This is a genomic window from Streptomyces sp. NPDC029014, from assembly GCF_055564695.1.
This window is the reverse complement of sequence record NZ_JBVHVT010000028.1, coordinates 55,154-95,860: the sequence shown is the minus strand read 5'-3', so window position 1 is coordinate 95,860 and position 40,707 is coordinate 55,154. Positions and strand designations below refer to the sequence as shown.

At 73.4% G+C, this 40,707-nt stretch carries 38 protein-coding genes and 1 tRNA gene (1 of these 39 running past the window's edge); 17 read left to right on the top strand and 22 right to left on the bottom strand.

From position 1 onward, the window contains the following. Window positions 1-115: 115 nt before the first annotated feature. Entirely contained in the window at window positions 116-577 is a 462-nt protein-coding gene (locus ACZ4VL_RS17670) for a GatB/YqeY domain-containing protein (protein WP_468200498.1), read from the bottom strand. Window positions 578-645: 68 nt separating this feature from the next. On the opposite strand from ACZ4VL_RS17670, the gene ACZ4VL_RS17665 reads away from it, so the two are divergent. The 13 genes from ACZ4VL_RS17665 (at window position 646) to ACZ4VL_RS17605 (ending at window position 14,848) form a co-directional block, all read left to right on the top strand. Then, window positions 646-1,584, top strand: a complete 939-nt coding sequence (locus tag ACZ4VL_RS17665; RefSeq protein WP_468200496.1) for a metallophosphoesterase — start codon at window positions 646-648, stop codon at window positions 1,582-1,584. 102 nt (window positions 1,585-1,686) lie between these two features. Continuing rightward, window positions 1,687-1,760, top strand: a tRNA-Pro gene (locus ACZ4VL_RS17660). Window positions 1,761-2,260: 500 nt separating this feature from the next. Then, the gene (locus ACZ4VL_RS17655) at window positions 2,261-3,460 is read left to right on the top strand and encodes a hypothetical protein (protein ID WP_468200494.1); all 1,200 of its coding nucleotides are present in this window, start codon (window positions 2,261-2,263) and stop codon (window positions 3,458-3,460) included. 94 nt (window positions 3,461-3,554) lie between these two features. Further along, entirely contained in the window at window positions 3,555-4,340 is a 786-nt protein-coding gene (locus ACZ4VL_RS17650; RefSeq protein WP_468200492.1) for an aminotransferase class IV, read from the top strand. A gap of 253 nt (window positions 4,341-4,593) precedes the next feature. After that, the gene (gene asnB / locus ACZ4VL_RS17645; RefSeq protein ID WP_468200490.1) at window positions 4,594-6,810 is read left to right on the top strand and encodes an asparagine synthase (glutamine-hydrolyzing); all 2,217 of its coding nucleotides are present in this window, start codon (window positions 4,594-4,596) and stop codon (window positions 6,808-6,810) included. An 85-nt stretch (window positions 6,811-6,895) separates the two neighbouring features. Further along, window positions 6,896-7,594: a class I SAM-dependent methyltransferase gene (locus tag ACZ4VL_RS17640; RefSeq protein ID WP_468200488.1), complete on the top strand. Its 699-nt coding sequence runs from the start codon at window positions 6,896-6,898 to the stop codon at window positions 7,592-7,594. Further along, a complete protein-coding gene (locus tag ACZ4VL_RS17635) occupies window positions 7,594-8,448 on the top strand; it encodes an isocitrate lyase/phosphoenolpyruvate mutase family protein (RefSeq protein ID WP_468200486.1) in 855 nt (284 codons plus the stop codon). Before ACZ4VL_RS17640 ends, ACZ4VL_RS17635 begins: the two co-directional genes overlap by 1 nt. Next, window positions 8,445-9,557, top strand: a complete 1,113-nt coding sequence (aepY, locus tag ACZ4VL_RS17630) for a phosphonopyruvate decarboxylase (protein ID WP_468200485.1) — start codon at window positions 8,445-8,447, stop codon at window positions 9,555-9,557. The genes ACZ4VL_RS17635 and aepY overlap by 4 nt, the downstream gene beginning before the upstream one ends. After that, on the top strand, window positions 9,554-10,294 hold the full coding sequence (locus ACZ4VL_RS17625; RefSeq protein WP_385841377.1) for a metallophosphoesterase: 741 nt from the start codon (window positions 9,554-9,556) through the stop codon (window positions 10,292-10,294). The genes aepY and ACZ4VL_RS17625 overlap by 4 nt, the downstream gene beginning before the upstream one ends. A gap of 26 nt (window positions 10,295-10,320) precedes the next feature. Further along, window positions 10,321-11,616: a biotin carboxylase N-terminal domain-containing protein gene (locus ACZ4VL_RS17620; protein ID WP_468200483.1), complete on the top strand. Its 1,296-nt coding sequence runs from the start codon at window positions 10,321-10,323 to the stop codon at window positions 11,614-11,616. A 1-nt stretch (window position 11,617) separates the two neighbouring features. Beyond that, a complete protein-coding gene (locus ACZ4VL_RS17615) occupies window positions 11,618-12,529 on the top strand; it encodes a TauD/TfdA family dioxygenase (protein ID WP_468200481.1) in 912 nt (303 codons plus the stop codon). Next, a complete protein-coding gene (locus ACZ4VL_RS17610) occupies window positions 12,526-13,575 on the top strand; it encodes a methyltransferase (RefSeq protein WP_468200479.1) in 1,050 nt (349 codons plus the stop codon). The genes ACZ4VL_RS17615 and ACZ4VL_RS17610 overlap by 4 nt, the downstream gene beginning before the upstream one ends. A 52-nt stretch (window positions 13,576-13,627) precedes the next feature. Next, window positions 13,628-14,848 (top strand): hypothetical protein, encoded by a 1,221-nt coding sequence (locus ACZ4VL_RS17605; RefSeq protein WP_468200477.1) that lies wholly within the window; start codon window positions 13,628-13,630, stop codon window positions 14,846-14,848. 57 nt (window positions 14,849-14,905) lie between these two features. Here ACZ4VL_RS17605 and ACZ4VL_RS17600 read toward each other — a convergent pair whose 3' ends face one another. The 11 genes from ACZ4VL_RS17600 to ACZ4VL_RS17550 all read right to left on the bottom strand — a co-directional run bounded on the left by ACZ4VL_RS17600 (window position 14,906) and on the right by ACZ4VL_RS17550 (window position 27,851). Then, complete coding sequence (locus ACZ4VL_RS17600; RefSeq protein WP_468200475.1) at window positions 14,906-16,123, bottom strand: MFS transporter; 1,218 nt, start codon at window positions 16,121-16,123, stop codon at window positions 14,906-14,908. After that, the gene (locus ACZ4VL_RS17595) at window positions 16,123-16,782 is read right to left on the bottom strand and encodes a thymidylate kinase (RefSeq protein ID WP_404236722.1); all 660 of its coding nucleotides are present in this window, start codon (window positions 16,780-16,782) and stop codon (window positions 16,123-16,125) included. The genes ACZ4VL_RS17600 and ACZ4VL_RS17595 overlap by 1 nt, the downstream gene beginning before the upstream one ends. A 188-nt stretch (window positions 16,783-16,970) precedes the next feature. Next, window positions 16,971-18,521, bottom strand: coding sequence for a glutamine synthetase family protein (locus tag ACZ4VL_RS17590; protein WP_468200472.1), 1,551 nt, complete (start codon window positions 18,519-18,521; stop codon window positions 16,971-16,973). Further along, on the bottom strand, window positions 18,518-19,993 hold the full coding sequence (locus ACZ4VL_RS17585; protein ID WP_468200470.1) for an amidase: 1,476 nt from the start codon (window positions 19,991-19,993) through the stop codon (window positions 18,518-18,520). The genes ACZ4VL_RS17590 and ACZ4VL_RS17585 overlap by 4 nt, the downstream gene beginning before the upstream one ends. Next, the gene (locus ACZ4VL_RS17580) at window positions 19,983-21,770 is read right to left on the bottom strand and encodes a hypothetical protein (protein WP_468200468.1); all 1,788 of its coding nucleotides are present in this window, start codon (window positions 21,768-21,770) and stop codon (window positions 19,983-19,985) included. Before ACZ4VL_RS17580 ends, ACZ4VL_RS17585 begins: the two co-directional genes overlap by 11 nt. Before the next feature lie 66 nt (window positions 21,771-21,836). Beyond that, window positions 21,837-22,241, bottom strand: a complete 405-nt coding sequence (locus tag ACZ4VL_RS17575; RefSeq protein ID WP_468200467.1) for a GNAT family N-acetyltransferase — start codon at window positions 22,239-22,241, stop codon at window positions 21,837-21,839. Continuing rightward, window positions 22,228-23,535 carry an adenylosuccinate lyase gene (gene purB / locus ACZ4VL_RS17570; RefSeq protein WP_468200465.1) on the bottom strand — a complete coding sequence of 436 codons (1,308 nt, stop codon included), beginning with the start codon at window positions 23,533-23,535 and terminating at the stop codon, window positions 22,228-22,230. The genes ACZ4VL_RS17575 and purB overlap by 14 nt, the downstream gene beginning before the upstream one ends. A gap of 225 nt (window positions 23,536-23,760) precedes the next feature. Continuing rightward, window positions 23,761-25,764: an AfsR/SARP family transcriptional regulator gene (locus ACZ4VL_RS17565; RefSeq protein WP_468200464.1), complete on the bottom strand. Its 2,004-nt coding sequence runs from the start codon at window positions 25,762-25,764 to the stop codon at window positions 23,761-23,763. A gap of 83 nt (window positions 25,765-25,847) precedes the next feature. Next, on the bottom strand, window positions 25,848-26,138 hold the full coding sequence (locus tag ACZ4VL_RS17560) for a PqqD family protein (RefSeq protein ID WP_468200462.1): 291 nt from the start codon (window positions 26,136-26,138) through the stop codon (window positions 25,848-25,850). Beyond that, window positions 26,138-26,920 (bottom strand): hypothetical protein, encoded by a 783-nt coding sequence (locus ACZ4VL_RS17555; protein ID WP_468200460.1) that lies wholly within the window; start codon window positions 26,918-26,920, stop codon window positions 26,138-26,140. Before ACZ4VL_RS17555 ends, ACZ4VL_RS17560 begins: the two co-directional genes overlap by 1 nt. Before the next feature lie 586 nt (window positions 26,921-27,506). Beyond that, the gene (locus tag ACZ4VL_RS17550) at window positions 27,507-27,851 is read right to left on the bottom strand and encodes a VOC family protein (RefSeq protein WP_468200458.1); all 345 of its coding nucleotides are present in this window, start codon (window positions 27,849-27,851) and stop codon (window positions 27,507-27,509) included. 56 nt (window positions 27,852-27,907) lie between these two features. Here ACZ4VL_RS17550 and ACZ4VL_RS17545 point away from each other — a divergent pair, with 56 nt between their 5' ends. Beyond that, window positions 27,908-29,020: a sulfite oxidase gene (locus ACZ4VL_RS17545; protein ID WP_468200456.1), complete on the top strand. Its 1,113-nt coding sequence runs from the start codon at window positions 27,908-27,910 to the stop codon at window positions 29,018-29,020. A 51-nt stretch (window positions 29,021-29,071) separates the two neighbouring features. Here the strand turns inward: ACZ4VL_RS17545 and ACZ4VL_RS17540 are convergent, their stop codons facing one another. The 3 genes from ACZ4VL_RS17540 to ACZ4VL_RS17530 all read right to left on the bottom strand — a co-directional run bounded on the left by ACZ4VL_RS17540 (window position 29,072) and on the right by ACZ4VL_RS17530 (window position 31,201). Further along, the gene (locus ACZ4VL_RS17540) at window positions 29,072-29,581 is read right to left on the bottom strand and encodes a DUF5956 family protein (RefSeq protein ID WP_468200455.1); all 510 of its coding nucleotides are present in this window, start codon (window positions 29,579-29,581) and stop codon (window positions 29,072-29,074) included. Window positions 29,582-29,658: 77 nt separating this feature from the next. Then, window positions 29,659-31,008: a cytosine deaminase gene (gene codA / locus ACZ4VL_RS17535; RefSeq protein ID WP_468200454.1), complete on the bottom strand. Its 1,350-nt coding sequence runs from the start codon at window positions 31,006-31,008 to the stop codon at window positions 29,659-29,661. A gap of 25 nt (window positions 31,009-31,033) precedes the next feature. After that, a complete protein-coding gene (locus ACZ4VL_RS17530; RefSeq protein ID WP_361097226.1) occupies window positions 31,034-31,201 on the bottom strand; it encodes a hypothetical protein in 168 nt (55 codons plus the stop codon). A gap of 202 nt (window positions 31,202-31,403) precedes the next feature. On the opposite strand from ACZ4VL_RS17530, the gene ACZ4VL_RS17525 reads away from it, so the two are divergent. Further along, window positions 31,404-33,203, top strand: coding sequence for a S9 family peptidase (locus ACZ4VL_RS17525; protein WP_468200452.1), 1,800 nt, complete (start codon window positions 31,404-31,406; stop codon window positions 33,201-33,203). Between the two features lie 73 nt (window positions 33,204-33,276). Next, on the top strand, window positions 33,277-34,113 hold the full coding sequence (locus tag ACZ4VL_RS17520) for an SURF1 family protein (protein WP_468200450.1): 837 nt from the start codon (window positions 33,277-33,279) through the stop codon (window positions 34,111-34,113). On the opposite strand, the gene ACZ4VL_RS17515 is transcribed toward ACZ4VL_RS17520, so the two are convergent. From ACZ4VL_RS17515 to ACZ4VL_RS17485, 7 genes are all read right to left on the bottom strand, one after another. After that, a complete protein-coding gene (locus ACZ4VL_RS17515) occupies window positions 34,082-35,197 on the bottom strand; it encodes a hypothetical protein (RefSeq protein ID WP_468200448.1) in 1,116 nt (371 codons plus the stop codon). The two genes, ACZ4VL_RS17520 and ACZ4VL_RS17515, sit on opposite strands and share 32 nt — an antisense overlap. Then, window positions 35,194-35,952, bottom strand: a complete 759-nt coding sequence (locus ACZ4VL_RS17510; protein WP_468200504.1) for a SigE family RNA polymerase sigma factor — start codon at window positions 35,950-35,952, stop codon at window positions 35,194-35,196. Before ACZ4VL_RS17510 ends, ACZ4VL_RS17515 begins: the two co-directional genes overlap by 4 nt. 218 nt (window positions 35,953-36,170) lie before the next feature. Then, a complete protein-coding gene (locus ACZ4VL_RS17505; RefSeq protein ID WP_468200446.1) occupies window positions 36,171-37,244 on the bottom strand; it encodes an aspartate-semialdehyde dehydrogenase in 1,074 nt (357 codons plus the stop codon). Next, window positions 37,241-38,521, bottom strand: coding sequence for an aspartate kinase (locus ACZ4VL_RS17500; RefSeq protein ID WP_360632353.1), 1,281 nt, complete (start codon window positions 38,519-38,521; stop codon window positions 37,241-37,243). The genes ACZ4VL_RS17505 and ACZ4VL_RS17500 overlap by 4 nt, the downstream gene beginning before the upstream one ends. Before the next feature lie 134 nt (window positions 38,522-38,655). After that, window positions 38,656-39,330 carry a DUF5063 domain-containing protein gene (locus ACZ4VL_RS17495; protein ID WP_361097205.1) on the bottom strand — a complete coding sequence of 225 codons (675 nt, stop codon included), beginning with the start codon at window positions 39,328-39,330 and terminating at the stop codon, window positions 38,656-38,658. After that, window positions 39,323-39,922: a recombination mediator RecR gene (recR, locus tag ACZ4VL_RS17490; RefSeq protein ID WP_468200443.1), complete on the bottom strand. Its 600-nt coding sequence runs from the start codon at window positions 39,920-39,922 to the stop codon at window positions 39,323-39,325. Before recR ends, ACZ4VL_RS17495 begins: the two co-directional genes overlap by 8 nt. A gap of 90 nt (window positions 39,923-40,012) precedes the next feature. Further along, window positions 40,013-40,357 carry a YbaB/EbfC family nucleoid-associated protein gene (locus tag ACZ4VL_RS17485; RefSeq protein WP_360632362.1) on the bottom strand — a complete coding sequence of 115 codons (345 nt, stop codon included), beginning with the start codon at window positions 40,355-40,357 and terminating at the stop codon, window positions 40,013-40,015. Window positions 40,358-40,612: 255 nt separating this feature from the next. Between ACZ4VL_RS17485 and ACZ4VL_RS17480 the strand changes: the two genes are divergently transcribed. Next, window positions 40,613-40,707: the start of an SLATT domain-containing protein gene (locus ACZ4VL_RS17480; protein ID WP_468200440.1), read on the top strand. Its footprint extends 679 nt past the window's final position; 95 of the gene's 774 nt are visible here — the first part of the coding sequence; it begins with the start codon at window positions 40,613-40,615; its stop codon lies beyond the right edge, outside the window.

The following is a 40,707-nucleotide window of genomic DNA, read 5'->3' as shown; positions in this document are numbered from 1 at the left end:
CCCCCCCCCCCCCCCCCCCCCCCCCCCCCCCCCCCCCCCCCCCCCCCCCCCCCCCCCCCCCCCCCCCCCCCCCCCCCCCCCCCCCCCCCCCCCGTCGTTCCCTGCTGGTTCGCTGCTACTGGAGGTGCTTCTTGACGGCGGCGGCGACGCGCCCGCCCTCCGCCAGCCCGGCCACCTTCGGGGACACGAGCTTCATGACGGCGCCCATGGCCCGCGGCCCCTCGGCACCTGCGGCACGCGCCTCCTCGACGGCCTGCGCCACGATCGCGGCGAGCTCGTCGTCGCTCAGCTGCTTCGGCAGGTAGGTGTCGAGGAACTCGCCCTCCGCCGTCTCCCGCTCGGCCTGCTCCGCACGGCCGCCCTGGGCGAACGCCTCAGCGGCCTCGCGGCGCTTCTTCGCCTCCTTGGCGATCACCTTGAGGACCTCGTCATCGGAGAGGACGCGCGCCTCCTTGCCCGCCACCTCCTCCTTGGTGATCGCGGCGAGGGTCAGTCGCAGCGTGGAGGAGTGGAGCTCGTTGCGCTCCTTGATCGCGGTGGTGAGGTCGTCCTGCAGCTTGGCCTTGAGCGTGGTCATGCACATGAGTCTGCCAGGTGCGGGGGCGGTGGCGCCTTCCGGTTTTCCGGGTCTGAGACGATGGCCCCATGCGTGCGCGTTACGGAGTACCCCTGAAGGTCACCGCCGGAATCGCGGCGGTGGGGGCCGCCGGTGTGGCCTATGCCGCCGGCTTCGAGGCGCGGTCCTTCCGCCTGCGCCGGATCACGATTCCGGTTCTGCCCGCCGGAATGCGCCCCCTGCGCGTACTGCAGGTGTCGGACATCCACATGGTCAGCGGCCAGCGCAAGAAGCGCGCCTGGCTGCAGTCCCTGGCCGGGCTGCGTCCGGACTTCGTCGTGAACACCGGCGACAACCTCTCCGACACGGAGGGCGTGCCGGAGCTGCTCGACGCGCTCGGCCCGCTGATGTCGTTCCCGGGCGTGTACGTGTTCGGCTCGAACGACTACTACGGGCCGCGGCTGCGCAACCCCGGGCGGTACCTGATCGAGAAGCTCCAGGGCCGCCACGGGCTGAACGGCAACAAGCCGGTGGTCGGCGCCGTGCACAACCCGTGGGAGGGCATGCGGGACGCCTTCGACGCGGCAGGCTGGGTGAACCTCACCAACACGCGCGGCCGGCTGAAGCTGGACGGGCTGGAGCTGGCCTTCACCGGCCTCGACGACCCGCACATCAAGCGCGACCGCTACGAGCGGGTCGCCGGCGGTCCCGAGGCCGACGCCGACTTCTCGATGGCCGTGGTGCACGCCCCGTACCTGCGCAGCCTGGAAGCCTTCACCGCGGACGGCTACCCGCTGATCCTGGCGGGACACACGCACGGCGGGCAGCTGTGCGTCCCCTTCTACGGGGCCCTCGTCACCAACTGCGACCTGGACACCGACCGGGTCAAGGGGCTCTCCACCCACGAGACCGGCGGCCACCGCGCCTACCTGCACGTTTCCGCAGGCTGCGGCACCAACCGCTACACCCCGGTCCGGTTCGCCTGCCCCCCGGAGGCCACGCTGCTGACCCTCGCCCCGAAGGCCTAGCGGCCCCACGGGCCGCCCCGCGAAAACCGGATTTCGTCTCCGGGCCAGGGTCCGCTAAAGTAATCGATGTCGCCAGGGCGAAGGCCCGGAAACGGCGGCGATCGGGGTGTAGCGCAGCTTGGCAGCGCGCTTCGTTCGGGACGAAGAGGTCGTGGGTTCAAATCCCGCCACCCCGACAGAGTAAGACCAGGTGAGAGCCGGTGCAGAGCAATCTGCACCGGCTCTCTCTGCGTCTGGGTGACTAACTGAGTGACGCCCTGCCGGAAGGCGCGCCGGACGGCGGTGGAGCCAGCTCCGTCCACTGGTCACCTGCGGCGAGCCGGCCCCAGCCCTGGCTTCCGGCGCCGGGCGCGGGGGTGCCGTGGATCCGGCTGAGCGAGGCGCGCAGCACCTGCTTGAGCTTGTTCTTGGCCTCGGTCTTGGCCTTGCCCCTGCCCTTCTGCCACGACGCGCTTGCCTCTCGCGTCGAACCCCCGGCGTCACGGTGGCGATCGCACCGCTGCCGCGGCGCGTCCCAGGGGACACCGCCGTCTCCCCTTCAGGCGTCGTGAACTCAACCGGGACAACCACGTCGTCCTCCGTGGCCCGCTGCATGCACAGCCGAAGCGGCGGCCGCAGACGATGCCGCTGTCGCCTTCCGCCGGAAAAGCAACTTCCTCACCTCTATGGTGAAGACATGGCTCTGAACTCGCCCAAAGTTCTGGCAGGGCTTCGACTGCTCCTCCTGTGTGATTTTATCGCTTTCTCGGGGACCGCTTTAGTCGATGCCGTCAGATACTGGGATGCTCAAGCCGCCACTATCCTCCTACGATTCATTGTCGGGATTGTCAGCCTAATCGCCTGGCGTGACGTGGGCCGCCCTTGGCGCGGTCGGCCGAGGAAGCCATGGGAGTTCCCGAGTGTTGTCGCCAGCCAAGCATCTGCCCTTCCCTTGCTGTTCGTCCCGATCAGCATCGAGGTGAGCAGCCGCGTTCACGACCGCGTGGACATTGCGCTCTTCGGTATCACGTTGCTTCTGCTTGGCGGTGCGGTCGCGGTTCTCTTGGGTGCCGTCATGGAGCGTCCAGCCGGCACCATGAAGGGCGCATGGGTGGCAATCATCGCGCTCCTTCCGCTGGCTGGTGTGGTCCAGTTCTGGTACCTGACTTTTTACAAGCCGGTCCACGAGCTCCCGCAGGTGAACGTGGTCGCCAACCTCGACGAGGTGAGGCGATACGGGGGAGTCACCCACATGCGCGGAAGCGTCGACCTGGAAAATGCGGGCGAAGGTGAGCTGAACGTTCTCGGGGCCCTGTACACGGTCACAGGGCACGCGGTGGCGTCGCCGGATCACATGATGACGAATGGAGAGGTGACTTCCAGTCTCGGTATGCCCTGGCGCGTGACATCCGGGGATCTGAGTCCCTACAAGGGGTTGATCAAAATCGGCCGCCTGGTGAGGCCTGGCGGTCACCTGACTCCGGGGCAGAAGTTTTCGACATCGTTCGTTTTCGATGTGAAGAATGACGCCCAGGAGAAACTTCGACTGACCGTCCACCTTTCCGTTATCACTCGCATCGGCGGCGACCTGGGGCACTTCGAGCCCTGCGAATCGGATGTGACGGTCCCGAAAGCGTGCTTTCAAACCCGACTGCCTGCGCAGAGCTGGCTCCGTTCGGTGCTCGGTGACCGACCGATTGCGCGCACAGGAGTGTTCTTTCCCGTGAAGCCTCCTCTCGACCAGCCGTACCTGCAAACGAAATTCCAATACGCCGATCGCGAGGTAGCTGACGAGAAGGGGCTGCTCGGGGTCACGCAGCTGGGAAACATCGACCCTTTCATCGTGAGCCGGGGGGTGACGAGCAGTGTCGAATACAGGCTGGATCCACGACCGTGAGTGGTGCACACCCGTCTACGCCCCTGAGCGGCGTTCGCCCCCCTGTCGCGCCCCGACGCCCTCCCGATCCGCGGGGGGCTGGCATCTTGGGGGGATGGGTGAGCTGAACGGGGTGGCGGTCGGGGTTCGGGAGTTGCAGGCGTTGGCGCTGGTCAACTACGGGCACTTCACGACCATGCGGGTCGAGGACGGGCGGGTGAAGGGGCTCGCGCTGCATCTGGAGCGGCTGCGGCGGGACTGCCGGACGCTGTTCGGGGCCGAGCTCGACGGGGAGCGGGTGCGGGCACTGGCGCGGCGGATGGCGCCGGGGCGGGGGGCCGCCACGGTCCGGGTGACGGTCTTCGATCCGGGGCTCGACCTCGGGCGTCCCGTCGCCGCCGGTGATCCGCAGGTGCTGGTCACGGTCCGGGCGGCGGACGGGGCGCAGCCGCCTCCGCTGCGCGTGCGGTCGACGCGGTACGTGCGCGACGTCCCCGAGGTCAAGAGCGTCGGGCTCTTCGCCGGGCTGCACCACCGGCGGCAGGCGCAGCTGCACGGCTTCGACGACGCGCTGTTCGTCGACGCCGGGGAGGCCGTCTCCGAGGGGGCCACCTGGAACGTCGGCTTCGTCGCCGGCGGGCGGGTGGTCTGGCCGGACGCCGAGTGCCTCGACGGGGTGACCATGCAGCTGCTCAAGCAACTCCACCCGTACGGGAGCCGCAGGGTGCGGCCGGCGGACGTCGCGGGGTTCGAGGCCGCCTTCGCCACCAACGCGGCGATGGGGGTGCGGGCCGTCCGGGCCGTGGACGCGGTCGAGCTGCCCGGGTCCGGGGGCGGGGCTGCTTCCGTGGTCGGGGTGTTGCGGGACGCGTACGCCGCTCTGCCCGGCGATCCGCTCTAGGGCCCGGCCGTCCGAAACACCTGCGCGCCACCCGCGCGCCACCGTCACAACACCGCCTCCTCGGATGCTCTTCCACAGCAAATGACCACGAGCAATCCGACGGGAGGTGACAACGATGAAGGTTTACATCAAGCCGGAGGCCAAGAAGGTCGACCAGGGCACCATCGTCGCCGCTGTCCGCTAGTAGCGACCCGCATGCCACGCCTCCCGCTCCGGGGGGCGTGGCATGTCCGCTCCCACCTCAGGAAGCCACATGTGCGGTATTGCAGGATTCGCCCACACGGACGGAAGCGCCCTCGCCGGGTCCGCCGACGCGGTCCTCCGGGACATGGCCCACGCGCTGCGCCCCCGCGGCCCGGACGACATGCAGTTCCACCACACGGAGCAGGCGTGCATGTCCTTCACCCGGCTCGCGCTGATCGACCCCGAGGGCGGCCGCCAGCCGTTCATCAGCGAGGACGGCATGGTCATCCTCGCCGCGAACGGCGAGGTCTACAACTACCGCGAGCTCCGCAAGGGCTTCGAGGGGCGGGTGAAGTTCCGCAGCGACTCCGACTGCGAGGTGCTGCTGCACCTCTACCTGGAGAAGGGCCTCGACTTCCTCGACGACGTGCGCGGCATGTTCGGCATCGCCGTCATCGACCTGCGCGAGCAGCGGCTGCTGCTCGCCCGCGACCGGCTCGGCATCAAGCCGCTGTTCCTGCACCGCAGCGGCCCGACGGTCCTGTTCGGGTCCGAGATCAAGGCGCTCTTCGCGCACCCCGCCTGCCCGCGCGAGCTCGACTGGTCGCGGGCCCTCGCCGACCAGGGGCTCAGCTCCGCCCCGGTGATGACCGACGCGGAGCCGGTGACCTGGTTCAAGGACGTCGACCACGTCCCCTCGGGCGCGATCGTCACCATCGGCCTGCGCGACGGTGCGACCCGGGTGCACCGGTACTGGGAGCTGCCCGCCCCGGCCGAGGCCGGGAGCCTGCCCGAGAGCTTCTTCGTGCGGAGCATGGGCGACCTGCTCGCCTCCTCGGTGCGGGAGTGCCTGATCGCCGACGCCGAGATCGGCGTCTTCCTCAGCGGCGGCCTGGACTCCGCGGCCGTGACCGCGCTGGCGGCGCACACCGGGCTGCACACGTTCTCCGCGCTGACCGGCAGCACCGTCGTCAACCGGGACGCGCAGTACGCCCGGCAGACCGCGGACCTGCTCGGCCTGCCCAACCACCAGGTGGCGTTCGGCGCGGACCGCATCCCCTCGCCCGACGAGTGGCGGCTGCTGCTGTGGCTGATGGAGACGCCGCAGTGCGGACCGGAGCAGTTCTACAAGAGCGAGATGTACCGTTTCGCCCGCACCGAGCGGCCCGAGCTCAAGGCGGTCCTGCTGGGTTCCGGCGCGGACGAGTTCAGCGGCGGCTACAGCGTGGCGCTGTCCGGCGGCGGCGACTGGGAGGACTTCGAGGGCAACCTGCGGACCATGGCCCGCCGCAAGGCGCTGGGCTCGCAGTCCGCCGTGTCCGTGTGGTGGGAGGGCACCGACCTGCCGCTGCTCAGCGACGACGCGGTGGCGGCGTACGCGCCCGGGGCGGTGGACGACCCGTACGGCTCGTACCTGGCCTGGAAGTTCCGGGACATGCAGCAGTACAACTTCTGGGTCGAGGACCGCACGGCCTCCGGCAACGGCGTCGAGGCCCGCGTCCCCTTCCTGGACCACCGCATCATCGAACTGCTGGCGACGGTGCCCCGCGCGTACCGCAAGCGGCTGTTCTGGGACAAGCAGGTCATCCGCGAGGCGGTACGGGACATCCTGCCGGCCGAGGTGATCAGCCGGCCGAAGCTCGCCTTCTACGAGGGCGAGGGCGTCCGCCACACCCACCGCACCTTCACCCGGATGCTCGCGCAGAACGGGGACGAGCTCGTCGAGCAGGCCCTGTCCTCGCCGCGCGCCGCCCAGTACCTCGACCGCGGCAACGTCCACCGCGCCCTGCGCCGGCTGGAGCGCGACCAGAGCTCGGGGCACGTGGAGCTGCTGATGCGCGTGGTCAACCTGGGTCTGCTCGACCTGATGGCCCTGGACGTCCCGAAGAGCCGGACCCCGAACGGCCCGGCCCCGTACGAACTGCGGGTCACCGACTTCGAGGGCCCCGAGGTGCAGGAGCTGTTCCCGCAGGCCCGGATCGAGGAGACCTCGGTCTTCCGGCTGGCCGAGGGGGTGCTCGTCCTCGACGACGTGCAGGAGGCGAACGCCTCGTACGTCGTGGTCGACGGCAGCATCCGCTTCGTCATCGACCACCTGACGCACGCGGACTGGCTGCGGCTCCTGCGCGGGTTCGACGGCCGCCGGCCGCTGGCGCAGGCCCTCGCCGACGCGGGCTGCGAGCTGGACGCGATGCGCCCGCTCCTCGACGGCTCGCTGGAGGCGGGCCTGTTGGAGGCCGTCCCCGAGGCCGTCCCCGCCCCCGAACCCGCAGTGCACGCGCTCTGACCGCCCCGGAGCCGTGGTTCGCCCCCCATTGGAATCGGCATCCGGACGTGGATGTACGGAAGTGAACACGAGTGAGGTCAACCCGATGACAGCCCATCTCTACTGGGACGAGGTCTGGCGCACCGACAGCGGGCGCGCGGACTGGTCGCGGCCGCACCCGTGGGTCGTGGACGAGGCCGCCCGGCTGCAGGAGCTCGGTGCCAAGGACGTACTGGACCTCGGCTGCGGCGTCGGCCGGCACGCCCTGTACTTCGCGGAGGCGGGGTTCGCCACCTCCGGCACGGACGCCAGCGAGGCGGCCGTGCGGGCGGCCCGGGAGGAGGGCGACCGGCGCGGGGCCGAGCTCGCCCTCGACGTCGGCGACTTCACCGAACTCCCCTACGCGGACGACAGCTTCGACTACGTCCTCGCCTTCAACGTGGTCTACCACAACGACGAGGCCGGCCTGGCGAAGGTGCTCGACGAGGTCCGGCGCGTGCTGCGCCCGGGCGGCATCTACCAGTCCACGATGCTCTCCAAGCGCAACGGCGAGTACGGGCGCGGCGACGAGGTCAGCCCCAACACCTTCTGCCAGCCGGAGGCCACCGACGACAAGGTGCACCCGCACATGTACGTCGACGCGGCCGACCTGCTGCGGCTGCACGAGGGGTTCCGGCTGCTCAGCGCGACCGATGCGGAGCACGCCAGGCCCGGCTCGTTCCACTGGCACTGCGTCTTCGAGCTGCCCGGGCAGGACGTGGCCGGCACCCGCCACGGCCACTACGCGCAGAGGGCTGGTGCGTAGTGTCGAAAGCGGCGCGGCTGCGCGAGTTGCTGGAACGCAAGGAGATAGCGCGGATCGTCGGGTCGAGGGACGCGCTGACGGCCCTGCTCGTGGAGGAGGCCGGCTTCGACGGCCTGTGGGCGTCGAGCTTCGAGATCTCGGCGTCCCGGGCCCTGCCCGACCTCGGCCTGCTGACCATGTCGGAGCTGCTCGAAGCGTCCTCCCACGTGAACGCGGCGACCTCGCTGCCGCTGCTGGCCGACTGCGACACCGGCTTCGGCGGCAACATCAACGTCGTCCGCACGGTCGACATGTTCGAGGCCGCCGGCATCGCGGGGATCTGCCTCGAGGACAAGGTGTTCCCGAAGCGGAACAGCTTCCTCGGCGGCGGCCAGAACCTGGAGGACCCGGCCGAGTTCGCGGGCCGCATCGAGGCCGCCGTACGGGCGAGGTCCGGCAGCGACTTCACGGTCGTCGCCCGGGTCGAGGCGCTCATCGCCGGAGCCGGGCTCGACGAGGCCCTGCGGCGCGCCCACCTGTACGCGGACGCCGGCGCCGACGCGGTGCTGATCCACTCCAAGAAGGACGAGCCCGGCGAGATCCTGGACTTCCTGCGGGCCTGGCAGGGCCGCAGGCCCGTCGTCGTCGTGCCGACCACCTACCCGCACTGGGACCTCGCCGAGGCGGAGGAAGCCGGCGTGTCGATGGTCATCTACGCCAACCACGCGCTGCGCGCCTCGGTCTCCGCGATGCGCGGCGTGCTCAGCGAGATCCGGGTGGCGGGCGGCACCGGCGGCGTCGAGGACACGATCGCCCCGATGAAGGAACTCTTCGGCCTGACCCAGGTCAGCCGGTGGGAGGAGCGGAGCGCGTGATCAGCGCCGAATTCTTCTGCGCGGAACTCGACCGGCGCGGCTTCGGGTTCTTCAGCGGGGTGCCCTGCTCGTACCTGAAGGGCCCCTTCGCGCTGCTCGAACAGCGCGGCAGCTACGTGCCCGCACCCAATGAGGGCATCGCGCTGTCGATGGCCGCCGGCGCCGAGCTGGGCGGCACCAAGGCGGTCGTCCTGGCCCAGAACTCGGGCCTGGGCAACCTCCTCGACCCGCTGACCTCGCTCACCATGGCGTACGAGATCCCGCTGCTGCTCTTCGTGAGCCTGCGCGGCTGGCCGACCGCCGAGGACGACGAGCCGCACCACGCGGCCATGGGCGCCGGGACCATCGGCGTCCTGGAGGCGGTCGGGGTGGAGCACGGCATCCTCGACCCCACCGAGGAGAGCCTGGCCGGGCTCCTCGACCGGGCCGAGGCGGCCCGCCGCGACCGGCGGTCGTTCGTCGTCCTCGTCCCCGCGAAGACCGTCGGCACCTGCCAGGTGCCGGCCGGCGAGTCCGCGGCGCGGATGGACCGGCAGGAGGCGGTGGCCGCGATCGCCGCGCACCTGGACGGCGCGCTGGTCTACAGCACGACCGGCATGATCAGCCGCGAGCTGTTCGGCGTCCGCGACAGCGCCCGCCACTTCTACATGCAGGGCTCCATGGGCCACGCCATCGGCCTCGGCCTGGGCACCGCGCTCAACCGGCCCGACGAACGGGTCGTCGTCGTCGACGGCGACGGCGCCGTCGTGATGCACCTCGGCGGCCTCGCCCTCGTCGGCGAACGGCGCCCGGCGAACCTGACCCACTTCGTCCTCGACAACGGCTCGTACGACTCCACCGGCGGCCAGCGCACCCGGGACACGGCCCTGCGCTGGGACGAGCTGGCGCTCGCCGCCGGATACCGCACCGCGCACATCTGCCGCACCGCCAAGGAGGTCGACGCCCACCTGGCGGAGATCGCCGGGCGGCCCGGCCCGCACCTGGTGGCCCTGGAGATCGGCCGGGGCGGGGCCACCCCGCCGCGGGTAACGTCGGCGCACACCAACGCCGAGGTCCGGGCACGCTTCCAGGCCGCGGCGGCGAACGACGCGCGGAAGGAAGAGTCTTGACCGTCATCGCCCACGTCAGCGACCTGCACCTGGACCTCGGGGAGCGCGCCACCGAACGCGCCCGGAAGGTGCTCGGCTACCTGCGGGAGATCCCCGGCCCGGTGGACGCCGTGCTGGTCTCCGGCGACATCGCCGACCACGGCACGGACGAGGAGTACGCGCAGGCGCGCGAGCTCCTCGACCTGCCCTGGCCGGTCCTCGTCCTGCCCGGCAACCACGACCGGCGCGGGCCGTTCCGGGCCGGGCTGCTCGACGGCGAACCGGAGGACGACGAGCTGAACCAGGTCGTCCGCACGCCCGGGGCCGTGTTCGTGCTGTGCGACTCGACGATCCCCGGCAAGGACGAGGGCGTGCTCGCCGAGACCACCCTGGACTGGCTCGACCGGGCGCTGGCCGCCGAGGACGGCACCCTGCCGGTCCTCGTCTGCTTCCACCACCCGCCGGTCGACCTGCACACCCCGCACGTGGACCGGGTCCGGCAGTTCGGCGAGGACCGCCTCGCCGAGGTGCTGGGCCGCCACCCGCACGTCGTCGCCCTGCTCTGCGGGCACGCCCACGTCGCCGCGGCCACCACCTTCGCGGGGCTGCCGCTGCTCGTGGCGCCCGGGGTGGCCTCCACCGTTCCGCTGCCCCTGGAGGGCCGCCCCGTCGTGGACTTCGAGCTGGCGCCGGCGCTGGCGTTCCACGTACTCGACGGCGACCGGCGGCTCGTCACGCACTACCGGGCGCTGGGCTAGCCGTCCCCGGAGACTGAGAGAAGGCCATGAGAAGAGTCCTGATCGCCAACCGCGGTGCGATCGCGGCCCGGGCCGTCGACACCTTCCGCACGCTGGAATGGTCGCCGATCGCCGTCGCCGCCGTCTCGGACCCTCAGCGGCTCCACACCCTCGCCGCCGACGGTCACGAATGGCTCGACGGCACCGGGCTCGACGGGACGTACGACCACGTCGGCCGGATCGTCGCGGCGGCCCGGCGCTGCGGCGCCGACGCGGTGTACCCGGGCTACGGGGCGCTCGCGGAGGACCCCGCCCTGCCCGAGCGGCTGGCCGAGGCCGGCATCGCGTTCATCGGGCCGACGGCCGGGGTGCTGGCGGCGGCGCAGGACAAGGACCACGCCGTGGCCACGGCCGGCCGGCTGGGCCTGCCCGTGCTCCCGCACGCCACGGGACGCGAGGCGATCACCGGGCTGGTCGAGGAGATCGGGCTGCCCGTCATCCTCAAGCCGGTCACCGGCTGCGGGGGGCTCGGCGTGCGCATCGTGCACACCGAGGCCGACGCGGCCCGGGCCCTGGCCCTCATGGACGCCGACGACGGCGACGACGACGGCGACGACTGGTACGCCGAACGGTACGTGGACCGCGGCCACGTCGTCGGCGTCACCGTTGCCGTCGACGCCGCCGGCACCGTGCATCCGCTCGGTGAGCGCGAGAGCCTGCTGGTGGACGGCAGCATGAAGCTGCTGGAGGCCTCGCCCGTGCAGGGCGTGGCCCCCGGGCTGCTGGAGCGGATGCGCGCGGACGCGGCGAAGCTGGTCAGCGGGATGGGCCTGCGGGGCGTGGCCACCGTCGAGTTCATCGTCGGCGCCGGCAGCCACTGGTTCCTGGAGGTCAACGGCCGGCTGCCGCTGGCGTACCGGATGTGCGAGGCGCAGACCGGCCGGGACGTGATCGCGCTCCAGACGGAGCTGGCGCAGGGCGCCGTGCTCGCCCCGGGGGCCTTACGCGTCGACCGGGAGGTGCACTGCCTGGAGGCCCGGCTGTTCATCGAGCCGGGCCCGGACGGGCGGGGCGGCCTGATCACTTCGCTGACGCTGCCGCCCGAGCCGGGGGTGACGTACAACTGTGCCCTCGACACGGGCAGGCCGGTCGTGCTCGACAACATCGTCACGCAGGTCCTGGCCTGCGCGGACAGCAGGGAGGCGGCGGCCGGAGCGGTGCTCCGGGCCGTCGAGGGCAGTGGGATATCGGGGGTCGCGCACTGCGCGGAAGAGATAGCCGTGTGGCTGCGCGGCTCCGGGATCGTCCCGGAGCGTGCCGGCAGCCAGGCCTTGGGAGTCTGACATGAACAGCAACGACCCGTTCGCACCCGTCCGGCACGCCGTCGACCGCGACCTGGCCACCGCCGTCGCCGGGAGCACCGGCAACCCGGCCGCACAGCCGTGGTCCGGGGAGTTCGGCGACACCGTACGGGACCTGGTGCGGCGTCATCTGGACGCCCGACCCGGATACTTCGTCCTCGGCGGACTCGACCACCTGGACGAGGAGCAGGCCCGCCGGTTCACGGTCGCCGTGTCACGGCTGGCCGGCGAACTCCTGCCGCAGGACGGTGCGGGAGCGCTGCTGCGGGACGTACGCGACCGCGGGGTCAGGCTCGGCGAGGGCGCGACCGGCCGCTACTCGGACAGCCGGCAGGGCGGCAGCCTGCACACCGACGCCGCGCACCGCCCGGGGCGGCTTCCGGACATTTTCACGCTGTTCTGCTACCGGCAGGCCGTCAGTGGCGGGTCCCTGGTCCTGGTGCACGTCGCCGACCTGTTGGACATCCTCCGGGACCACCCGCAGGAGCTCGCCACGCTGCGGCTGCCGGTCCACTTCGACACCCGCGACGACACCCCGGGCGTGCCGCTGACCACCGAGCGGCCGGTGTTCGTGCACCGGGGCGGCCGCGAGCGGATGTACTACCTGCGCGACTACATCGAGATCGGTCACCGCCACCCGCACGTCCCGCCGCTGACCCCCGAGCAGGTCAAGGCGCTGGACCTGCTCGACTCGCTGCTCGACCGGCGCGACCTGCAGACGCACGGGCGCCTCCGGCGCGGCGAGATGATCTTCATCGACAACCGGTCGATCGTCCACGGTCGGACCGCCTTCCAGGACGACGCCCCGGCCGACGGCAGCGGCGGCCGGCTGATGCTCCGCACCTGGATCGGGCTGCCAGGACAGGAGGACGAAGAGGCGGGAGCCGGCCGGTGACACCGGTCGTCGCCGAGCTGGAGCGGCTGGGTCTGGCCGAGTTCCTGGCCGACGTCCCCGGGGACGGGGTCGACCGCCACCAGTGGGCCGCGGGCCTGCGCGGCCTCGACGGCGGGCTGCGCACCGTCGCCGGGTTCCTCCTGCTGGGGGAGCCCGCCCGGGCCGAGCTGCTGCCCCCGGCGCTGCGCGGTGCCCTCCCGGCCATGGTCGAGGGCGGGGTCGCCGTGTACAGCGGGGACGAGGTGCAGCTGGTCGACGTCAGCCTGTTCCGCGCCGGCGGGGTCTGGCTGTTCGCGGAGCCGCCGAGCCCCTTCCCGGTGCGGCACTACTTCGGCCGGGACTCGGTCGCCCTGTCCCGCCGGACCGGCTACCCGCCCGGCGCGCGGGTCCTGGACCTGTGCTCCGGGCCGGGATTCCAGGGGCTGGTGGCCGCCCGGCAGGGCGCCCCCGCGACCCTGGTGGAGCTGCTGCCCGGGACGGCCGCGGTCGCCCGCCTCAACGCGGAGCTCAACGGTGTGGCCGACCGGGTGGAGGTCCTGGTGGGGGACCTGTACGCGCCGCTGCCCGCGCACGCGGAACCGTACGACCGGGTCATCGCGAACATCCCCTTCCTGCCGACCCTGTCCCCCCGCGGCGAGGAGGCCGCCCACGAGGGCGGCGCGGACGGCTTCAGCGTCGGCCGCCGCGTCCTGGCCGGACTCCCCCGGCACCTGGCCCCCGGTGGCACGGCCCACCTCACCGCACTGCTGCTCCAGAACGACCGGGGCCTGGTCGCCGAGGAGGAGCTGCGCGCCTGGGCCGCGGAGCACGGCTGCGGCCTCACCGTCGCGCTGACCGACCGGATGGCGGTGGACGCCGACTCCGACCTCGTGCAGACCACCGTCTCGGACCACCTGGAGTCCGATCCGCTGGCCGGCCCGGAGGAGCTCACCGCGGCCGCCGCCGCCATGTACGCCCGGCATGGGGCGACGGCCGCCCGGCTGGCCTACCTGCGCATCGACCACGGGATGGCCGACTTTCGCGTGTACGACCGTGCGCACGCCTGAAGCTGGCTAGCGTGACCTGCAACTTCGACCACGAACCGGAAGGACGTGCGCGGTGACGGCTGGAACGGCGGGGACGGCAGGGGCGGCGGGGACCGCGGGGACGGCAGAGGGGGCGGGCGGGTCGCGGCCGGAGGTGCTGGAGCTCGGCTCGATCCGCGAGGCGCAGCCCGCCGAGTGGGACGCCCTCGCCGGGGACGCCGCGCTCTACTCCAGCCACCGCTGGCTGCTGTACGGCGAGGAACTCGCCGACTCCGCCTCCCGGCACCTGGTCGCCACCGCCGGCGGCGCGTACGTCGCGGCCCTGCCCACCCACCGCTTCACCGAGAAGGTCCCGCACTTCTACGACCCGGCCGTGCTCTTCCCGGGCGCCGCCGAGCCCGCCACGCCCGAGCGGCCCCTGCTGCTGGGCGGCACCCGCCTCGGCTACACCAGCGAGGTCGTCGTCGCCCCCGGCACGCAGGGCCCGCTGGCCGGGGCGGGCACGGCCGCCCTGCTCGACCGGTTCCGGGAGCTCGGCGCGGCCGACGGCGCGCTGACGGCCCTGCTCTACCTGACGGACGGGTCCGTGGAGCGGCTGCTGCCGCTGCTGGGCCCCCGCGACCGGGTGGTGATGATGGACGCCACCGCCGTGCTGCCGGTCCCCGAGGACGGGATGGACGGCTACCGCACCCTGTTCACCGCACGGCAGTTCAAGTCCCGGCGCCTGGAGATGCGGCGGTACGCGGAGGCCGGCTGCCGGACCGAGGTGCAGCGGCTGTCCGAGTGCCACCACCTGCTCGGCCCGCTGTCCGCGCAGGTGCTGCGCCGGTACGGGCACCCGGTCACCGACGAGAGCGAGTCCGAGCGGTTCGCCCAACAGGCCCCCCTGTTCGACGACAACTGCCGGGTGCTGACCGCCTGGCAGGGCGACCGGATGGTGGGCTTCACCCAGTTCTTCTTCTGGGGCCGGACCATGTACGCACGCTCGCACGGGCTGGACGACTCGATCGGCCGCGAGGCCAAGCTCTACTTCAACCTCACCTACTACGAGGCGGTGAAGTACGCGGCCGCGCACGGGTACCGGCTGCTGGACCTGAGCTGCGACGCCTTCGAGGCCAAGGTGACGCGCGGCGCCCGGCTGCAGCCGCTGTGGGGCGTCGTCCTCGACGCCCCCTGGTCCGGGCCGGTCCTGGACCGCGTACGCGCCGAGGAGAAGGCCCGGCGCGAGGAGTACGCCTCCCACGACGCGGGGATCGAGTCCGAGGTGGCCCGCCTGGTGGCCGCCCGGGGCTAGGACCCGCCCGCAGCCGCGTACCGGGCCCCCGCCCCACCTGACCGCCCGGCCGGCCGGTCAGCCGGTCGGGCGGGGCTCCGCCTCCCGCAGCTCACGGCCGCGTTCGGCGATGGCCGCCACCGGCGGCACCGCCGCACCCGCCGCCACCATGATCGTGACGAGGGCGATCCAGCCGACCGGTCCCGCGCTCAGGCACAGGGCGTTCAGGACCGTCGGCGCCACCGCCCCGCCGATACCCACCCCGACGGAGAACACGCCCTGGTACTCGCCCTGGGCGTGTTCCGGGGCCAGGCCGAAGGACAGCGCGTACTCCCCCGCCGTGAACAGCATCTCGCCGAACGTGAGCGCCGCGGTGCCGACCAGGATCAGCCCCATCGCCGTGTACGCGCTCACGTGCGCGGCGGCGAAGACCAGCCCCATGGCCGCCGCGATCACCGGCCCGCTGCGCCGCATCGCCAGCGCCCCGTCACGCGGGGTCTCCACCCCCTTGGCCACCCTGGTCTGCAGGAGCACCACCAGGCCGCAGCTGAGGGCGAACACCAGCGACACGGTCCAGCGCGGCGCGTCGGTGTACTCGGCGATCCACACCGGCATCAGCACGGTCATGAAGACGTCGAACATCACCAGGGTGCCCGCGAGCATGCTGACGGCGAGGAACGGCTTGTCCGCGAGCGCGTAGTGCTGCCGGCCGCCGGACTCCCGGGGCACGGGCGGCAGGTGCGGGAGCCGTGCCACCAGCAGCGCCGCCACCAGGTACGACACCACGTCCGCGCAGATCGCGATGGTGTACGCCGTCCGGGTGTCGGCCTGGAGTGCGAGGCCGCCGAGCAGCGAGCCGGAGACCATGGCCAGGTTCTGCAGGGAGTAGATCCGCGCCCGGTAGGCGACCTTGTCCGGGCCGCCGACGTACGCGATGAGGGCGCCGCTGATCGCGGGGAAGGCGCCGCGCCCGAGGGCGATCAGGGTGATCACCACGAGGAAGCCGCCCATGCCGTCCACGGTCAGCAGCGCGGCAGCGGCGCCCGCCTGCGCGACCAACCCGGCGATGCCCACCTCGCGCGGCCCGAACCGGTCGGCGAGCCGGCCGACGATCGGGCCGGCGGCCAGGCCGGCCAGGCCGGCGGCGGTCAGCCCGAGGACGACGTTGCCCGTGGACAGGCCCACGGAGCGGACGAAGAACAGCACCTGCAGGGGTGCCCAGCTGCCCGCTCCGAGGTAGCGCACGAACAGCGCGGCCGCGAGGCCGCGCCGCAGGCTCCGCCCGTCGCGTGCCATCAGTGTCCGACCGGGGCGTCGGCCGCCGGGCGGGGGTTGACCAGCACGCCCAGCTTCGGCGCGAGCAGCTTGCGCAGCTGCTGGGCCGCCGCCTCGGCCGTGTTCGCCCGGATGACGTCCCAGCCGTGCTGTCCGGCCCACTCCAGCATGACCTCCCGTACGGCCGCCTGGTGGGTCAGGAAGCTCTCCGGCCGGCATTCGGGGTCGCGGCCGCACTCGTACGGGGTGATGTCGCCCTTCTTGCGGCGCAGCGCCTCCTCGGGGGTCACGTCGAAGAAGACGACGGTGTCCACGGGCGCCATCGCACCCACGATGCCGTCCACGAGCTCCTTCGGGCAGCCGGCGAGCAGTTCGGTGGCCGCGTGCTTGATCCAGTAGCCGTCGAGGACGACGAGGTCCGCCTCGGCGGCCCGGGCGCGCTCGGCGGCGAAGGAGTTGAGCCAGGCGAGGAAGAGCATGCGGGCCGGGTTCGGCATCTCGGCGATGCAGACGCGCAGTTCGTCCAGGGTGGTGCCGCGCAGGAAGCGGGCCTGCGGGACCTCCGCCTCCTCGAAGACCTGCCACTTGCCGGCCAGGGCGAACGACAGGCCCTGGCTCTCGGCCCACGAGCGCAGGCGCTTGACCTGCGTGCTCTTGCCGGCGCCGTCGGGTCCGTCCATCGCAACGATCACTGTTCATATCCCTTCGGAAGATCCGCCACGGGCGTCGCCGTACGGAAGTCATGCGCTGCCGCGGTGGTTGCGGTGCTTCGGGTGGGTTCGGGCGGGCTCGGGTGGGTTCAGTCTGGCGCGGTGGCCGGGCCCGGCGCGGAGACGGGGCCGGGGAGGGCCCGCTTCCGCCCGGCCGGTCAGTACGCGGCGAAGTACTCACGGTGCTCCCACGCCGTGACCTCCCCGGGCCCGGTCGGCCCGGCGGCGGCCGACCACTCCTCGAACCGCGCCACCTCGCTGCGCTTGAGCTGCACCAGGCAGTCGTGGAGCTGCTTGCCGAGCAGGTCGCGGGCCAGCGCGCTGTCCTGCATCGCGGTGACCGCCTCGGCCAGGTCGCGGGGCAGGGGCGCGGCCGAGGGGGCGTGCGGGTCCTCGGCGGGCGCGCCGGGGCGCAGCCCGCGCTCGATGCCGTCCAGGCCGGCGGCGAGCTGGGCGCCGAGGTAGAGGTACGGGTTGGCGCAGGGCTCGCCGAGGCGGTTCTCGACGTGGGTGGACTCCTCGCCGGGGCCGCCGAGGACGCGGACGAGGGCGCCGCGGTTCTCGGCGCTCCACACCACGCGGTCCGGGGACAGCGAGAACTGCTCGGCGAGGCGGCGGTAGCCGTTGACGGTCGGTACGCAGAACAGCGCGGTCCCGGCGGTGTGTTCGAGGAGCCCGGCGAGGTATCCGAGGCCCTCGTCGGAGAGCGGGCCACCGCCCCCGTCGGGCACGAACGCGTTGCGGTCGGCCGCGGTGTCGAACAGCGACTGGTGCAGGTGCCAGCCGCTGGCGTCGAAGCGGTCGAGCCGGGGCAGGGCCATGAACGAGGCGTGGTGGCCGAGTCGGGCGCAGACCTGTTTGGCGACGGTGCGGAAGAGCAGCATGGCGTCGGCGGCGTCCAGGGCGTTCATCGGGCTGAAGGTGAACTCCAGCTGGCCGGGACCCGATTCGTGCTCGACGGTGCGCAGCGGCAGCCCCAGCTCGCGGACGGCGCGGGCGAGCGGGGCGACGACGTGCATCAGCCCGTCGGTGAAGCTGTCGAGGTTGAACTGGTAGCCGCCGTTGACGGGTTCGACGGCGGGCGGCTCGCCCTGGACGCCGAAGCCGCCGACGGCCGCGGCGGCCGCGCCGGGCGCCGGTGCGGCCAGCCGGGTCAGGTACCACTCCACCTCCAGGCCGACGACGGACTGCAGGCCCCGGGCGGCGGCGCGCTCGCACTGGCGGCGCAGGACGGCGCGGCTGGACAGCGGGTGGGGGCTGCCGTCGCGCAGGTACTCGTCGGCGATGACCCAGCCGGTGGCCGCCTCGGTGTACGGCAGCACCTTGAAGGTGAGCGGGTCGGGGACGATCAGGAAGTCGCCGCCGCCGGTCAGTTCGGGGATGCCGATGCCGCCGCCCGGCGCGAAGAGGTCCACGCCGAGGGCGTGCCCGGTGTCGAAGAGGAACGGGCCCGGGCTCATGTCGATGCCGTTGCGCAGGGCGGTGCGGAAGGCGTCGACGGTCAGGGTCTTGGAGCGGACCAGCCCGTGCGGGTCGCCGAAGCCGACCCGGACGAAGTCGAGGGAGGCCAGGGTGCCCTCGACCGCGTCCGCGGCCGCCCGCTGGGCCTCGCTCCACAGCCCGTGCCGGGCGACGAAGCCGACGCTGCCGGTGGCGAAGCGGGCGTAGCGGGCCGTGCCGGGGCCTTGGGGGGATCCGGTCTGCGTCATCGTGTTTCCTCTTCCGGACGGTGCTGCGTGAGCGCCGGGTACCAGTGGTGCCAGGGGCGGTCCTGCTCCAGCTGGCGGGCGGCGGCGAGGACGGTGCGGTCGGCGTGGCGGGCGCCGACGAGCTGCAGGCCGACGGGCAGCCCGTCGGGGGACAGGCCTGCGGGGACGGACACGGCCGGCTGGCCGGTCAGGTTGAAGGTGTAGGCCTCGGGGGCCCAGGCCAGCCAGGACAGGGCGCCCTTGTGGATCCGGTCGGCCGGCTCGTGCCGTTCCGCGGCGAACGGGGCGACGCCCACGGTCGGCATGGCGAGCAGGTCGTACCGCTCCATCAGGGCCTGGGCGTCGGCCCTCAGCCGGCTGCGGGTCTCGTACGCCTGGGCGAGGCGTACGGCGCTGAGGCCGCGCCCGTGCCGGATGACCTCCAGCCGGCCGGGGTCGAGCCGGTCCGCGACCTCGTCGAGGTCCGCGGCGTGGGCGGCCGCCTCCCAGCCGGCGAGGATCGTCTCCAGCGCCGGGTACGGGTCCTCGAACGGGGGCGGGATCTCCTCGACGGTGTGGCCCCGGCCGGCGAGGACCTCCACGGCCCGGCGGGCGACGGCGGCGGTGCCGGGCTGCGGGGCGGGCTCGCCGAGCGAGGGGATCCAGCCGATCCGCAGCCCGCGGAGCCGCCCGGCCGCGGCGTCCAGGTCGGCGGCCGGGTCGCCGCCGGGGCCTGCGGCGAGGCCGGCGGGCAGCCCGCAGGACAGCGGGTCGCGTACGTCGGGGCCGGACATCACCTGGGTGAGGAGGGCGGCGTCCGCGACCGTCCGGGTGAGCGGGCCCAGGTGGGACAGCTCCTCGGGGCTCTGCGGCACGTACGGGATCCGGCCCAGCGAGGGCTTGAAGCCGACGACCCCGCAGAACGCGGCGGGGATGCGGATCGACCCCGCGCCGTCGGTGCCGGTGGCGCCGACGCCGACCCCTACCGCCACCGAGGCGGCCGCGCCGGCGCTGGAGCCGCCGGGGGTGCGGGAGAGGTCCCACGGGTTGCGGGTGGGGCCCTGGAGCCGGTTGGCGGAGGCCGCGCTCCAGCCGCCCTCGCTGGTGTTGGTCTTGCCGATGACCACGGCCCCGGCGGCCCGCAGCCGGGCCACCGCCGGGGCGTCCCGGTCGGGGACGGTGTCCGTGTGCAGCAGCGAGCCGCGGGTGGTGCGCAGGCCCGCCGTCGGCGTGAGGTCCTTGACCGAGACCGGCATGCCGAGCAGCGGCCGGTCCCGCCAGGCGGCCGCCCCGTGCCGGTGCAGGAGCCGGTCGGCGCCGGCGGCCTCGGCCGTCGCCCGCTCCCGGGCGACGGTGAGGAACGCCCCGAGGTGCGGCTCCCACTGCTCCAGCAGCGCGAAGGTGGCCGCCAGGTGCTCCGAGGGGAGCAGGCTGCCGTCCGCGTACCGGGCGCGGAGGGTGCGGGCGTCGGCGAACCGCGGGTCAGGCGCCATGGAAGTCCCGGTACCAGCCGTTGTCGAAGTCGCCGACCTCCAGGCCGCGGTCGGCGGCCGCCTGGTGCAGCAGGGCCTGCATGCGACCCGTGACCATGGCGGCCCGCAGCTCCGGCAGCTCGAACTCGTCGCCGGAGGTGCGCAGCAGCCGCAGGTCGTACAGGCCGGGCCGGTACGCCCCTTCCAGCACGATGCCGAGCGGTACGCGCAGGGCGTGCCGGACGCCGAAGGTGACGTGCCCGGTGTGGTGCTGGTCGGACCAGTTGGTGATGTCGGCCGTCATCGGCGCGAAGAACCAGTCGTCGCGCCGCGGGGTCTGCTCGGTCCAGGACATGGTGTGCGGCAGGTAGTGCCAGGTGTTGTAGCGCATCCGCGCGCTGTACGCGGACAGGGTCCTGGCGAGGGCGGCCCGGTCCTGCACGAACCGGTCGGCGAAGTCCCGGCCGGGCGCCACGCAGCAGTAGAAGTCGCGGGTGGCCAGGGCGACCCGCGCCTCGGCGGGAACGGTGCTGTGCAGCGCGGCCACGCTCCTGGGCCCGCGGCCCATGGCGACGTCGCAGTGCAGGGCGTCGGCCGCGGTCGCGAAGAAGCGGTGCAGGAACTCCTCGTACGGGGTCGTGAACCCGGCCGGCGCGGCCTGCCGCACCACCTGTCCGACGACCTCCGCCGCGTAGGCCGCGGCGGCCGCGGGCGGGGCGCCGGCGGGCAGCGGCCGGCCGGCGGTCTGCGCGAGCAGATCGGCCACCGGGCCGGGGAGCTCGTCCCAGGACGGGGCCTCGGGCATGATCCGCTCCCGCTTGTGCAGGGAGGCCCCGTTGATCTCCCGGTATAAGACGGCCCCCCGGTCGAGCAGCCGGGCCCGCCCGGCGGCGCAGGCCGCGGCGAGCCGGTCGAGCGCGGCTCCGGTCGGCTCGCCGGCCACCTCGGGGACCTCGGCGCCGTACGCCCCGATGCGCTCGCGCAGGAAGCCGGCGAGCAGGTCGGGGGCGAGCTGCACGCCGTTGAACTCCTCGGCCCGGACCGGGGATCCGGAGCTGATGAGGGCGTGCAGGCACACGACGAACACGGCGTCCTCGGGGGACCACTGTGCGGCGGGCGTCCGCCGCAGCGCGGTCAGCACGGAGCCCTCGGCGTCGGGTGCCATGGACCGGCCGGGCAGGTTGCTGAACCGGCCGAGGTTGCTGTAGCAGCGGTCGCCGACGTACAGCAGTACGGGCGCCATGTGGACGAGGGCGTGACGGGTGGCGTCGATGCGCCGACGGACCGCCTCGGGGCTCTGCTGGGCGAGCCAGCGGTGGACCTCCTCGAACTGGAGCCGCTCGACGTCCCGGGCGAGGGCGAAGAGCCGGCCCAGGGACTGGGGGCGGGACTGCCACTTGAGGGTGCCGAGGGCCTCGGCGCCCTCGCCGCCGGACGCCGGCCGGGTGCCGGCCGGGACGACGCGCAGCCGGCCGGTCTCGGTCAGCATCAGCAGGTCCCCGGCCCCGTCCGCGGCCGCGTCGTCCGCGCCGGGCGCTCCGGCGTCGGCGGTGTCGGCGGACGGTCCGGCGGTCGGGTCGGCGGAGGGGACGAAGCCGGCGGCCTGCGACTCGGCGAGCTCGGTGTACACGCGTTCGCCGAGCCCCATGGCCGCTCGGCCGACCTGCTCGGGGACCATCCCGTCCAGCGTGGCCGCTATGCGGATGGCGTCGGCGGCCAGCGAGCAGCCTCGGGCCCGCGCGGCGGCCGCCGTGACCTGGGCATCGAATCCGGGCGTCTTCAGAAGCATGGTCGTCACCTACGGAACGTGATTCGACGGCGGTTCGGGACCGGGAAGGGGCCTCCGGTCCCGCGGCGCCCGGCGTCAGCCGAGCGCATCGAGGGTCCAGGCGGACTCGTGCCGGGTGAACCCGACGTGCGGGTAGTAGTCGACGGCTGCGGGCGCCGACAGCAGCACGAGCTTGGCCTGCGGTGCGGCCTCGCGGGTGGCCCGGATCAGGTCCCGGCCCACGCCCTGCCGCTGGAACTCGGCGTCCACGGCGATGTCGCTCAGGTACGTGACGTACGAGCCGTCGGTGACCGAGCGGGCGATGCCGATGAGGCGGCCGTCGAGGCGGGCGGTGATCACGAGGTTGGCACCCGCGAGCATGCGGGTGAAGCGCTCGACGTCCTCGATGGGGCGGCGCTCGCCGAGGGTCGACGCGCGGTAGAGGGCGATCACCTCGGTGACGTCGAGGCTGGCACCGACGACGGGCTCACACTTCCACATGGCTCTGCAGCTCCTTGCTCAGGTCGTTCAGTCGGGACTTCAGGTGGTCGCGGTTTCCGAGGAAGCGCCGCGGGTCGAACTGCTCTGCGGTGACCACGACCCCGCGCGCGGCGAGCCGGTCGGCCAGGGCCGACTCCTGCTCCCACGCCTCGGTGGCGGCGGCCTGGACGAGCCGGTAGGCCTCCTCGCGGTCCCGGCCCCGGGCGACCAGGTCCAGGAACACCTCGGAGCTGTAGACCAGACCGCGGGTGGCGTCGATGTTGCGGGCCATCCGCTCCGGGAACACCCGCAGTCCCCGCAGCAGTTCGGCCGCCGACACCAGCTGGTAGTGGGCCGCGGTCAGGCTGTCGGGGAGGATGACCCGCTCCACGGAGGAGTGGGCGAGGTCCCGCTCGTGCCACAGGGCGACGTTCTCGTACGCCGCCCCGGCGTTGGCCCGCAGGATCCGGGCGAGGCCGCACAGCCGTTCGCTCGTGGTCGGGTTGCGCTTGTGCGGCATCGCGCTAGACCCCTGGTAGGCGCTGGTCCGCGGCTCGTCGACCTCGCCGACCTCGGTGCGCTGGAGCATCCGCATCTCCAGGGCGAACTGCTCGACGACGGCCCCGGTCACGGCGAGCGCGGACAGCAGCTCGGCGTGCCGGTCGCGGGCCACGACCTGGGTGGGCACCGGCTCGACACCGAGGCCGAGCTGCGCGCAGACCCACTCCTCGACGTACGGGGAGATGTGCGCGTACGTGCCGACGGGGCCGGAGAGGGTGCCCACGGCGACGGCGGCCCGGGCGGCGGTCAGCCGCCTGATGCTGCGGTCGACGGCGAAGGCGTGCACGGCGAGCTTCTGGCCGAAGGTGGTGGGCTCGGCGTGGATGCCGTGGGTGCGGGCGATGCAGACGGTGTCCCAGTGTTCGAGGGCGCGCTCCACGAGCAGCTGCGCGAAGCCGCGGGCTGCGTCCAGCACGAGGTCGCAGGAGCGGGCGAGGAGGTGGCCGAGGGAGGTGTCGACGAGGTCGTAGCTCGTCATGCCGTGGTGCACCCAGCGGGCGGACTCCGGCGGCATCGTCTCGGTGTACGCGGCGAGGAACGCGAGGATCTCGTGGTCGCGGGTGCGCTCCAGCTCCCTGATCCGCTCGACCGCGGGGACGGGGGCGCGGCGGATGTCATCGAGGCTGGCCCGGTCCACGACGCCCAGCTCCACCTGGGCGGTCGTCGCCAGCACCTCGACCCGGGCCCAGGTGGCGTACTTGTTCTCCTCGGTCCACAACGCGGCCATCTCGGGCCGGGAATAGCGTTCGATCACGGTCGTTCTCCTCGGTTCTCCCCGTCGCCGCGGGACCGCGGGCGTGACGTCTCGGGCGGTGCGGCGGGGGCGGGCGTGGGGGGAAAGAGCTGGGTGAGGCGGGTGAGGTGCGTACGGGCGGAGGGGGATGTGCGGGTCGTACGGGGCGGGCGGACGTGCGGGCGGGCGGGTCTCGCGGGCGGGCGGGTCTCGCGGGCGGGCGTGGGCGTACGGGGCGGGGGCTGCTCAGGCCGTGAAGCCGAGCTCCGGTGGCAGTGCGGCGGCGGCCCGGACGGCCGGGCCCGGAACGGGTGGGATCGGGGTGGCGCGCAGGGGGACGAGCGCCCCCGCGGGGCGCGCGTACCAGGCGGCCAGCGCGTCCTGCACGGCGCCGTGCCGGCTGTGCACGGAGTCCGCGTCGAAGGTGAGTTCCCGCGCGTAGAGCCGGACCAGCCCGTGGTACGAGAAGTGCACCCCGCTGCCCTTGACGAAGTCGGCGTCCAGCAGGTGCTGGGCGGCCAGCCGTTCGAGGATCTCCTCGGTGCGGTCGTCGGGCAGTCCGAGCGCGGCCGCCGCCACCCGCACCGACACCGAGGCCATCTCCAGCAGGCTGAGCAGGCGGAAGGCCCGCTGCTCAGGGGCGGCCAGGGCGGCGTAGCCGACGGCCAGGCTGTCGCGGACGCTGAGGTCCCCGACCGCCAGCTCGTCGAGCCTGCGCCGCTCGGACTCCATGCGGTGGGCGAGCTGTTCCAGGCTCCAGTGCGGGCGCTCCAGCAGCCGCGCGCCGACGATCCGGACGGCCAGCGGCAGCCGGCCGCAGTACCGCACCAGGTCCCGGGCCGCCCGCTCCTCGGTGGCCAGCCGCTCCCGGCCGATCATCCGGCCCAGGATGTCGAGGGACTCCCCCTCCGAGAGCAGGCCGAGCCGGACGTGCCGGGTGCCGCCGAGGGTCGACAGCATCTCCAGGCTGGTCACCACGGCCGCGCAGGTCGGCGAGGCCGGCAGCAGGGGCCGCACCTGGGCCTCGTCGCGGGCGCCGTCCAGGACGACCAGCACCCGCCGGTGGGAGAGCAGCCCCCGGTACAGGGCCACGCGTTCGGCGAGTCCTCCGGGCAGGGCCGCGGGGGCGACGCCGAGGGCGCGCAGCAGCTCGCCGAGCACGTCGGCCGGCTCCCGGAAGCCGTGCCCGTCCTGGAGCTCCGCGTACAGCTGCCCGTCGGGGAAGACGGGGCTCACGGCGTGGGCGAGGCGGACCGCCATGGTGGTCTTGCCGACCCCGGCCGCCCCGTACAGGTCGAGGGTCTGCGGCCCGGTGCGCTCGCCGCCGTCCCGGGAGACCTCCCGCAGCCACCGGCCCAGTTCCGCCTCGACGGCGGGCCGGGCGAACTCCGCGAGGCGCGGCGGCAGGGTGTACGGGGAGGCCGGGCCCGGGGAGCCGATGCCGGCGGCCGCGCCGGAGCCTGCGCCGAAGGCCGGTGCGGCGGGCTCCGGCCGGTCCGGCGCGGACTCCGGCCGGGCGGCGGGTCCGGCGAGGATCTGCCGGTGCGCCGCGCGGAGCTCTGCGCCCGGTTCGACGCCGAGTTCCTGCGACAGCAGCCGGCGGGCCTCCTGATAGGTGCTGAGGGCTTCGCCCTGGCGGCCCGCCTTGAACAGGGCCGTCATGAGCCGGCCCCATGCGCTTTCCCGGAAAGGGTGCTCGGATACCAGGGCCCGGAGCCGGGGCAGCACTTCCGCATACCGGCCCACTGCCATTTCCGCGTCGGCCCAGTTTTCCGTCGCGTTCAACCAGCGTTCAAGCAGGGCTGCCCCGTCCCCCTGTTGGAGGTATTCCGAGGGGATGTCGACGAGCGGGGTGCCCTTGGTCTGTTCCATCGCCTCGCGGAACAGCCGGGCCCGCTCGGCGGGTTCGGTGCACTCCTCGGCCTTCTTCAGCAGGGCGTTGAACCGGTCGAGGTCGAGCCGCCCGCCCCCGGCCTCGACGGCGTAGCCGGAGGCCCGGCTGACGACCGCGTCCGCGCCCAGGACCTTGCGCAGGCGGGCGATGTAGCCCTGGAGCGTCTTGCGCGCGGTCAGCGGGGGCTCGCCGCCCCAGAGCTGTTGGATCAGCTCCTCCGCCGTGAGCGTGCGGCCCGCGCGCAGCAGCAGGGACGCCAGGACGACCCGGTGTTTCGCCTGCGGAATCTCAATTAACTCTCCGGCCCGCCGTACGGTCAGCGGACCGAATACATCGAACTGGAGATCGTCCAGCATGTGATGCCCCCGATATTTCAAATCCACGGGCCGCGAACAAGGGGATTCCTCCCCCCGTTCGGCCCGGCGCCGGGAATACCGCCTCAGGCGATTTTCACGACATCGTGTCGCGCGAGTTCCGTGAAAAGCTCCACGATGTCCGGGACGACGGACTCCTGATCGATGTCGTATTCCTCGGCGATCAGTGCGGCGATGTCGCGTACCGTCCGCTTCCCGTCGATCCCCCGCCAGATCGAGACGGCGGGGCCGGTCAGCTCGAAGAAGTGCTCGTACCCTCCGACGACCATGACGCCGCGGTGGTTGCGCATCTTCACGTTGAGCGGGAGGGAGGCCACCGAGTCGGGGCCCACCGCGGTGCTGTCGTCGAGCGGCATCAGACCGACACCTCCATGGAGATCCGCTGGCAGACGGCGATGGTCTCCTCGATCCACTTCTGCGGGTCGTCCGGGTCGAAGGAGCGCATGGTCTCGATGGCCCAGTACGCGTCGAACGGCAGCAGCTCCGGGTCGAGGATCTCCATCCGCCGGGCCCGCCACTTGGGCCACAGGCTGCCGAACTGGCCCTGGCTCGCGGCGAGCGCGTCGACCGCGTGGTTGAAGGCGTTGCGGCTGGCGATGACGGCGCTGTGCAGGTCGCCGCGGGCGATCTGGCCGGCCGTGTCCTCGGTGTAGCTGTCCGCCTGCTTCAGCGAGTTGACGATCAGTACGGACCGGTGGGCCGACGCGGCGAGCCGCTCGCGGGTGCGCTCCAGCCACGCGCCGTCGTCGGCGGCGGCCGCGTAGGGCAGCCGCTCCAGCATGGCGATCTCGTGGTAGCTGAGGGTGCGCCAGCTGCCCTGATCGTCGGCGAACTGCTCGCGGGAGACCTTCGCGAGGACCTGTTCGAGCTGGGAGGAGGTCCAGTACTCGACGTCCCAGCGGCGGCCGTCGACGAAGGTGCCCTCGTACTGGAGCGTGTTGGGCTCCAGGGCCACGTGGTTGGTCTCGTCGATCGTGCTGGTCCAGACGTCCTTGGTGACCACGTGGACGTCGAGGTCGCTGGTCGGGTTGCCCCAGCCTCTGATCAGGGAGCCGCTGGCGAACACGGTCTCGTACTCGGCCGGGAGCAGGTTGCGGCTCTCCAGCTCGGCGATTACCCCGGAGGTGTCATACGTCATGAGGCACGGCCCTTCCCCGTATCGGCCCGCCCTGTCCGAGGTCGTCGGAGGCGACGGGCATGGTTGCGCATCGGGCGCCGCGACGGCGTCCGAGCGGCCGGCAGGCCCCGGAATGGTGATCACCGATTCCGCGGCCCAATTCCGGCACACCGAAAATATCGGCTGTCCGGTTTCGGACTCTAGCAATGATCGTTAACGCCGCGGCAGTCCGATTGATGCGACGTCAGTCACAGTACATGACCCTTGAACTTTCTTGCAGGCCAGCAGTATTGACGACTCCTCAGCTGTTTCTCAAGACGGCCCTTGGCGGAAATTGGACTTTACAGACTGAGGGATTTGGTGCCGGTCTGGAAAAAATAAGGGAATCCGACACATCCCACGGCGAACACCGCGGCGGGGCCTAACCGGCCGGGAATGCCGTGCCACAGGACGAGTCCCACCACCGGCACGGGCCGCGGGGCACGCCGCGGCCGGCCCCCGGACGGGGCCCGTGGGGGACCGGCCGGCCCGCGAACGCGTACCGGTTCTCGCCAGCGATCAGCGGTCGGCCGTCAGGCGTCAGGCGTCAGGCGTCAGGCGTCAGGCGTCAGGCGGAGACGAAGCAGAACTCGTTGCCCTCCGGGTCGCGCATCGCCTGGAACGAGCCCTGGTCGTCGGTGACCGGGCCGCCGACCGCGGTGGCGCCCAGCTCCACGGCCCGCGCCGCGGCGGCGGCCACGTCGTCGGCCGCGAGGTCGAGGTGGAGCCGGTTCTTCCCGGCCCTGCCCTCGGGCACCGGCTGGAACGCCAGCCGCGCCACTCCGGGCAGTTCCACGTGCGACCAGCCGCGGGCCCGGTCGACCGGCTCGGCCTGCAGCAGCCGCGCCCAGAACCGGACCAGCTGCGCCGGCTCCCGGCAGTCCACGACGATCTGGTGCAGGCGGATACGCATGGCCGCGAGCCTACGCCCCGCAGGCGGCACGGCTCGGCCGGGGCGACGATGGGGGCATGGAGCAGCCGCCGCTGGGCGAGGTCAGCGCCCCCGGCCGCCTCGCCGCGCCCGGCGAGGGCATCGGCGCGGACGAGCTGGCGCTCGCCACCCGCAACCACGGGCTGCCGCTGGAGGCCCTGCGCTACGAGGTCACCCCGCCCGGGCTGCACTACGTGCTGGTCCACTACGACATCCCCGCCGCGGACGCCGCCGCCTGGCGCCTCGCCGTCGACGGCCTGGTCGGCACCCCGCTGGACCTGGGCCTGGCCGACCTGCGCGCCCTGCCCTCGGTCACCCGCCGGGTCACCATGGAGTGCGCGGGCAACGGCCGGGCCCGGCTCACCCCGCGGCCCGTCAGCCAGCCCTGGCTGGTCGAGGCGGTGGGCACCGCCGACTGGACGGGCGTCCCGCTGCGCACCGTGCTCGCGGAGGCGGGCGTACGGGCGGAGGCGGTCGAGGCCGTGTTCACCGGCGCCGACCACGGCGTCGAGCGGGGCACGGAGCAGGACTACCGGCGGAGCCTGCCGCTGGACCTGGCCACCGGGGAGGATCCGGGCGTGCTGCTCGCCCACACCATGAACGGCCGGCCGCTGCCGCCGCAGCACGGGTACCCGCTGAGGCTGGTGGTCCCCGGCTGGTACGGCATGGCGCACGTGAAGTGGCTGCGGGCCGTCACGCTGGTCGGCACCCCCTTCACCGGCTTCCAGCAGGCCGTCGCCTACCGCTTCCGGCAGGAACCCGGAGAGCCGGGCGAGCCGGTCACCCGGATCGCGCCGCGCGCCCTGCTCGTCCCGCCGGGCTTCCCCGACTTCATGTCCCGCACCCGCGTCGTCCGCCCCGGGCCCGTACCCCTCGAAGGGCGCGCCTGGTCCGGATTCGGGCCGGTCACACGGGTGGAGTGGAGCGCCGACGGCGGGCGGAGCTGGGCCGACGCGGCCCTCGAACCGCCCGGCCCGCACCCGTACGCCTGGCAGCACTGGCATGCCGTGTGGCGGGCGGCGCCGGGCCGGTACGGGCTCAGCGCCCGGGCCCGGGACGCCACCGGCCGCGTCCAGCCGCTGGAGCAGCCCTGGAACCGGGGCGGCTTCGGCAACAACCTGGTCCAGCAGGTCCCCGTGCTGTGCTGCTGAAGCCCCCTGCACGCCGGCTCCCTGACCCCTGACGCCCTGTCGGCCGCCGGGCTACTCCCGGGCGGCCAGGGCCGCCAGTTCCTCCCGGACCAGCTCCATGAAGACCGCCGAGGCGGCGACCTCCACCCCGCGCCCGGCGGCCACCGCCCGGAGGTGCTCCAGGACCGCGCCGACGGTGGTGTGGGGGCCGACCGGGCGCAGCAGCCACAACCGGCCGGGCGGCCGGGGCGGCAGGCCGAGGGCGGCGACGGCCTCGTCGGTCTCGCGGTCGAGGTCGTGCAGGTCCGGGTCGGGCAGCGGGACGGCGTGCACCCCGGTGATGTGCCCGTGCCCGTCGAGGAGGGTGTCCACCGCCCAGTGCGTGGACCGGTCGGGGACCCAGGTGCGGGCCTGCGGAGGCCAGACGTACGGCAGGAACACCCAGGCCGCTTCCTCGGGAGCGGGCTCCCAGCCGAGCACCTCCAGCTCGCGGACCTCGGGCAGCCGGTCCGGTTCCTGTTCGCTGCGGCCGCTGCGGCGCCGCGCGAGGGGGTGCGGTGTTCCGTCCTCGTCCCACGACATGGCCGAGAGGCTACCGGCGGCCCCGACCCGCCCGCGGCCGCGCCGCGCGTCCGACGCGGTGTCACGGATACCGGCCCTCAGGGGAGCTCGTCCCGTGCGCCGCGGGGACGGCCGAAGTCCACCTCCGCCGGCTCCTCCCCCGGCCAGGACAGCAGGGTCGGCGCCGGCGGCGTCTGCGCGACCACCTTCCCGTGCGCCACGACGTACCGGGGCCGGACCTGGCGGCGGATCGCCTCCGTCGGGGTGGGTGCGGGCAGCACGACGAAGGAACCGGCCCCGCCCTCGGCGATCCCGTACTCGGCGGAGGTCAGCCCCAGGATGCGCGCGGCGCGGTCCGTCACCATCGCGTACGCCTCCGGGATCTCGTCGGCGCCGGTCAGCTGGGCGGCGTACAGGCCGACGAGGGCGGTCTGGAGCGGGTTGCCGGTGCCCAGCGCGTTCCACGGGTCCATCACGTCGTCGTGCCCGAAGGCGACGTTGACGCCGGCGGCCAGCATCTCCTTGACCTGGGTGAGGCCGCGCCGCTTGGGGTAGGCGTCGAAGCGGCCCTGGAGGTTGAGGTTGGCGAACGGGTTGGCGACCAGCCCGATCCCGGAACGGGCCAGCAGCCGCTGGAGTTTGAGGCTGTACGCGCCGCCGTAGGAGCCCATCGCCGTCGTGTGCGAGGCGGTCGCGCGCTCCCGCAGCCCGGAGCGCAGGGCGAGCGCGGCCAGCACCTCCACGAACCGGGAGTGCTCGTCGTCGATCTCGTCGCAGTGGGCGTCGACGCGCAGGCCGTGCTCCTCGGCGACGGCGAAGGCGATGCCCAGGGACGCGACCCCGTCCTCGCGGGTGTCCTCGAAGTGCGGGATCGCCCCGACGACGTCGGCGCCGCGGGCCACGGCCGCGCGCAGCAGCGCCTCGCCGTCGGGGAAGGAGAGGATGCCCTCCTGGGGGAAGGCGGTGATCTGGAGGGTCATGAACTCCCGGACCCGGTCGCGGACCTCCAGCAGCGCGTCCAGCGCGGTGAGCTGCGGGTCGGTGACGTCGCAGTGGGTCCGCACGTGCAGGACGCCCTGGGCGGCCTGCCAACGCAGCACCTCGGTGGCCCGGGCGACGACGTCCTCGCGGGTCAGGGTGCGTTTGCGGGCGCTCCAGCAGGCGATGCCCTCCCAGAGGGTGCCGGAGGCGTTGGGGCGGGGGTCCCCCGCGGTCAGGGCCGTGTCCAGGTGGATGTGCGGTTCGACGAAGGGGGCGGTGAGGAGCCCGCCGTCCGCCTCGACGAGCACGTCGGCGGCCGGCGGCGGCGAAGGATCGGCGGCGCCGTCGTCCGGGGAGATCCGGGCGATCCTGCCGTCCGGGCCGACCTGGACCTCGTACAGGCCGGGGCGCAGCACACCGGGGCGGTCGGCGTGCAGCAGCCGGGCGCCCCGTACGGTCATCCGCATGGGGCCAGCGTAGGACCCGGCGGGGTCAGCCGCGCTTGGCCTGGGACTTCTGCTGCATGCCTCTCGTCTTCGCCGACAGGGACTGCGCCTCGCGGGCCGCGGACTTGGCGCGGGCCTCGGCGGCCGTGTTCTTCGCCCGCTCGTGCTCGCGCTCCGCGGCCTGTGCCGTACCGGCACGCGCCTTCTTGGCCATGACCTGATCCTCCTCCGGCATCACACGGCGTACGTCCCTCCACTGTCCTCCCGTTCGGGGCGGGCGGCATCCGCAGCGGTGCGGCGGTCCGGCGGTGTGCCGGTGTGCCGGTGTGCCGGTGTGCCGGTGTGCCGGTGTGCCGGTGTGCCGGTGGAAGCGGTGTCCGGCCGGCGGACGCACCCGATCGGGTTACATAGGGGGTATGACTGACAACACGGCCACGGGCATGCCCGACTGGGAGAAGCGCTTCCGGGCGCCGCGCGTCGCACTGCCCGACTGGGCCGAGGACGCCCCGCACCGCTCGCTGTTCGTCTCCAACGCGACCGGGACCTACGAGTTGTACGCCTGGGACCGCACCACCGGCACCCAGCGGCAGGCCACGGACCGGCCGAACGGCACCACCGACGGCACCCTTTCCCCCGACGGGGAGTGGATCTGGTGGTTCTCCGACACCGACGGCGACGAGTTCGGGACGTGGGTGCGCCAGCCCTTCGCGGGCGGCCCCGACGAGCCGGCCGCTCCCGGCCTGAAGCCCTCGTACCCGGCCGGGCTCGCCATCGGCCGGGACGGGACCGCGGTCGTGGGCCGGTCCACCGACGAGGAGGGCTCGACCGTCCACGTGGTGCGCCCGGGCGGCGCGGAGCCGGTGGAGATCTACCGGCACCGCGAGTCGGCGGGCGTCGGCGACCTGTCCCGGGACGGCACGCTGATCGCGATCGAGCACACCGAGCACGGCGACGCCATGCACGCGTCCCTGCGCGTGGTCACCCTGGACGGCACCACGGTCGCGGAGCTGGACGACTCCCTGGGCGGCACCGTCGAGCTGGGCCTGGAGGTCCTCGGCTTCGCCCCGGTCGCCGGCGACACCCGGCTGCTCGTCGGCCACCAGCGGCGCGGCCGCTGGGAGCCGATGGTGTGGGACGTGGCCGCCGGCACCGAGCAGGACCTGGCGCTGGACCTGCCGGGCGACGTGAGCGCCGAGTGGTACCCGGACGGCTCGGCCCTGCTGGTCGAGCACGGCTTCGAGGCGCGCAGCGAGCTGTGGCGCTACGACCTGGCCGCGCGGGAGCTGACCCGGGTGGAGACCCCGCCCGGCACGGTCTCGGGTGCGACGGCGCGGCCCGACGGAACGGTCGAGTACCAGTGGTCCTCGGCAGCCGAGCCCGCGGCGATCCGGTCGACGGCGGGCGGGGTGGTGCTGGAGCCGCCGGGCTTCCGGGCGCCCGGCTCGGTGCCGGTGGAGGACGTGTGGGTGGAGGGCCCGGGCGGGCGGATCCACGCGCTCGCGCAGCGGCCGGTCGGCCACGGCGAGGGGCCGTTCCCCACCGTGTTCGAGGTGCACGGCGGTCCGTCCTGGCACGACTGCGACGCCTTCGCGGCCGGCCCGGCGGCCTGGCTGGACCACGGCTTCGCGGTGGTCCGCGTCAACTACCGGGGCTCGACGGGGTACGGCCGGGAGTGGACCGACGCCCTGAAGCACCGGGTCGGGCTGATCGAGCTGGAGGACATCACCGCGGTCCGCGAGTGGGCGGTGGCCTCGGGCCTGGCCGACCCGGCCCGGCTGGTGCTCTCGGGCGGCTCGTGGGGCGGGTACCTGACGCTGCTGGGCCTCGGCATGCAGCCGGAGGCGTGGGCGGTGGGGCTGGCCGCCGTACCGGTGGCCGACTACGTGACGGCGTACCACGACGAGATGGAGGCGCTGAAGTCCCTGGACCGCACCCTGTTCGGCGGTACGCCGGAGGAGGTCCCGGAGCGCTTCGCGGCGTCCTCCCCGCTCACGTACGTGGAGGCGGTACGGGCCCCGGTGCACATCGCGGCGGGCGTCAACGACCCGCGCTGCCCGATCCGGCAGATCGACAACTACGTCGACCGGCTGGCGGCGCGCGGCGCGGTGCACGAGGTGTACCGGTACGACGCGGGGCACGGCTCGCTGGTGGTGGAGGAGCGGATCAAGCAGGTCAGGATGGAGATCGACTTCGCCCTGAAGCACCTGCCCCGCTGAACCGGGTCGCGGGCGGCGGGGGCGGCGAACCCCCGCCACCGTGATCGCGGTGCACCCCCCGTACGGTGGTGGGGTGCACCGGTTTCTCCTGACCCCGCGCTGGTGGGGGATCAACGTCTTCGTGGCGCTCGCCGTTCCCGTCTGCCTGTTCATGGGGACCTGGCAGCTCGGCCGGTTCGAGGACCGCGTCGAAACCCACCGGCAGGCGAACGAGGCGCGCCCCGCCGATGAGGCGGCCGCGCCGCTGGACTCACTGCTGCCGGTGGACAAGGAGACCTCCGGCCGGCTCGCCTCCGTCTCCGGGCAGTACGCCGAGCAGCTGCTGGTCCCGGAGCGGCGGCTCGACGGGAAGGCCGGCTTCTACGTCCTGACCCTGCTGAAGACCGACTCCGGCAGGGCCGTCCCCGTGGTGCGGGGCTGGCTGCCGGGCGCGGCCGACCCCGGCCGGGCACCGGCCGCACCGACCGGGCGGGTCGAGGTGACGGGGGCCCTGCAGGCCTCGGAGACCTCCGGCAGCAAGGGCGTGCACTCCCGGGGCGGGCTGCCGGCCGGGCAGCTCGGCGTGATCGGGGCGGCCTCGCTGGTCAACCTGGTGCCGTACGAGCTGTACGACGCCTGGCTGACGGTACAGGCCCCGGCGGACGGGCTGACGCCGGTGCCCGCGCAGGCGCCGAGCAACACCGGGCTGGACCTGAAGGCCTTCCAGAACCTGGGCTACACCGGCGAGTGGTTCGTCTTCGCCGCGTTCGTGCTGTTCATGTGGTTCCGGCTGTACCGCCGCGAGGTGGAGACCCTGCGCGACGCCGAGGCCGGCCTGCTGCCCGCCGACGGCGCGGCGGCCGGCTCCGGCGCGGCGGCCGGGCCGGAGCAGCAGCAGGTCAGGGCTTCTGCGTCGGGTCCAGCGGAATGACGCCGGTCCGGTAGACCGTGCCCCCGCAGGCCGCCGGGATCGTCGTCCGGGTGGTCGGCGCGGGCGCGCCCGGCACCGCCGTGGCCGGGGTGTGGGACACCGCCACGCCGGCGCCGTCCGCGGCCGGGCCGGCGGACTGGCCCCCCGGTTCCGCCGCGGCCGTGCCGTCCGCGGAGCGCTGCTCCTGCGGCGCGCCGCCCGCCGGGGGCTTGGACGCCGCGTCGGGGGAGGCGGCCGGGCAGGACATGCCCGAGGGCACCCAGGCGAAGCGGACCTCGTACGCCGCGTACGGCTGGAGCACCAGCGACGGCGCCTCCACCGCCGGGTCGGGCAGCCCCGGGGCCGCGTCGCCCGCGGTGTGGCCCACCACGGTGACCTCCGAGGCCCCGCCGGGGGCGGACGGGCCCAGGGAGGCGGCGGTCACGGCGTCCGGGCCGGCGACGCTGCAGCCGCGGGCCGAGACGTTGGTGACCTTGAAGCTGCCGTAGACCTTCCCGTCGGCCTCCGGGGCGCGGGCGCTGGCCTGCACCCCGAGCTGGTCCGCTCCGCACCCGGGCACGGCCGGGGAGGCCACGGGGGGCATCGGGCCGTTGGAGGCCCCGGCCGCACCGCCCGGGACGCCGCTCCCGGACGGGTCGGCGCTGCCGCTGCCCGACGGGGACCCGGCGGTCGTGGGGTCGGCGCCGGCGACGGCGCCGCCGGGGGCGCCGGGGCCCGCGTCGGCGTCCTTGGACTGCTTGGGCGGGTGGCCCGTCCCGGAATGGTCGTGGCCCTGGCCGTCCGCGCCGTCCGTGCCGGCCGCCTCGCCGTGTCCGGCCATCGCGGAGTGGTCGCTGACGCTGCCGCCGCCGCCCGCGATGCCCAGGTGCAGGGCGGTGGGCAGGGCGGTGCCGGCCAGCAGCGCGGCCGCGGCGGCGCCGACGAGGGCGCGCCGCTTGCGGGCCCGGCGGGCGGGGACGGCGGACCGCAGCCGGTCCAGGGCGCCCGTGGAGGGCTCCAGGCCCGAGACGGCGGCCTGCAGCAGGCTCCGCAGCTCCTGCTCCTCGCCGGCCCCGCCGTCCGGTCGCGTGTGGTCGTCCATCATGACTGCTGAGCCTCCATCGCCACCCGCAGCGCGGCAATGCCCCGCGATCCGTACGCCTTCACCGAGCCGAGGGAGACGCCGAGGGTCTCGGCGACCTGGGCCTCGGTCATGTCCGCGAAGTACCGCAGCACCAGCACCTCGCGCTGGCGCCGCTGCAGTCCGCGCATCGCCTTGATGAGGTCGTCCCGTTCCAGCTGGTCGTACGCGCCCTCTTCCGCGCTGGCCATGTCCGGCATCGGCTTCGACAGCAGCTTCAGGCCGAGGATGCGGCGGCGCAGCGCGGAACGGGAGAGATTGACGACGGTCTGCCGCAGGTACGCCAGCGTCTTGTCGCGGTCCCGGACCCGGCTCCGGGCCGAGTGGACGCGGATGAACGCCTCCTGGACGACGTCCTCGCAGGAGGCGGTGTCGTCGAGGAGCAGCGCGGCCAGGCCCAGCAGGGAGCGGTAGTGGGCCCGGTAGGTCTCGGTGAGGTGGTCGACCGTGGTGCCGGCCACGACCTCGGGCGGTGCGGCGGCAGCGGCCTCCACGCCGGTCCCGCCGTCCGCGTCGTTCGATTCGTGCGAGTCGTTCGAGTCGTTCGAGTCGTGCGCGTCGGGGTCGGCGGGTCCGGCGCTACCGCGCGGCGTGGGCACGCGGCCACCCGGGGTCGGCAGGGCGGGCAGGCCCGACGCCGACGGCACGGTCGGCGGGACCGGGACGATCACCGGGAGTCCGCCGGTCGTCCGGGAGCTCCTGCCGGGCGGCGCAGCGATCGTGCTGCGCGCCGGTACGCCGTCGCGTACGAGTAGTGCCTCTGCCACGCCAGTTGGACACGCGTCCCCCCACCAGGGTTGTACGCGCGGGGCGGACCGGCCAGCACCATCCTCATTGCCCTCATGCGTACTCGTTCTTCCCGATTGCCCCCGTCCGTCCAGCGGCAGTCAGGCCATCACCTTGATCAAGGGATCAGCACCTGATCCTACAAAGTGCATTACGCGAATTCATCAGCGATCAGTTCCGCGATCCGCGCGGCGTTCAGGGCGGCGCCGCCCTGGAGGTTGTCGGCGCACACGAAGAACTCCAGCGAGCAGGGGTCGTCGAGGGAGGCCCGCAGCCGTCCCACCCACGCCGGGTCCGTTCCCGCCGCGTCCACGGGGGTCGGGAACTCCCCCGCCGCCGGTTCGTCCACGACGACCACGCCCGGGGCGGCCTGGAGGACCTCACGGGCCCGCCCGGCGTCCACGGGGGCGGCGAACCGGGCCCGAACGCTCAGCGAGTGCCCGGTCAGCACGGGCACCTGGACGCAGGTCACCGCCACCGGGAGGGAGTCGAGCCCGAGGACCCGGCGGGTCTGGGCGCGGACGGCCAGCTCGTGGGTGGACCAGCCGCCGGCGCCGAGCTGCCCGGACCACGGGACGACGTTCAGGGCGAGCGGGGCCGCGAAGGGGCCGGTGTCCTCGCCGACCGCGCGCCGCACGTCCCCGGTCATCTCACCCAGCGGGGTCCCGGCGACCAGTGACAGCTGGCGGCGCAGCGCCTCGGAGCCGGACCGTCCGGCGGCGCTCGCGGCCTGGTACGAGGACACGGTCAGGTCGGCGAGCCCGTACTCGGCGTGCAGGGCGCCCAGGGCCGCGGTCAGCGCGGCGGTGACGCAGTCCGGCCCGGCCACGATCCCGCGCGGCCGGTGCCGTACGGCGGCGGCGTTGACCTCGGGCACCACGAGCGGCACCTCGGGGTCCTCACGGAAGGCGGCGGACCGGTCGACGACGGCGGCGCCGCGCGCGGTGGCGACGGGCGCCCAGCGGGCCGAGACCTCGGCCGGGGTCAGGAAGATGACGACGTCGCCGTGGCCGAGGCCCTCGAAGGCGTCCTCGGTGAGGGCGATCACCTCGCTCTCCTCCGCGCGGACGGTCAGCATGCGGCCGGCCGAGCGCGTGGAGGCGATCAGGCGTATGTCGCCCCAGACGTCCGCCCGCCGGGACAGGATCTGGAGCAGGACCGTTCCGACTGCCCCGGTCGCCCCGACCACGGCGAGCGCCGGGCCGGAGGACCGGGCGTCAGTCATCGTCCGGTGCCTCCGTAGACGACGGCCTCGTCGCTGTCGGAGTCGAGGCCGAAGGCCGTGTGGACGGCGACGACGGCGGCGTTGACGTCGTCCTGGCGGGTCACCACCGAGATGCGGATCTCGGAGGTGGAGATCAGCTCGATGTTGACGCCCGCGTCGGACAGCGCCTGGAAGAAGGAGGCGGTGACGCCCGGGTGGGTCTTCATGCCCGCGCCGACCAGGGAGATCTTGCCGATCTGGTCGTCGTAGCGCAGGGAGTCGAAGCCGATCTGCGCCTTCGCCTTCTCCAGGGCGTCGATGGCCTTGTGGCCCTCGGTCTTGGGGAGGGTGAAGGAGATGTCCGTGAGGCCGGTGGCCGCGGCGGACACGTTCTGGACGATCATGTCGATGTTGATCTCGGCGTCCGCGATGGCGCGGAAGATGGCCGCGGCCTCGCCCGGCTTGTCCGGGACGCCGACGACGGTGATCTTGGCTTCGGAGACGTCGTGGGCGACTCCGGAGATGATGGCGTGCTCCACCTGCTCGTCCCCTTGCGACTCGGGCTTCTCGTTGCTGACCCAGGTACCCGGCAGTCCGGAGAAGGACGAGCGGACGTGGATCGGGATGTTGTAACGGCGCGCGTACTCCACGCAGCGGTGCAGCAGCACCTTGGAGCCGGAGGCGGCGAGCTCCAGCATGTCCTCGGAGGAGATCCAGTCGATCTTCCGGGCCTTCTTCACCACGCGCGGGTCGGCGGTGAAGACGCCGTCGACGTCGGTGTAGATCTCGCACACCTCGGCGTCCAGCGCCGCGGCCAGCGCGACGGCGGTGGTGTCCGAGCCGCCGCGGCCCAGGGTGGTGATGTCCTTGCTGTCGGCCGACACGCCCTGGAAGCCGGCGACGATGGCGATGTTGCCCTCGTTCAGCGCGGTGCGGATACGGCCCGGCGTGACATCGATGATGCGCGCTTTGTTGTGGACCGAGTCGGTGATCACGCCTGCCTGGCTGCCGGTGAACGACTGGGCCTCGTGGCCCAGGTTTTTGATCGCCATGGCCAGCAGGGCCATGGAGATCCGCTCTCCGGCGGTCAGCAGCATGTCGAACTCACGTCCGGCAGGCATCGGCGACACCTGCTCGGCGAGATCGATCAGCTCGTCCGTCGTGTCGCCCATCGCGGAGACCACGACCACCACCTGGTGGCCGTTCTTCTTGGCGTCCACGATCCGCTTGGCGACGCGCTTGATGCCCTCGGCATCGGCTACGGAGGAGCCTCCGTACTTCTGCACGACAAGGCCCACGTGCGCTCCTCGCTCAATTCCAGTACTGCGGTCGCGGGTCAGTCTAACGAGCGACCGCAATCCGGCCGACGCGTACCGCATCATGAGACATCCCGTTCACCCCGTGATCACCGGGGCGACGGGAAACGCCCTCCCTAGCGTTCCCCCACGGGCCTCGGGGCCGGCCTGCGGCCGATCGCGCCGAGCTCCTCGGCCATCACCCGGCCGGCCTGCTCCGCGAGGTCGTCCTCGGTCAGGTCCTCGTCCGTGTCCAGCCCGTCCAGGGCGGCCAGGGGCTGGTCCAGGCGGACGTGCGCGACCAGCGACTGCAGGGCGCGCAGGGTCGCGGAGGCCGTCGAGCCCCAGTTGGAGAAGTACGAGAACTGCCACCACCACAGCGCCTCCGCGGTCCGGCCCGCCCGGTAGTGCGCCAGGCCGTGCCGCAGGTCGGCGACCACGTCCGCGACGTCGTCGGAGATCCGGTGGGCGACCGGCGTCTTGCGCGGCTCGTACGGGTCGAAGACCTCGGAGTACACGTCGACCGGCTCCAGCAGGTACGCGAACCGCTCGCGCAGCTCGTCCACGTCCGGCTCCGGGCCGAGGTCGGGCTCGTAGCGCTCGTCGGGCAGGACGTCCTGGTACGCGCCGAGCCGGCCGCCCGCCAGCAGCAGCTGGCTGAACTCCAGCAGGAGGAAGGGCACCGCGCTGTCCGGGTCCTCGCCCTTGGCCACCTCGGTGACCGCGACGATGAACGACTCGATCTGGTCCGCGATCTGGACGGCGAAGTCGTCCGGGTCCTGGGCCAGGGCGTGCAGCGTTGCGTCAGACATCGAGAAGTCGCCTTCCTTCAAAGGCCCGCCCGAGCGTGACCTCGTCCGCGTACTCCAGGTCTCCCCCGACGGGGAGCCCGCTGGCCAGGCGGGTGACCTTCAGGCCCATGGGCTTGATCATGCGCGCGAGGTACGTGGCCGTGGCCTCGCCCTCCAGGTTGGGGTCGGTGGCGAGGATCAGCTCGGTCACCTCGCCGTCCGCGAGCCGCGCCAGCAGCTCGCGGATGCGCAGGTCGTCCGGGCCGACGCCCTCGATCGGGCTGATCGCACCGCCCAGGACGTGGTACCGGCCCCGGAACTCCCGGGTCCGCTCGATGGCGACCACGTCCTTCGGCTCCTCCACCACACAGATCACGGCGGGGTCGCGGCGCGGGTCGCGGCAGATGCCGCACCGCTCCTCCTGCGCCACGTTGCCGCACACCGCGCAGAACCGGACCTTCTCCTTGACCTCCAGCAGCGCGTGCGCGAGGCGCCGGACGTCCGTCGGCTCCGCCTGCAGGATGTGGAAGGCGATCCGCTGCGCGCTCTTGGGCCCGACACCGGGCAGCCTGCCCAGCTCGTCGATCAGGTCCTGGACCACGCCTTCGTACAACGGACTGCCTTCTTTCTCTGCTGCTGTGCTGCTGCTGTGCTGCTCGTGGAGTTGCGGAGGGGGCCGAGGGCCGCGGGGGGCGGGCCGGGGCTAGAACGGCAGGCCGGGGATGCCGCTGCCGCCGCCCAGGCCCTGGGCGAGGGGGCCCAGCTTCTGCTGCTGGAGCGCCTGGGCGTTCTCGTTGGCCGCCTGTACGGCTGCGACGACCAGGTCGGCCAGGGTCTCGGTGTCCTCCGGGTCCACGGCCTTCGGGTCGATCACGAGCGCGCGCAGTTCACCGGAGCCGGTGACGGTGGCCTTCACGAGGCCGCCGCCCGCCTGGCCCTCCACCTCGGTGCGGGCCAGCTCCTCCTGGGCCGCCGCGAGGTCCTGCTGCATCTTCTGGGCCTGCTGGAGCAGCTGCTGCATGTTGGGCTGTCCGCCACCGGGAAACACAGGTCACTCACTCCGTACCGTCGGAACGCTTGGTCAATCCGAGCCTACGTGCTCACCGCGCGCAGCGCCCTACGCCGTGAGGACCAACTCTTTCGAGTGACCGGCGCGGCGTGCGCGTCGCTGATGGGGACCTTCTTGCGAGCGGAAATCCGGGGATTCGCCGCCCATCGGCCGTCATTCGAAGGTAGGAAGAGCATGCGCATCATTGCGCACACGCGCACCACCACACGTCAGCGCAGGCAGAGGGAGTGCCGGGTGAGCCAGCCGGAGATGCAGCCCGAGGGGCCACCCCGGGATCCCCTGGAACCCCGGGACTCCCAGGAACCCCGGGAGGAGGGCGGCGGGCCCAT

Excerpts from the sequence above, each read along its gene's own strand:
- ACZ4VL_RS17670 (WP_468200498.1), bottom strand. The coding sequence starts at position 577 with ATGACCACGCTCAAGGCCAAGCTGCAGGACGACCTCACCACCGCGATC.
- ACZ4VL_RS17665 (WP_468200496.1), top strand. The coding sequence starts at position 646 with ATGCGTGCGCGTTACGGAGTACCCCTGAAGGTCACCGCCGGAATCGCG.
- ACZ4VL_RS17655 (WP_468200494.1), top strand. The coding sequence starts at position 2,261 with ATGGCTCTGAACTCGCCCAAAGTTCTGGCAGGGCTTCGACTGCTCCTC.
- ACZ4VL_RS17650 (WP_468200492.1), top strand. The coding sequence starts at position 3,555 with ATGGGTGAGCTGAACGGGGTGGCGGTCGGGGTTCGGGAGTTGCAGGCG.
- asnB (WP_468200490.1), top strand. The coding sequence starts at position 4,594 with ATGTGCGGTATTGCAGGATTCGCCCACACGGACGGAAGCGCCCTCGCC.
- ACZ4VL_RS17640 (WP_468200488.1), top strand. The coding sequence starts at position 6,896 with ATGACAGCCCATCTCTACTGGGACGAGGTCTGGCGCACCGACAGCGGG.
- ACZ4VL_RS17620 (WP_468200483.1), top strand. The coding sequence starts at position 10,321 with ATGAGAAGAGTCCTGATCGCCAACCGCGGTGCGATCGCGGCCCGGGCC.
- ACZ4VL_RS17615 (WP_468200481.1), top strand. The coding sequence starts at position 11,618 with ATGAACAGCAACGACCCGTTCGCACCCGTCCGGCACGCCGTCGACCGC.
- ACZ4VL_RS17600 (WP_468200475.1), bottom strand. The coding sequence starts at position 16,123 with ATGGCACGCGACGGGCGGAGCCTGCGGCGCGGCCTCGCGGCCGCGCTG.
- ACZ4VL_RS17595 (WP_404236722.1), bottom strand. The coding sequence starts at position 16,782 with ATGGACGGACCCGACGGCGCCGGCAAGAGCACGCAGGTCAAGCGCCTG.
- ACZ4VL_RS17590 (WP_468200472.1), bottom strand. The coding sequence starts at position 18,521 with ATGACGCAGACCGGATCCCCCCAAGGCCCCGGCACGGCCCGCTACGCC.
- ACZ4VL_RS17585 (WP_468200470.1), bottom strand. The coding sequence starts at position 19,993 with ATGGCGCCTGACCCGCGGTTCGCCGACGCCCGCACCCTCCGCGCCCGG.
- ACZ4VL_RS17575 (WP_468200467.1), bottom strand. The coding sequence starts at position 22,241 with ATGTGGAAGTGTGAGCCCGTCGTCGGTGCCAGCCTCGACGTCACCGAG.
- ACZ4VL_RS17565 (WP_468200464.1), bottom strand. The coding sequence starts at position 25,764 with ATGCTGGACGATCTCCAGTTCGATGTATTCGGTCCGCTGACCGTACGG.
- ACZ4VL_RS17560 (WP_468200462.1), bottom strand. The coding sequence starts at position 26,138 with ATGCCGCTCGACGACAGCACCGCGGTGGGCCCCGACTCGGTGGCCTCC.
- ACZ4VL_RS17555 (WP_468200460.1), bottom strand. The coding sequence starts at position 26,920 with ATGACGTATGACACCTCCGGGGTAATCGCCGAGCTGGAGAGCCGCAAC.
- ACZ4VL_RS17550 (WP_468200458.1), bottom strand. The coding sequence starts at position 27,851 with ATGCGTATCCGCCTGCACCAGATCGTCGTGGACTGCCGGGAGCCGGCG.
- ACZ4VL_RS17545 (WP_468200456.1), top strand. The coding sequence starts at position 27,908 with ATGGAGCAGCCGCCGCTGGGCGAGGTCAGCGCCCCCGGCCGCCTCGCC.
- ACZ4VL_RS17540 (WP_468200455.1), bottom strand. The coding sequence starts at position 29,581 with ATGTCGTGGGACGAGGACGGAACACCGCACCCCCTCGCGCGGCGCCGC.
- codA (WP_468200454.1), bottom strand. The coding sequence starts at position 31,008 with ATGCGGATGACCGTACGGGGCGCCCGGCTGCTGCACGCCGACCGCCCC.
- ACZ4VL_RS17530 (WP_361097226.1), bottom strand. The coding sequence starts at position 31,201 with ATGGCCAAGAAGGCGCGTGCCGGTACGGCACAGGCCGCGGAGCGCGAG.
- ACZ4VL_RS17525 (WP_468200452.1), top strand. The coding sequence starts at position 31,404 with ATGACTGACAACACGGCCACGGGCATGCCCGACTGGGAGAAGCGCTTC.
- ACZ4VL_RS17515 (WP_468200448.1), bottom strand. The coding sequence starts at position 35,197 with ATGATGGACGACCACACGCGACCGGACGGCGGGGCCGGCGAGGAGCAG.
- ACZ4VL_RS17505 (WP_468200446.1), bottom strand. The coding sequence starts at position 37,244 with ATGACTGACGCCCGGTCCTCCGGCCCGGCGCTCGCCGTGGTCGGGGCG.
- ACZ4VL_RS17495 (WP_361097205.1), bottom strand. The coding sequence starts at position 39,330 with ATGTCTGACGCAACGCTGCACGCCCTGGCCCAGGACCCGGACGACTTC.